The sequence below is a fragment of the Pseudomonas sp. MYb118 genome (genome assembly GCF_040947875.1).
Taxonomy (GTDB): Bacteria; Pseudomonadota; Gammaproteobacteria; order Pseudomonadales; family Pseudomonadaceae; genus Aquipseudomonas.
Genome location: NZ_JBFRXN010000002.1, coordinates 3,018,839 through 3,073,868, shown reverse-complemented (window position 1 = coordinate 3,073,868; position 55,030 = coordinate 3,018,839). Strand labels below are relative to the sequence as shown.

Here is a 55,030-nt window from a genome sequence, read left to right as displayed (position 1 = left end):
GAAGGCGCGCCGGAAGAAGTGCTGGGCAATCCGAAGAGTGAACGGTTGAAGCAGTTTCTCAGCGGTAATTTGAAATAAACACCGCCCACCCTGTAGGAGCGAGCTTGCTCGCGATAGCTGAGTGTCAGTCTCCCTTGAAATGTCTGACACACCGCTATCGCGAGCAAGCTCGCTCCTACAGGGTTCCTGCAGTTAAGTAGAACCTCCATCCACCCCCCGCGGTCTCTGAAAGAACACCTCCAGAGCACACACCGCCGGCATGGGAACCTCCCCCGACTACGCAAAGCACTGGTTCACCGCTCGCGGCTGGAAGCCGTTCGCCTTTCAGAAACAGGTGTGGGCCGCCGTCAGGCAGGGCCACTCGGGGTTGCTGCACGCCAGCACCGGTGCCGGTAAAACCTATGCGGTGTGGTTCGCCGCCCTCAATCGTTTTGCCAACACCCTTTCGCCCGAGCCGACACCACGCAAACGCAAACCGCCGGCCGCACCGCTCACCGTGCTGTGGATCACACCGATGCGCGCCCTGGCCGCCGACACGGCGCGAGCATTGGAAGCCCCTCTGCAAGACTTGCAGATCCCATGGAATGTCGGCCTGCGCACGGGCGACACCAGCAGCAGCGAACGCGCGCGCCAAAGTCGGCGACTGCCCACGGCGCTGATCACGACCCCGGAAAGCCTGACCCTGATGCTGGCCCGCAGCGATGCGCAAACCGCGCTATCGACCTTGCGCATGGTAGTGGTCGACGAGTGGCATGAACTGCTCGGCAACAAACGCGGTGTGCAACTGCAACTGGCCCTCGCCCGACTGCGGCGCTGGAATCCGCACCTGATCGTGTGGGGCATTTCCGCGACCCTGGGTAATCAGGCCCACGCCGAACAGGTGCTGATCCCACAGGGTGATGGCATCAGCGTGCAGGGTCACAGCAGCAAGACCTTGCTGGTCGACACCCTGCTGCCGCTAGCCATCGAGCGTTTTCCCTGGGCCGGGCACATCGGTTTGAAAATGCTCCCGCAAGTGGTCGCAGAGCTGGAGTCGAGCCCCAGCAGCCTGGTGTTCACCAACACCCGCGCGCAATCGGAAATCTGGTACCAGGCCCTGCTCGACGCTCGCCCCGATTGGGCCGGGCTGATTGCCCTGCATCACAGCTCGTTGTCCCGCGAGACCCGCGACTGGGTGGAGCGGGCACTCAAGGACGGCCAGCTCAAGGCGGTGGTCTGCACTTCGAGCCTGGATCTGGGCGTGGACTTCCTGCCGGTCGAGCGGGTGCTGCAAATCGGCTCGGCCAAGGGCGTGGCGCGCCTGATGCAGCGCGCCGGTCGTTCCGGGCACGCTCCGGGGCGGGTGTCACGGGTGACGTTGGTCCCGACCCACAGCCTGGAGTTGATCGAAGCCGCGGCGGCACAGGACGCCGTGGCGCAGCGGCGCATCGAGCCACGCGAATCGCCGCACAAACCGCTGGATGTGCTGGTCCAGCACCTGGTCAGCATGGCCTTGGGTGGTGGGTTTGTGCCCGATGAGCTGTACGAAGAAGTGCGCACGGCCTGGGCTTACCGTGACCTCACCGATGAAGACTGGGCTTGGGCGCTGGCCTTCGTACGCCATGGAGGGCTTTCCCTGACAGCCTATCCGGACTATCGCCGTGTCGAGCCCGATGAACAGGGCATCTGGCGCGTACCGGATGCACGACTGGCCCGCCGTCATCGCATGAGCGTCGGCACGATTGTCAGCGACGCCAGCATCCACCTGAAGTTCTGGAGCAAGGGCGGTGGCGGCAAGCAGTTGGGCAGTGTCGAGGAAGGTTTCATCGCCCGCCTCAAGCCCGGTGACGGCTTTCTGTTCGCCGGTCGCCTGCTGGAACTGGTGCGCGTGGAAAACATGACGGCTTACGTCAAGCGCAGCACGGTGAAGAAAGCCGCGGTGCCGCGCTGGAACGGCGGACGCATGCCGCTTTCCAACGAACTGGCGCAGGCGGTGGTTGCACGTTTCAGTGCCGCGGCGCAGGGCGAATTCAGCGGCGCGGAAATGCAAGCGCTGCGCCCCTTGCTGGCGGTGCAGCAACGCTGGTCCGGGTTGCCGACCTCGAACAGCCTGCTGGCCGAGACCCTTAAGTCCCGCGAAGGCTGGCATCTTTTCCTCTACCCCTTTGCCGGGCGCCAAGTGCACCTTGGGCTGGCGAGCCTGCTGGCCTGGCGCGTCAGCCAGCGGCAGGCGGTGACATTCTCCATCGCAGTCAACGATTACGGCCTGGAGTTGCTCAGCGCGACTTACGTGGATTGGCCGAGTCTGCTGGGCCCCGAATTGCTGAGCCCCGAGCATTTGTTGAACGATGTACTCGCCAGCCTCAACGCCGGCGAACTGGCGCTGCGCCGCTTTCGTGAAATCGCCCGGATCGCCGGGCTGGTGTTCGCCGGCTACCCCGGCGCCCCGAAAAGTACCCGCCAGGTCCAGGCCTCCAGCGGCCTGTTCTTCGAAGTGTTCAAACAATACGACGCCGACAACCTGTTGTTGGCTCAGGCGGGGGAAGAAGTCCTGCGAAACGAACTGGATATTGATCGACTGGAACAGACCTTGGCCCACATCAGCCGACTGCGACTCGACGTGCACTCGGTCAAACGCCCTACACCACTGGGCTTTCCACTATTGGTCGAGCGCATGCGCGAAAGCATGAGTTCGGAAAAACTCGCCGACCGAATCAGACGCATGGTCAGCGACCTTGAGAAAACCGCCGAAACCGGGAAAGCCTGATGAATACGCCCTACCCCATTCGACTGGCTGGCGAAGAATTGTGGCTGCTGCCGGAAAAGGCCCTGTACTGGCCGACACAACAGGCCCTGTTGATCGCCGACGTCCACTTCGGTAAAGCCGCCGCCTATCGCAGCCTCGGCCAGCCGGTGCCCCAGGGCACCACCACCCGCAACATTGCCGTACTCGACGGATTACTGGCGGCCCTACCCTGCCGGCAACTGATTTTCCTCGGTGATTTCCTCCACGGCCCCGGCTCCCACGCCAGTGCCACGCTTAACGCATTGGCGGCGTGGCGCGCGCGGCACCGCGACCTGCCCATGACGCTGATTCGCGGCAACCACGACAAACGGGCGGGCGACCCGCCGGCGTCCCTCGACATTCGCGTGGTGCCCGAACCGCTGCTGCTGGGCCCGTTCGCCCTGCAACACGAACCCGAACCGCATCCCACCCGACATGTGCTGGCCGGCCATGTGCATCCGGTGTATCGGCTGCATGGTCGGGGCAGGCAAAGCCTGCGGCTGGCGTGTTTTCGCTTTGGCGAACGCGTCAGCCTGCTGCCGGCGTTCGGGGCTTTTACCGGGGGGTATCAGGTGGAACGGGATGAGCGGTGCAGGATATTCGTCATCGGCGATAACGAGATTTGGCCTGTAAGCACCTAACCCCTGTAGGAGCGAGCTTGCTCGCGATAGCGATCCGTCAGACATTTCCCAATCGACTGACACTCCGCATCGCGAGCAATCGAGCGTCGACCGGCTGCTCCTACAGGAACGGTGCGGCTACGCCACAGGCGCTGGCGGCGGCTCGTCGGGCAGCGTCGGTTCGCCCGGCTCGGTGGGTTGTTCGTTGGGAGTATCAGGATCAGGCTGACCGGGGATGCCCCCTGCCATGCTGATGGGAGGATGTGCCAACAAGGACCAGGCCAGGACGCCAACCTGATTGGGCTCAAGCCTTGCCAGTTCGGCACTTATTCGCGGATCGATCTTCATTGCAGCACTCCTGAGCAAAGGCCCCGCCCGCTGTGCGCGGACCGGGCAGTACACCCAATAGAGTGTCTACCCGCTCAGGAATTCCCGCGACCTGGATGAATGGATCAGGTGCGTGGCAGGGTCACGCCGCGTTGGCCCTGGTACTTGCCGCCACGGTCCTTGTAGGACACTTCGCACTCTTCATCGGATTCCAGGAACAGCATCTGCGCCACGCCTTCGTTGGCGTAGATTTTCGCCGGCAGGTTGGTGGTGTTGGAGAATTCCAGGGTCACGTGGCCTTCCCACTCCGGTTCCAGCGGGGTGACGTTGACGATGATGCCGCAACGGGCATAGGTGCTCTTGCCCAGGCAGATGGTCAGGACGTTGCGCGGGATGCGGAAGTACTCGACGGTGCTGGCCAGCGCGAAGGAGTTCGGCGGGATGATGCAGACATCGCTTTCGATGTCGACGAAGCTGCCGGCGTCGAAGTTCTTCGGATCGACGATGGCCGAATTGATGTTGGTGAACACCTTGAATTTGTTGGTGCAACGCACATCGTAGCCATAGCTGGACACGCCGAAGGAGATCACTCGGCTGTCGCTCTCGCCGCGCACCTGGCGCTCGACGAAAGGCTCGATCATGTTGTGTTCCTGCGCCATGCGGCGAATCCACTTGTCCGATTTGATGCTCATGGCGATGTCCTGAAATAGCGAGGGTGAAAAATCTGTCCGGCATCTTACCGGGGCCGCGCCCAGGGTTCAAAGTCCGGGCGCAAATCTCGGCGATCCTCCACAAAATACGCGGCTTGTAGAGGGTACAAACCACCGTCAGTCACGAAAACCGAGAAACCTTCGCAAGAAGCATTGGCACGTTCTGGAAAAAGGGTTAAGGTGGCGCCACTGTGTTGCTTGTGTCACTGAGAATCTCTGCACGATATGTTGAATTTCGATCCAACCATCAATAAGAATTTTTCCTGCTCTTTGCACTCAGTCTCGGCCAGGGTTCTTCCTGAGTCGCAGTCATCTTTGTTCAAGGAGTTACACCATGTCTAATCGCCAAACCGGTACCGTTAAGTGGTTCAACGATGAAAAAGGCTTCGGCTTCATCACCCCACAATCCGGTGACGACCTGTTCGTTCACTTCAAAGCTATCCAATCCGACGGCTTCAAAAGCCTGAAAGAAGGCCAACAGGTTTCTTTCATCGCTACTCGCGGTCAGAAAGGCATGCAAGCTGAAGAAGTACAAGTTATCTAACTTGTCCTTGCTTTAGTAAAAAGCCCCGCCCTCAACAGCGGGGCTTTTTTGTGCCCGGCTGTTTTTGCCAGGCAAAAAAAACGCGACCCCAGGGCCGCGATTTTTCTGCGCGGTATGCCTTACCAGGTCACACCAAAACCTGCGGTGTAACGCGTCTTGTCGAGGTCCGCGTCATTGGTGCCATCAATGATGTCACGCTCGGCCTTGATGTTGAGCGAAGCCCAGTCCGTCACCTTGTAGCGCAGGCCCACCTCTGAATCCAATGCATACTCGGCCACGCCGGACAGCGGCTTGCCGATTTCGCCGTTGGTGAAGAACTCGACCTTCTTGCCAATCAGGTAACGGTTGTAGTCCCACTTCATGGCCACGGAGTAGAAGTTCTCCTTGCTGCCATCGTCGAACTCGTAGTCCGTGCGGTTGAGCAGCGAGCCCAGCGAGAACGCCCCCAGTTCGTCATCCCAGAACTGGTAACCCGGACCGGTACCGACCGTGCGCTGACGCGACAGCTCTTCGACCTTGTCGCGCTTGTACACCAGCCGGCCCTGCCAGAACCATTTGTCGGTCAGGAAGCGGTCGAGGGAGTACTCGGCGCGCCAGTTGTCGGTGGTCACCACGTCGTCCTGGAATTCGCGGTTGTACTCGCCTTCGGCGATGTGACGCCAGCGACCGTGACGGGCCGTGGTCTTGAAGTCGATGTCGTAGTCGTCGGTGTCTTTCTCCGCCCGCTGGTAATCCAGCGCCGCGTCGATGTTGCCCTTCCACACCAGATCCTCGACCACCGGCTTGGGTTTGAGGATCTGCTGGATACTCGCCAGCTCGACGGTCTTGGGCGCCTCGCCGTTGGCCAGGGTGACCTTGCCGTCTTCCGCCGAATGCAGCGACTTGGCTTTCTCACCGGTGTAGGCGTCCTGCTTGACCAAGAGTTCCTGGTCGCTTTCCAGGGTTTTCACCTGTTTCCAGTCGATCGGCACCGCGCCGGCATATTCGGTCTGGATCAGCAGTTTGCCGCCATCGAACAGGGTGATCTTGCCGCTCAGCTTGTCACCGTTCTTCAGCCAGACGGTATCGGCGAGCAGGGGCGTGGAAACACCGAGGACAGCGAGGCACAGCAGAGTTCTGGAAACCATAAGCAAAATAAAGGCTCAAGTTTGCGAAAAAAAGTCGGCATTATCCGTAGGAATAAGACCCTAGCAACGACTGACACGACGATTTCTATTGAGTTCATTTCTCAATTGCCAATCGAGGATTTACCCTACGAACGGTGATGCGAACATTTTCAGGAAACCCGACGTGAGCGATCCCACCGCCGAAACCGAAAGCCCCGCGCAAATCCGACGCACGGCGCTTTATCTGACCCTGGCGCAGGTACCCGAGGGCAAAGTCGTGAGCTATGGTCAGCTTGCCGAACTGGCGGGCCTGGGGCGCGCGGCGCGCTGGGTCGGCCGAACCCTGAGCCAACTGCCCGGCGACACGAAACTGCCCTGGCACCGGGTACTCGGCGCCGGCGGCAGAATCAGCCTTCCGGCAGGCAGCCCGTCGGGTGACGAGCAGCGCGCCCGATTACGCGAGGAAGGCATCAGCGTCCTCAACAATCGTGTTGATATTCAGCGCCATGGCTGGCGTCCGGTAGAGCACAGCGGTTAGAGTGCGCGCTTTGTTTCCGAAATTTTGAGGCAGACTTCAGCCCATGCCCCGTAAAACCTGGCGCGCCGCGCTTGCTGCCTATGCCAGCCCTTCGACACTTGTGCTGCTGTTGCTTGGTTTCGCCGCCGGCCTGCCTTACATGCTGGTGTTTTCGACACTTTCGGTCTGGTTGCGTGAAGCCGGTGTGGCTCGCGAAACCATCGGCTATGCGAGCCTGATCGGTCTGGCCTACGCCTTCAAATGGGTGTGGTCGCCGTTACTCGACCAATGGCGCCTGCCATTGCTCGGCAAGCTCGGCCGACGTCGCTCATGGCTGGTGCTGTCCCAGGCACTGGTGATCCTGGGCCTGATCGGCATGGGTTTCTGTGATCCACAAAAACACCTGTCCTGGTTGATCGCCATTGCGGTGGTCGTCGCCTTCGCCTCGGCCACCCAGGACATCGCAGTGGATGCCTATCGCCTGGAAATCGCCGACGACAGCCGGCAGGCCGCCCTCGCCGCCAGCTACATGTCCGGTTACCGGGTCGCAGCGCTGCTGGCGACGGCCGGCGCGCTGTATTTCGCCGAAGGCTTTGGCTCCACCGGTTTCAATTACAAGCATTCGGCGTGGGCCGGCACTTACCTGCTGTTCGGCGTGCTGATGGTGCCTGCACTGCTGACGTCGCTGTTCATGCGCGAACCGCCGGTACCGCTGCGCACGCAATTGCAGGCCGGGCGCTACACCTTCGTGCATCAACTGGCCTCGGTGTTCGTGCTGATCGTGCTGCTGGTGTCGGTACCGGCGACGTTCACCCAGCTGTACAACACCGATTTCGCCAGCGTGCTGTTCGGCGGGGTCAGCCTGCTCGACCTGCTGCTCGAAGATCGCGCGTTCCTGCGCGCCATCCTCTACATCACGCTCACCGCCCTGTGCCTGTCGTCCATGGGCCGGCGCGGCCTGGCGCCGGTGCTGACGCCGGTCAACGACTTCATCCTGCGCTACCGCTGGCAGGCGCTGCTGCTGCTCGGCCTGATCGCCACGTACCGGATGTCGGACACGGTGATGGGGGTGATGGCCAACGTCTTCTACATCGACCAGGGCTTCACCAAGGATCAGATCGCCAGCGTCAGCAAAATCTTCGGCCTGATCATGACCCTGGTCGGCGCCGGCATGGGCGGCCTGCTGATCGTGCGCTTCGGCATCCTGCCGATCCTGTTCATCGGCGGCGCAGCGTCCGCGGCCACCAACCTGCTGTTCCTGATGCTCGTCGACATGGGCGCCAACCTGAACATGCTGATTCTGACCATCTCCCTGGACAACTTCAGCTCGGGCCTGGCGACCTCGGCGTTCGTCGCCTACCTGTCGAGCCTGACCAACCTCAAGTTCTCCGCGACCCAATACGCCCTGCTCAGCTCGATCATGCTGCTGTTGCCGCGCCTGATCGGCGGCTACTCGGGGGTCATGGTGGAAAAATTCGGTTACCACAATTTCTTCCTGATCACGGCCCTGCTCGGTGTCCCGACGCTGGTGCTGATCGCCTTGCACTGGTTCCAGGAAAGCCGCCGCGAAGGCCCGACACCGACGCCCGAGCCCGCTCCCACGCAAGTCGCGGAAGAGTCCTGAGGCCTTTACCCGGCAAAGCCCGGCGGGCGCGGACATTCCCGCCCGCCGGCCAAACCAGCGACCGCACGCCTGTACGCCAGCGGAACTCGCCCGTACAATGCCCCGTCATTTCTCGTCATCAGCATTCGATAGCGGCCAACCATGCGCACTAGTCAATTTTTGCTTGCCACACAGAAAGAAACGCCTTCCGACGCGGTCGTGATCAGCCATCAGCTGATGCTGCGCGCCGGCATGATCCGCAAACTCGCCTCGGGCCTGTACACCTGGCTGCCGATGGGCTTGCGAGTGATGCGCAAGGTCGAAGCCGTCGTTCGTGAAGAAATGAACGCCGCGGGTTCTCTGGAAGTGTTGATGCCGAGCACCCAACCGGCTGAGCTGTGGCAGGAATCCGGTCGCTGGGAAGAGTACGGCCCTGAATTGCTGCGCTTCAAGGATCGCCACCAGCGCGACTTCTGCGCCGGCCCGACTCACGAAGAAGTGATCACCGACCTGATGCGCAACGAGCTGAGCAGCTACAAGCAGCTGCCGATCAATCTGTATCAGATCCAGACCAAGTTCCGTGACGAAATCCGCCCACGCTTCGGCTTGATGCGCGGCCGTGAATTCATCATGAAGGACGCCTATTCGTTCCACGCCGACCAGCCTTCGCTGCAGGTCACCTACGACCGCATGCACCAGGCCTACTGCAACGTGTTCACCCGCCTGGGCCTGAAATTCCGCCCGGTTGAAGCGGACAACGGCTCCATCGGCGGCGCCGGCTCCCACGAATTCCACGTGCTGGCCGAGTCCGGCGAAGACGACATCGTCTTCAGCAACGGTTCCGACTACGCGGCGAACATCGAGAAGGCCGAGGCCGTGCCACGGGAAACCTCGCGCCCTGCGCCTGCCGAAGAGCTGCGCCTGGTCGACACCCCGGACACCAAGACCATTGCCGCGCTGGTGGAAAAATTCAATCTGCCGATTGAAAAGACCATCAAGACCCTGATCGTGCACGCCGAGGAAGAAGGCAAGCTGATCGCCCTGATCATCCGTGGCGACCACGAGCTCAACGAAATCAAGGCGGCCAACCAGCCAGGCGTAGCCAGTCCCCTGGTCATGGCCAGCGATGCCGAACTGCGCGACGCCATTGGCGCCGGCGCTGGTTCCCTCGGCCCGCTGAACCTGCCACTGCCGATCATCATCGACCGCTCCGTCGAGCTGATGAGCGACTTCGGCATTGGCGCGAACATCGACGACAAGCACTACTTCGGCGTGAACTGGGAGCGCGACCTGCCGGTTCCGACCGTGGCCGACCTGCGTAACGTGGTCAGCGGCGACCCAAGCCCGGACGGCAAGGGCACCCTGGAAATCAAGCGCGGCATCGAAGTCGGGCACATCTTCCAGCTGGGCAACAAGTACAGCAAGGCGATGAAGTGCGAAGTGCTGGGCGAGAACGGCAAGCCAGTGACCCTGGAAATGGGTTGCTACGGCATCGGCGTGTCCCGCGTGGTCGCCGCCGCCATCGAGCAGAACAACGACGACAAGGGCATCATCTGGAGCGACACCCTGGCGCCGTTCCAGATCGCCCTGGTGCCATTGCGCTACGAAACCGAGCAGGTTCGCGAAGCCACCGACAAGCTGTATGCAGAGCTGACCGCTGCCGGCTTCGAAGTGCTGCTGGACGACCGCGACAAGAAAACCAGCCCGGGCATCAAGTTCGCGGACATGGAGCTGATCGGCATTCCGCACCGGATCGTGGTCAGCGACCGCGGGCTTGCCGAAGGCAACCTGGAATACAAGAGCCGTACCGAGGCCGAGCCGCAAGCGCTGCCGGTCGCTGACGTACTGTCGTTCCTTCAGGCCCGTATCCGCCGCTGAAACCAGATAGAGACGTCATGTTCAAGCGAAACACCTTAGGCCTCGGTGGCGCCGCCCTGTGCGGCGCCCTGCTGGTCAGCGGCTGTGCCAACCACATGTCGCAACGCAGCGAGCACGAGGAGCGGGTCGAGCGCAAACTGCTCGACCACCGCCTGCAGATCGACGTCGGTGAGCCCAAGGTGCTTGAGCTGCCACAACGTCGGGTGAAGATCCACGAGCAGAAAACCTTCGAAGTCACCGAGTTCGAAGTGACGCGGCATTACGACCGCTATACGCCTTACCAGCCCTGGCGGGAGATCTACGAGATCCCGTTGGGCGCGGTGGCCGTGGTGGCCGGTGTCGGCGCGAACGTGGTCAATGTGTTCGCCCTCGGCAACCTGCCCGATAGCGTGACCAGGGACTGGTTCAGTTACGGCATTGCCGGGCTCAACCCGTTCATGAACGTCCCGTCCAATGGTCGTTCGCAGCAGAACCTTGCCGGCATCGACGAAGTTCAGCTCGACAAGCGCACCGAATACTCGAGCCTGCCATGGAGCGAGCGTCCGGTGGAGGTCAAGGCCGGCAAGGAAACCTTCGAGCTGAGCACCGACAAGAACGGCGTATTGCGCCTGAACCTGTTGGACAGCCCGTTCGCCGAACGTGACATCAACCATCTGAGCCGCCTGCTGATTCGCGTAGAAGACGGCAAGGACGACGTGCATACGGACTCGACCCTGGCGGTCAGCAGCTCGTTGCGCGGCAAACTGCTCGAAGCCCACGGGCTGATCTACGACGACCTCGAAGACGGCGAAGTGAGCCAGTGGGTACACCGGGTCAAACGTCTGTCGGAGCTGGGTCTGGAAGAAGAAGCCAGCGAACTGGAGCAGAGCCTGATCGAACTGACCCGCAACGATCCCGAGTTGCAGTCCGAGTTCATGAAGTCGCTGGCCAAGGATGGTGGGCGGTTGGTGGCGGATCCGGGGGTTAACTAACCACTGAAAAACATCGCGGGCAAGCCCGCTCCTACAGGTTTCACCAATCTCCTGTAGGAGCGGGCCTGCCCGCGATGAGACCCCGAAGAGCAGCGCAAATCTACCGCTCAAACAACTCCATCTGCTCGAACCCACCCCGCAAATCCTCCAGCCGCACCCCGATCCCCAGCAACCGCACCGGCTTGCCACCGCGGTTGAACGCCTGGGTCAGCAGTAACTGATAACTGCCAAGGTCCCGCCCTGCCCCGGCCTGCTCCATGGTGGTCTGGGTGAAATCATGAAACTTCACTTTGACGAACGGCTTGCCCGGTCGATAGCTGCTGTCGATCCTCGCCATGCGCCCGGCCAGGGTTTCCATCAGTTCAGGTAACTTTTCCAGGCAGCTCTTCAAATCGGGCAAATCCGTGTCGTAGGTGTTTTCGACACTGATTGACTGCCGCCGACTGTCGTTGTGCACCAGCCGCTCATCAATCCCACGGGCCAGGCTCCAGAGTCGCTCGCCAAAACTGCCGAACTCACGCACCAGAGACAACTTGTCCCATTCGCGCAGTTGTAAACAGTCGGCAATGCCCAGGCGCCCCAGCTTGTCGGCTGTCACCTTGCCGACGCCGTGCAGCTTGCTGACGGGCAACCCACTGACGAAGTCTTCGACCTGATCGGGGGTGATGACGAACAGACCGTTGGGTTTCTTCCAGTCGCTGGCGATCTTGGCCAGGAACTTGTTGGGCGCGACACCGGCCGAGACCGTGATGTGCAACTGGTTGGACACGCGCCGGCGAATGTCCTGGGCGATGCGCGTGGCGCTGCCGCCGAAGTGCGCGCTGTCCGAGACATCGAGGTAGGCTTCGTCCAACGAAAGCGGCTCGATCAGGTCGGTGTAATCGCGAAAGATCGTGTGAATTTCCTTCGACGCTTCGCGGTAGGCGTCCATCCGCGGCTTGACGATGGTCAGGTCCGGGCACAGCTTCAAGGCATGCCCCGACGACATCGCCGAGCGCACGCCGTAGGCGCGGGCCTCATAGTTGCAGGTGGCGATCACTCCACGGCGGTCCGCCGACCCACCCACCGCCAACGGTTTGCCGGCCAGGCGCGGGTCGTCACGCATTTCGATGGCGGCATAGAAGCAGTCACAATCGACGTGGATGATTTTTCGCTGGGTCATGGGAAAGCAGTGTTCATGGCGAAGGAAAAGGATGAAAAGCCAACAAGATCGCTAGTATCTCACCGACAACTGTATATAGCACCAGTAGTCTGAATGTTCTTTCCAGCCGGTAGGAAACGTGAAGATAAATTTATTTTTTCAATCGAAAACTGTCCAACAATAGAGCTGAAAGCCTTATCCCACCTGCCCCGCAGCCATTTACAGGTGCGTGTGCTCAACCTAACCAATTGAAGCAAAACGGGTTTTATCCGGAAGGAAGGTTGACACTGTCACAATCCCCTGTAGAATGCCGCCCATCAGACGCGGGATGGAGCAGCCTGGTAGCTCGTCGGGCTCATAACCCGAAGGTCGTCGGTTCAAATCCGGCTCCCGCAACCAGATATCGAAAAAGGCCACTTGAAAAAGTGGCCTTTTTTTTGCGCGTCTGTTTTTCAGGCTGAATGAGAAATCGTTTCGATTCCGAAACTTATGTCATCAGCTGCGACGGTTTGCCGCTTTTCACCACTTATTTGACCCTGCACTGCATTAACGGTTGACACCCTGTCGTTCGCCTGTAGAATGCCGCCTCACAGACGCGGGATGGAGCAGCCTGGTAGCTCGTCGGGCTCATAACCCGAAGGTCGTCGGTTCAAATCCGGCTCCCGCAACCAAACATCAAGAAAGGCCACTCGAAAGAGTGGCCTTTTTTGTGTCTGTTGAAAAAGTCCTTTCGCAACAATGACCTGTCATTCTGCTGTGATGCGTTCGCTCGCAACAAACCGTCGAGATCAGACTATGCTGATTCGCAGACCGAACGCGCGACGACAGAAGATTCGCCATCGCCGTGTGTCGGTGAGAAGCGTTAAAATTTGTGATTATTTTTTTCTACAGGGATTGGTTACTTGGCTGGATACCCCCATCCTGTCGCGCACAATCCAAGAGGTGATTGATGCGCGCCAACTCGTCTGATCCACAAGACCCCGTCACAGCGACACAACCTATCAAGGCCGAGCGTCTGCGCGTGCTTGATCTGGTGAGCAAGTACCGCCAACCCATCGGCCTGGCGGTCACCCTGCTGCTGTTCGCGATTGCGCTGATTGCCTGTCGCCACCTCCTGAGCGAACTTGACCTGTACGCGCTGCACGACTCGATCATGGAAGTGCCGAAACCGGCCTTGCTGGGCGCATTCGCGGCAACCGTGGTCGGCTTCATCATCCTCCTGGGTTACGAATGGTCGGCCAGCCAATATGCCGGCGCGACCCTGACACCCCGTGTTCTGGCCCTCGGCGGGTTTACGGCCTTCGCCATCGGCAATGCCATCGGGCTGTCGATGCTGTCTGGCGGCTCGGTCCGCTACCGTTTGTATGCGCGTCATGGCCTGGGCGCGGCAGAAGTCGCGCGCATGACCTTGTTCGCCAGCCTGTCCCTGGGCTGCGCCCTGCCACCGCTGGCGGCGCTGGCCACACTCAGTAACCTGCCCGCCGCCTCCGCCGCACTGGGTCTGTCCCAGGCCTTGCTGGGCACCGTGGCCGCTGCTGTCCTGCTGCTGTTCGGCGTGCTGGTGGTCGGCATCTATCGGCGTCGGCTGCCAGAGCAACCTTTTCTGGACAGCCTGCTGGTCAAGATCGGTCGCCGCACCCTGCGCCTGCCGGGCCGCCGCCTGACCTTCCTGCAACTGATCATCACCGCCCTGGACGTGGCCGCCGCCGCGACCGTTCTGTATCTGTTGCTGCCGGAAGCGCCGCCCTTCGGTGCGTTCCTGCTGGTCTACCTGCTGGCGCTGGCCGCGGGTGTACTCAGCCACGTTCCCGGTGGCGTCGGCGTGTTCGAAGCGATCCTGCTGGCCGCCTTCGCCGACAAACTGGGCGCCGCGCCGCTGGCCGCCGCCCTGCTGCTCTACCGCCTGATCTATGTGATCCTGCCTTTGCTGGTGGCCAGCGTGCTGCTGCTGATCAACGAAGGCCAGCGCCTGTTCCAGACCCGGCAAAGCCTGCGCGCCGCCTCCGGCCTGGCCGCGCCGATTCTGGCGGTGCTGGTGTTCCTGTCCGGCGTGGTCCTGCTGTTCTCCGGCGTGACCCCGGAAATCGACACGCGCCTGGAACACATCGGTTTTCTGATCCCCCATCGCCTGGTTGACGCCTCGCACTTCGGCGCCAGCCTGGTGGGCGTGCTCTGCCTGCTGCTGGCCCAGGGCCTGCGTCGGCGCCTGTCCGCCGCCTGGATGCTGACCACCATTTTACTGCTGGTGGGCGCGGTGCTCTCGCTGCTCAAGGGTTTCGACTGGGAAGAAGCCAGCCTGATGACCCTGACGGCCGCCCTGCTCGGCGTGTTCCGGCGTTCGTTCTACCGCCCGAGCCGCCTGACCGAACTGCCGTTTTCGCCGCTGTTTCTGGTGGCGAGCCTGTGCGTACTGGGCGCGTCGATCTGGTTGCTGCTGTTCGCCTACCAGGACGTGCCATACAGCCATCAGCTGTGGTGGCAGTTCACCCTCGACGCCGATGCCCCACGCGGCTTGCGCTCGCTGCTCGGCGCTGCCGTGTTGCTGATGATCGTCTCCCTGACCTGGCTGCTGCGCACCGCACGCCCGGTGATTCATCTGCCAACCGCCGAAGAACTGGAGCGCGCGCACAAGATCCTCATGGCCTCGGCGCAACCGGACGGCGGCCTGGCCCTGACCGGCGACAAGGCGCTGCTGTTCCACCCCAACGACGAGGCGTTCCTGATGTACGCCCGGCGCGGGCGCAGCCTGGTGGCACTGTACGACCCGATCGGCCCGGCCCAGCAACGGGCGGAAATGATCTGGCAGTTCCGCGACCTGTGCGACATCCACCACGCCCGCCCGGTGTTCTACCAGGTGCGTGCGGAGAACCTGCCGTACTACATGGACATCGGCCTGACCGCGATCAAGCTCGGCGAAGAAGCCCGGGTCGATCTGCAGCGCTTCGATCTCGAAGCCAAGGGCAAGGAGATGAAGGACCTGCGCTACACCTGGAACCGAGGCACCCGCGACGGCCTGTCGCTGGAGATCTTCGAGCCGGGACAGGCGCCGATGGATGAGCTCAAGGTGATTTCCGATGCCTGGCTGACCGGCAAGAACGTACGCGAGAAAGGCTTCTCCCTCGGCCGTTTCAGCGATGACTACCTCAAACATTTCCGCATCGCGGTGATTCGCTTCGAAGGGCGCCCGGTGGCGTTCGCCAACCTGCTCGAGACCTACGGCCATGACCTGGCCAGCCTCGACCTGATGCGCGCGCACCCCGAAGCCCCCAAGCTGACCATGGAGTTCATGATGGTCGGCCTGATCCAACATTATAAGAGTCACGGATACGCGCGTTTCAGCCTGGGCATGGTGCCACTATCGGGGCTGCAACCCCGTCGCGGTGCACCGCTGACCCAGCGCCTGGGCTCGATGGTCTTCCGCCGTGGTGAGCAGCTCTACAACTTCCAAGGCTTGCGCCGCTTCAAAGACAAGTTCCAGCCTGACTGGGAACCCCGTTATATGGCCGTACCGGCCGGACTCGATCCGCTGGTAGCCCTGGCCGACACTGCTGCCCTGATTGCGGGCGGCTTGACTGGATTGGTGAAACGCTGATGATTCAACGCTCCTTGCGCTACGTTTTGGGCACGCTGATCGTGCTGGCCCTGATCCTCGGTGGCGGATACTGGTACCTCAAACGCCCGGCACCGGAACCGACCCTCGAACAACTGACCGCGGCTGACGGCACCGTCCTGACCCGTGTCATCCCCGGCAAGACGCCACGCGCACAAGTGCTGGTGGCGGTCACCGAAGAGCAGAAACTCAACGACAAGCAACTGACCACCCTCAGCCGCAGTGCATCGGCGCAGATCGTCCAGGTGATCCTGCCCACGGAATGCCTGCTGCAGAGCCGTGCCCTGCAAACCGGCCTGCGCGAGCTCAAGGGCCCGGCGACCCTGGTCAGCGGCATCGGCCCGGGCGCGGTGCTGGCCTGGCGCTGGTTGGCGGAACAGAAAGACGACAAGGCCCAGGCCGTATCCGTGGACCTGGCCCTGGAAAAACCCGGCTGCACCCACCTGCTGCCAAAAAGCGCCTCCCACGGCCACTGGCTGGTGGCCTGGAACGACAACCCGGACGACGCCAGCGCGGGCTTCGTGCGCGATCAACCGAACGCCGAAACCAGCATCAGCGACTACGACATCAACCTGCCGCAAGTGCTGAACAACGAACTGCGCAAAATCCTCGTCGGCGGCGACAAGGAAGCCGGTGGCCTGCAGATCCCGGTGGTCGAAGTGCCGGCCGGCCAGGCAAAAGACACCGTCACCCTGTTCCTCTCCGGCGACGGCGGCTGGCGTGACCTGGACCGCGACGTGGCCGGCGAAATGGCCAAGATCGGCTACCCGGTGGTCGGCATCGACACCCTGCGCTATTACTGGCAGCACAAGAGCCCGGAGCAAAGCGCCCTGGACCTCACCGAACTGATGCAGCACTACCGGCAGAAATGGGGCACCAAGCGCTTCATCCTGACCGGCTACTCGTTCGGCGCCGACGTCCTGCCGGCCATCTACAACCGCCTGCCCGAGTCCGAGCAGCAGCGCGTTGATGCAATTATCCTGCTGGCCTTCGCCCGCACCGGCAGCTTCGAAATCGAAGTCGAAGGCTGGCTCGGCAACGCCGGCAAAGAAGCCGCCACCGGCCCGGAAATGGCCAAGCTGCCCGCTGAAAAAGTGGTGTGCATCTACGGCGAAGAAGAAACCGACGAAAGCGGCTGCACCGACAAAACCGCCGTGGGCGAAGCGATCAAACTGCCCGGCGGCCACCACTTCGACGAAAACTACCCGAAACTGGCCCAACGCCTGATCGAAGTCATCGAGAAGCGCCAGACCAAGGTGGCGGAAGAGTAATCCCCCGCCCCTGTAGGAGCGAGCTTGCTCGCGATGGTCGTCAACGATAACGAGGGCGACCTGACACCCAGCGGTGCCTGGGCCTCCATCGCGAGCAAGCTCGCTCCTACAGAGGAATGTGCACAACAAAAAGCCCCCGTTTGCCAGTTCGGCAGCGGGGGCTTTTTGTTGTGTTTGATTTATTCAGAAACCGAAATATCGGATGACGCCCCCGGACCTTGTAGGCAAACTCCGAATCTCGCTTTTTGGGCACTTTGATGTCTGTTGCGCTTGTTTTTGACGGGATAGTCTCGGTTCGTCGCTGACGTTTCAGCGATCGGGCTTGGAAACCCGACTAGCTTAAGCAACAACGTGCCCTGCATGACGACAGACCTTCGCGTCTGCGATCTTCTGTCATGGCGGCTGTGCGTGGGACGTCTTCGGACGTGCCGGTTTCCTAAGCTCCCGGTTTCCAACCTGCGCACAGCTGCCTCCCATTTGCTTGGAAACGAATGGGGCGGCTCTCTCAGCTTAGGAGATTCACATGAGCAAGCCTTCACCCACAGAACTCAAAACCATCGGCCTTACGCCTCTCATCTACTGCTCCAACCAACCCCTGTTCCACGTCACCCGCGACGTCCCCTTGAGCGACGCACTGTCCATGGCCTCCGATTTCCTGTTCCTCGCCAAAGGCCTGACCGAAGACGCCGCCTACGCCCGAGATTCCGACCGACACGCCTGGGCCGCGCATTACCTGGCGCAAATGAGCAAAGCCTTGGTAGATGATGTGGTGAAAGTGCTGACGCCATCGCCTGCGCGCACAAAAGACAAAGCGCAAAAATAACAGCTACTCCATTCCCCTGTAGGAGCGAGCTTGCTCGCGATGGAGGCCGGGGCACCGCGGGGTATCAAGATGCCCTCGTTATCGTTGACGACCATCGCGAGCAAGCTCGCTCCTACAGGGGTGCGTAAACGCTACATTTCCACCTGCGTCCCCAACTCGATCACCCGGTTCAGTGGCAGATTGAAGAAGCGCAAATTGCCATTGGCGTTCTTCAACATGAAGGCGAACAGGCCCTCGCGCCAGCGGGCCATGCCTTCGAGTTTGGAGGCGATGACGGTTTCGCGGCTGAGGAAGTAGGTGGTGCGCATCGGGCTGAAGTCCAGGTCGTCGAGGTGGCACAATTTCAGCGCCTGCGGCACGTCCGGTTCGTCGACGAAGCCGAAGTGCAGGATCACCCGGAAGAAGCCTTCGCCATGGGATTCGACTTCGAAGCGGCGGGTGGGCGGTACGCGCGGGATGTCTTCGTAGACCACGGTCAGCAGCACCACCTGCTCGTGCAGCACCTGGTTGTGCAGCAGGTTATGCAACAGCGCGTGGGGTACGGCGTCCGGGCGGGCGGTGAGGAACACGGCGGTGCCCTGGACGCGGTGCGGAGGTTGCACGCGGATGCTGGCGATGAAGATCGGCAACGGCAGCCCGCCTTCGTCCATGCGCTCCACCAGCAGTTGTTTGCCGCGCTTCCAGGTGGTCATCAGCACGAACAGAGCGATACCGGCCACCACCGGGAACGCGCCGCCCTGGACGATTTTCGGCACGTTGGCAGCGAAGTACACGCCATCCACCAGCAGGAAACCGAGCAACACCGGCACCGCCAGCAGCGGCGGCCATTTCCACAGCAGCAGGATTACCGCCGACACCAGGATGCTGGTCATCAGCATGGTGCCGGTCACCGCCACGCCGTAGGCCGAGGCCAGGGCGCCGGAGGATTCGAAACCCAGCACCAGCAGGACCACGCCGACCATCAGCGACCAGTTCGACCCCGCCAATGTAGATCTGCCCCTGTTCGGCGCTGGAGGTGTGCTGGATGTGCATGCGCGGAATGTAACCGAGCTGGATCGCCTGGCGGGTCAGGGAGAACGCGCCGGAAATCACCGCCTGGGAAGCGATGACCGTGGCCAGGGTCGACAGGCCGACCAGCGGGATCAACGCCCAGCTCGGCGCCAGCAGATAGAACGGGTTGCGCGCCGCTTCCGGGTCACCGAGCAGCAACGCGCCCTGGCCGAAGTAGTTGAGCACCAGCGCCGGCAGCACCAGGATGAACCAGGCGCGGGCGATCGGCTTGCGGCCAAAGTGGCCCATGTCGGCGTATAGCGCCTCGGCGCCGGTCAGCGCCAGCACCACCGCGCCGAGGATCGCCACGCCCATGCCGGGGTGGACAATGAAGAAGCGCACGCCCCACATCGGGTTCATCGCCATCAACACTTCCGGGTGCTGCAGGATGCCGTAGACGCCCAGCGCGCCCAGCACCACGAACCAGGTGACCATGATCGGCCCGAACAGGATGCCGATGCGCGCCGTGCCGTGGCGCTGGATCAGGAACAACCCCACCAGCACGACCAGCGACAACGGCACCACCCAATGGTCGATACCGTCGAACGCCAGCCCCAGCCCTTCGATGGCCGAGAGCACGGAGATCGCCGGGGTGATCATGCTGTCGCCATAAAACAGCGCCGCGCCGATCAGGCCGCAGACCACCAGCAAAGTGCGCAGCCTGGCGTGCCCGGCGGCCGCCCGGCGCGCCAGGGCGGTCAACGCCATGATCCCGCCCTCGCCCTGGTTGTCGGCACGCAGGACGAACATCATGTACTTGATCGAGACCACCCAGATCAGCGACCAGAAAATCAGGGCCAGGATGCCCAGCACACCGTCATGGGTGACCGGCACGCCATAGCCACCGGAAAACACTTCCTTGAGGGTGTACAGCGGGCTCGTGCCGATATCGCCGTAAACCACCCCGACCGCCGCGACCAGCATGCCGATCGGCTTTACCGCCGAATGCTCGGCGCCTGCCGCATGACTACTTGCCTGCCCCATCCACCACCCCTGATACCCAGACTGAACTGCCGATGAAGAAGCGCCATGCCCTGCATCCGGCGTCCGCTATTTTACTTGTTGTTACAGACGTTTTCTTGACTGTAAAAACCGGCAAAGCGTAACGGCGCGAAGCATAGCGCAGCACTCGTCGTTTTTCCCTGCATAAAGCTGGTCAAGCGCGCGTACCATCGCTAGAATTGCGCACTTTTTGATCAGAGGCGCCCAAGCGCCCGTCTGTCGCCCCTCCTTATAAGGTCGGGCAATCCCTATACCGAGGTTAGACATGTCCACCACTCCTGCGCCAGCCAATCCGAAAGTTGGCTTCGTATCCCTGGGTTGCCCCAAAGCACTGGTCGACTCCGAGCGCATCCTGACCCAGCTGCGCATGGAAGGGTATGACGTCGTGTCCACCTACCAGGACGCCGACGTGGTGGTGGTCAACACTTGCGGCTTCATCGACTCGGCCAAGGCTGAATCGCTGGAAGTAATCGGCGAAGCCATCAAGGAAAACGGCAAGGTGATCGTCACCGGCTGCATGGGCGTGGAAGAAGGCAACATCCGCGACGTGCACCCGAGCGTGCTGGCCGTGACCGGCCCGCAGCAGTACGAGCAGGTAGTCAGCGCGGTGCACGAAGTGGTGCCACCCAAGCAGGATCACAACCCGCTGATCGACCTGGTGCCGCCGCAAGGCATCAAGCTGACCCCGCGCCACTACGCGTACCTGAAGATTTCCGAAGGCTGCAACCACAGCTGCAGCTTCTGCATCATCCCGTCGATGCGCGGCAAGCTGGTCAGCCGTCCGGTGGGTGACGTGCTCGACGAGGCCCAGCGCCTGGTCAAGTCCGGCGTCAAGGAGCTGCTGGTGATCTCCCAGGACACCAGCGCCTACGGCGTCGACGTGAAATACCGCACCGGCTTCTGGAACGGCGCGCCGGTGAAAACCCGCATGACCGAACTGTGCGAAGCCCTGAGCACCCTCGGTGTCTGGGTACGCTTGCACTACGTTTACCCGTACCCGCACGTCGATGAGCTGATCCCGCTGATGGCCGCCGGCAAGATCCTGCCGTACCTGGACATCCCGTTCCAGCACGCCAGCCCGAAAGTGCTGAAGTCGATGAAACGCCCGGCGTTCGAAGACAAGACCCTGGCGCGCATCAAGAACTGGCGTGAAATCTGCCCGGACCTGATCATCCGCTCGACCTTCATCGTCGGCTTCCCTGGCGAAACCGAAGAAGACTTCCAGTACCTGCTCGACTGGCTGACCGAAGCCCAGCTCGACCGCGTCGGCTGCTTCCAGTACTCGCCGGTGGAAGGCGCCCCGGCCAATGACCTGAACCTCGAAATCGTTCCGGACGACGTCAAGCAGGACCGTTGGGAGCGCTTCATGGCGCACCAACAAGCCATCAGCTCGGCGCGCCTGCAAATGCGCATCGGCCGTGAAATCGAAGTGCTGGTCGATGAAGTCGACGAGCAAGGCGCGGTTGGCCGCTGCTTCTTCGATGCCCCGGAAATCGACGGCAACGTGTTCATCGATAACGGCAGCAACCTCAAGCCGGGCGACAAGGTCTGGTGCAAAGTGACCGACGCCGACGAATACGACCTCTGGGCCGAACAGATCTAACGCAAAAAACCCGAAAAGCCCCGCTCTCGTCACGAGATGCGGGGCTTTTTTACGGCTATCGTATGGGGAGAAAGGACACGCACTCTCCACTGCCAAAGGGGCCTATGGCCATGCGCCAACATGCGGTCATCCACACGCCGAAACAAAGTGACTATCCGGAACTGACCCGGGTCTGGGAAGACTCGGTGCGCGCCACCCACGATTTCTTGCCCGACAGCTATATCGAACTGCTGAAAAACCTGGTGCTGACCCGTTACCTGGACGCAGTAATGCTGATCTGCACCAAGGACTCACGCCAGCGCATCACCGGGTTTGCCGGGGTCGCGGCGGGCAAGATCGAAATGCTCTTCATCGACCCGGCGCACCGTGGCCAGGGCCTGGGCAAGCAACTGCTGCGCTACGCCATGGAGCACCTGAACGCCGATGAACTGGACGTCAACGAACAGAACCCGCAGGCGCTGGGGTTCTACTTCAAGCAGGGTTTCGAGGTGATCGGCCGCTCGGAGGTCGATGGCATGGGGCAACCGTATCCGTTGCTGCACATGCGGCTGCGCCAGCCCGAGCAACTGACGCGCAAGGCCTGACACACGGTGATTGATCGTTCCCACGCTCTGCGTGGGAACGCAGCCCGGGACGCTCTGCGTCCCTCAACAGCCGAACGCGGAGCGTCCGTGGAAGCATTCCCACGCAGAGCGTGGGAACGATCAAATGACACACCGCCATCGCGAGCAGGCTCGCTCCCACAAAAAGCACTGCAACGCAGGTACAATGCTCACCCCTTTTTTGTTACGGCCCTGTCATGACTGACCCGATTCGTCTCTCCAAACGCCTCATCGAACTGGTCGGCTGCTCCCGTCGGGAGGCCGAGCTGTTCATCGAAGGTGGCTGGGTCACCGTGGACGGCGAAGTCATCGACGAGCCGCAGTTCAAGGTCAGCACGCAAACAGTCGCGCTCGACCCCGAGGCCAAGGCCACCGCACCGGAACCCGTGACCCTGCTGCTCAACGTCGAGCCGGGCATGGACGCCCGACACGGCCATGGCCACCCTGGGCGCCGCGACCCTGAGCGAAGAACATCGCTTCGGCAAGCGACCCCTGCGCGGGCATTTCCTGCGCCTGACCGCCAGCGCCGACCTGCAACCGAACGCCAGCGGTTTGCTGGTGTTCACCCAGGACTGGAAAGTCCTGCGCAAGCTCACCGCCGACGCGGCAAAAATCGAACAGGAATACGTGGTCGACGTCGAAGGTGGCATGATCGAGCACGGCCTCAACCGTTTGCAGCACGGTCTGACGTACAAGGGCAAGGAGCTGCCGCCGGTCAAGGCCAGCTGGCAGAACGAGAACCGCCTGCGTTTTGCCCTGAAGAATCCACAACCGGGCGTGATCGCCCTGTTCTGCCAGGCCGTTGGCCTGAAGGCCGTGGCCATCCGCCGCATCCGCATCGGTGGCGTGTCCATCGGCAAGGTGCCGCTGGGCCAATGGCGTTACCTGTCGGGCAAAGAGAAGTTCTAGGACTGTCCACGCCCCCACATTCCGGCACCACCCCAGTGCGGTGCCCACTGCCGATATCAGGATTGCACACCATGATTCACAACGACGTACTGCGCAGCGTGCGCTACATGCTCGACATCAGCGACAAGAAAGTCGTCGAAATCATCAAGCTCGGCGGCATGGACGTGGCGCTCGATGACGTGAAAGCCTACCTGGACAAGAAGGAAGAAGACGAAGAAGGCTTCGTGCGCTGCCCGGACGAGGTCATGGCGCACTTCCTCGATGGCCTGGTGGTGTTCAAGCGCGGCAAGGACGACAGCCGTCCGCCGCAGCCGATAGAAGTGCCGGTCACCAACAACATCATCCTGAAGAAGCTCCGCGTGGCGTTCGAGCTCAAGGAAGACGACATGCACGCGATCCTCAAGGCCGCCGATTTCCCGGTGTCCAAGCCGGAGCTGAGCGCGCTGTTCCGCAAGTTCGGCCACACCAACTACCGCCCGTGTGGCGACCAGTTGCTGCGCAACTTCCTCAAGGGCCTGACCCTGCGCGTTCGCCCACAGTAACGCCACGCCAGCCTCGGGCCGCCCATCGGCGGCTCAAGGCCCGGCCGTATGACCGCTCATTCCGCGCAAAAATAGTGCCTGCGCGGCACGCGACTGACGACTAGGGTGTAGTGACCTTCAGTTCTCAGGACTCGCCATGCACCCGTACTTTTCCCTGCAAGGCCGCACCGCACTGGTGACCGGCGGCACCCGCGGTATCGGCAAGATGATCGCCAAGGCCTATGTCGAAGCCGGCGCCACCGTGTACGTCTGTGCCCGGGATGCCGAGGCCTGCCAGCAAACCGCTGACGAATTGAGCGCCTACGGCAAGTGCCACGGCGTGGCCGCCAACCTCGCCAGCGAGGAAGGCGTGCAGCAACTGGCAACGCGCCTGGGCGAACGCCTCACCCACCTCGACATCCTGGTGAACAACGCCGGCACCACCTGGGGTGCGCCGCTGGAGAGCTACCCGGTCAAGGGCTGGGAAAAGGTCATGCAGCTCAACGTGACCTCGGTGTTCACCTGCATCCAGCAATTTCTGCCGCTGCTGCGCAAGGGCGGGTCGGCGGCCAATCCCGCGCGGATCATCAACATCGGCTCGGTGGCCGGGATTTCTTCCTTTGGCGAACAGGCGTACGCCTACGGGCCGAGCAAGGCAGCCCTGCACCAGTTGTCGCGGATACTGGCGCGGGAACTGGTGAGCCAGCACATCAACGTCAACGTGATTGCCCCGGGGCGTTTCCCCAGCAAGATGACCCAGCACATCGGCAATGATGAGCAGGCGCTGGCCGAGGACACGGCGCTGATCCCGATGCAGCGCTGGGGCCGCGAGGAAGAGATGGCGGCGTTGGCGATCAGCCTGGCGAGTACGGCGGGGGCCTACATGACCGGGAACATCATTCCGTTGGATGGGGGGTTCAGTCTCTGAGATTGGTGGTGTGGCTATCGCGAGCAGGCTCGCTCCCACACTGGATTAGCCAAACACTGGAGATCCCTGTGGGAGCGAGCCTGCTCGCGATAGCTTCACCACCGATACAAAGTCGATCGGGTTATCATGCCCACCTCACTCCCCCCGACCGCAATCCCATGACCTACAGCGTTTCCCCCATCGGCTTCGTACGCTCCTGCTTCAAGGAAAAATTCGCCATCCCGCGCCAGCCGCAACTGGCCCCGGCCGCCCGTGGCGTGCTGGAACTGGTGGCACCGTTCGATCAGGGGGATGCGGTGCAAGGGCTGGAGCAGGTCAGCCATGTGTGGCTGTTGTTCCTGTTTCACCAGGCGCTGGAGGACAAACCCCGGCTCAAGGTGCGCCCGCCGCGCCTGGGCGGCAACAAGTCCATGGGGGTGTTCGCCACCCGCGCCACGCACCGCCCCAATGGCATTGGCCAGTCGGTGGTGAAGCTGGACAAGGTCGAGGCCGATCGCCTGTGGATATCGGGCATCGACCTGCTGGACGGCACGCCGATCCTCGACATCAAACCCTACGTGCCTTACGCCGACATCATCGACAGCGCCAGCAACGCTATCGCCAGCGCGGCGCCGCAGCCGATTGCCGTGCAATGGGCCGATGACGCGCTACGACAGGCCCACGCTCATGCACAGCGGCTGGCGGAACCGTTGGTCGAGCTGATCGAGCAATGCCTGGCCCAAGACCCACGCCCGGCCTACCAGACACCCGCCCCCGAACGCGAATACGGCGCGCAATTCTGGGACGTGGACGTGCGCTGGCATTACCCGACACCGGAAATGATTCGGGTGCTGGAAGTCGTTCCCGCAAACGCACAATGACCTGTAGGAGCGAGCTTGCTCGCGATGGCGGTGTGTCAGTTGATACTTGATTCGACTGACACGCCCCATCGCGAGCAAGCTCGCTCCTACAGGGATAAACGGGCATAAAAAAACCCGCGTTGCCGTGAGGCAACGCGGGTTTTCGGGAGGCTGCGACTGTTACTTCTCGACGAACGCACGCTCGATCAGGTAGTCACCCGGCTCGCGCATACGCGGCGAAACGGTCAGGCCGAAGCTGTTGAGCACTTCGCTGGTCTCGTCGAGCATGCTTGGGCTGCCGCACAGCATGGCGCGGTCGTCCTGCGGGTTGATCGGTGGCAGGCCGATGTCGCGGAACAGCTTGCCGCTGCGCATCAGGTCGGTCAGGCGGCCTTCGTTTTCGAATGGCTCGCGGGTCACGGTCGGGTAGTAGATCAACTTGTCACGCAGCGCCTCGCCGAAGAACTCGTTCTGCGGCAGGTGCTCGGTGATGAATTCGCGGTAGGCGACTTCGTTGACGTAGCGCACGCCGTGGCACAGGATCACTTTTTCGAAACGCTCGTAGGTTTCCGGGTCCTGGATGACGCTCATGAACGGCGCCAGGCCAGTACCGGTGCTGAGCAGGTACAAGTGTTTGCCAGGCTTGAGGTCGTCCAGTACCAGCGTGCCGGTAGGCTTCTTGCTGATAATGATCTCGTCGCCTTCCTTCAGGTGCTGCAGCTGGGAGGTCAGCGGACCATCCGGCACCTTGATGCTGAAGAACTCGAGATGCTCTTCCCAGTTCGGGCTGGCGATCGAGTAAGCGCGCATAAGCGGGCGGCCGTTGGGCTGTTGCAGGCCGATCATCACGAACTGACCGTTCTCGAAGCGCAGGCCCGGATCGCGGGTGCACTTGAAGCTGAACAGAGTGTCGTTCCAGTGGTGAACACTGAGGACACGCTCGTGGTTCATGTTGCTCATGTACGTGGGACTCCTGGAGATTTGGTCTGCGCCTTGAGCGTTGACGAAAATGCTGTGCGCAATTGCAACGTATTCTAAACGCGACGACAATATCTGTTAACTGGATTATTAAGATAAGGGTTATCGGTTATATAGATATGCGATTTACTCTCCGTCAGCTTCAAGTCTTCGTCGCCGTCGCCCAGCAGGAGAGCGTTTCCCGCGCTGCGGGGCTGCTCAATCTCTCGCAATCGGCGGCGAGCACCTCGATCACCGAACTGGAGCGCCAGTCCAGCTGCCAGCTGTTCGACCGTGCCGGCAAACGCCTGAGCCTCAACGCGCTCGGTAAACAGTTGCTGCCACAAGCGGTGGCGCTGCTGGACCAGTCGAAGGAAATCGAAGACCTGCTCAACGGCAAGTCCGGTTTCGGCTCCCTGGCAGTGGGCGCGACCCTGACCATCGGCAATTACCTGGCCACCCTGTTGATCGGCAGCTTCATGCAGCGCCATCCGGAAAGCCAGGTGAAGCTGCACGTGCAGAACACTGCCAACATTGTGCAACAGGTGGCGCACTATGAAATTGATCTGGGTCTAATCGAGGGTGATTGCAACCATCCGGACATCGAAGTGCAAAGCTGGGTCGAGGACGAACTGGTGGTGTTCTGCGCGCCACAACATCCCTTGGCCAGCCGCGGCACGGCGACCATGGATGAACTGAGCCTGGAAGCCTGGATCCTGCGCGAACAGGGCTCCGGTACCCGACTGACCTTTGACCAGGCCATGCGTCACCACCGCAGCGCACTGAATATCCGCCTGGAGCTGGAGCACACCGAAGCGATCAAGCGCGCCGTCGAGTCAGGCCTGGGCATTGGCTGCATTTCACGCCTGGCCCTGCGCGATGCCTTTCGCCGGGGCAGCCTGGTGCCGGTGGAAACGCCCGACCTGGACCTGGCCCGGCAGTTCTATTTCATCTGGCACAAACAGAAATATCAGACGTCGGCGATGCGTGAGTTTCTCGATCTGTGCCGCGCCTTTACCGCAGGGGTCCAGCGCAGCGACGAGATCGTCCTGCCGCCGATCGCTTAAAGCAGGATCACCGCCCACACCAGGGTAATCATGGTCAGCGCCACCAGTTGGGCGGCACTGCCCATGTCCTTGGCATTCTTCGACAGCGGGTGCAGTTCCAGGGAAATACGGTCGATGGCCGCTTCAACCGCCGAGTTGAGCAACTCGACGATCAAGGCCAGCAGGCAGACGGCAATCAGCACCGCCTGCTCGACACGACTGACGTTCAGGAAGAACGAAAGCGGGATCAGGATGACGTTGAGCAATACCAATTGGCGAAAAGCCGCTTCGCCGTTGAAGGCGGCGCGCAGGCCGTCCAGCGAATAACCGGAGGCGTTGAGGATGCGTTTCAGGCCGGTCTGGCCTTTGAAAGGTGACATATAGAGTCGCAACTGACCAAAAAAGGAGTGGGAAAGCTAGTTCAACCCAAGTCAAAAAAGCGTGAAGACGCCATCCCTTACTGGCTTGAAATTGACTCAAGTTGTTGCAGAAGCAACGCAGCCTGGGTCCGGGTGCGCACGTTCAGTTTACGGAAAATCGCCGTCACGTGGGCTTTGATCGTCGCCTCGGACACGTTCAGTTCGTAGGCAATCTGCTTGTTCAGCAAACCTTCGCAGACCATGGTCAATACCCGGAACTGCTGGGGCGTCAGGCTGGCCAGGCCTTCGCTGGCGGCCTTGGCTTCGTCGGAAACGCTGACCGCTTCAAACGCTTGGGGCGGCCAGTACACATCGCCATCGAGCACCGCGCGCACCGCTTTCTGGATCACGCTCAGGTCGCTGGATTTGGGAATGAAGCCACTGGCGCCGAATTCACGGGATTTGACCATGATGGTGGCCTCTTCCTGGGCCGACACCATCACCACCGGGATCTGCGGGTATTGCCCGCGCAGCAACACCAGCCCGGAGAACCCGTAGGCGCCCGGCATGTTCAGGTCCAGCAGGACCAGGTCCCAGTCGGCCTTCTCGTCGAGACGGGTTTCCAGCTCGGCAATGCTCGCCACTTCCACCAGACGGACGTCCGGGCCAAGGCCCAGGGTCAACGCCTGGTGCAGGGCGCTGCGAAACAGCGGGTGGTCATCGGCAATCAGGATTTCGTATGTGGCCATTTTTCAAATGATCCTGTTCTTCTAACAACTCAAGGCACAGCCACGGAGCTGCACCGACAGGGCACGTCACGCCGGTTACGTCACGTAACAATACGGCGGCCCCGCCCTGATCGGCGCCAAGCATGCCCAGCGAAACCGGGGTGGTCAAGGTGCCAGGCCGCTACAGTTCTTTGCAGTATGGGCGACAATCAGCCGGTGACCGGGGTGCCATTGGACACAAACGGCAGCAGCTCGGCATGTGCTGGCGTACTGACGTTCATTTCCAACTGATGCTTGGCGTCCAGATAATGTTGGCTGAATACATCGAAATAAGCGTCCAGGGCCGATGCAGCCTCGATATCGCCGGCCAGATCCAGGCACAACGCAGCCACTTCGGCCGTGCACAAATGCTCGCTGCGGGTCGAGCGACGCAGGCGGTAGCGCGACAGTTTCTCGGGCAGCAGGCTGAGAATCGGCAGCGCATCGAAATACGGGCTTTTACGGAAGATCTTCCGTGCCTCGGTCCAGGTCGCATCCAGCAAAATGAACAAGGGCCGCTTGCTGCCATCGACTGCGACCGTATTGGTCACCCGCTGCGGCTCGACGTACTCGCCCGGAAAGACCAGATAGGGCTGCCATTGCGGGTCGGCCAACAGCGCCAGCAACTGCGGATCGGGTTCGGTGCGCGACCAGATGAAGGCATGGTTGTCACGCACCACGTCGGCGATCAGCCAGCCGGTGTTGCTCGGCTTGAACACTTCCTTGTTGGTCATGATCAGGCACACGCCGGATCGGGCTTCGACCTGCGGACGCCAGGCGCACAGGCAATGGCTGACGATCACCCGGCAGTCATGGCAACGCGGCGCACGCCAGCCACGGGCCTGCAGCGGCTTGATGCCCTCCTCCTCGCGCTGGTCGCGCAAGCGGGCTACGGCGTTGGGGGCGTGATGCGGGGCAGGAACGATCGACACGAACGACACTCGGGGGTAATAAAGGTCGGCAGTTTATCAGAGCCGTCAGCGCAAGCCTGTACCGGGAAGAACCACCTCCCCTATAATTCGCGCCCACTGAACGCACAGTCATGTGGCGGGTCGAAGCACCAGTCACTGAACAGGAGAGTTTCATGTTGCGCCTTATCGTCCCCACCGCAGCCATTGTGCTGGCGTCGTCCTTCAACGCTCAGGCTGCATCCTTGAGTGAGCAGAATCTCAACCGAGAGCTGCGCAACGTCGCCGCACAAAGCAGCGTCGGCACACCACGGGCGATCAACGAAGACATTCTCGATCAGGGCTACACCGTCGAAGGCAATACGCTGATCAATCACTTGAGCGTGCAAAGCAGCCACGCCCAGCAGATGCGGGCTGACCCGAAAACCGTGTATTTCCAGCTCGGTTCTTCGGTGTGCAACAACCCGGGCTTTCGAAAGCTGATGGCCAAGGGCGCGATCATGCGTTATGACTTCACCGAGGTGAAAACCAATCGCGCAGTCGGCTCGGCCAGCTTCCAGGAATCCGACTGCCCGAAAGCCGCACCTGCAAAGAAAAAGTGATTCAACGGGAATTGGCGCGCCGCTGCTCATCCTCGGCGCGCAACTCGGCGACCAGCGCCTGCAAATAGCGTGAGCGTCGCTCGCCGCCCTCCAGACGTCGGCAACACTCCTCCTCGAGACTCAAATGATGGGTCTCGGCCGATGACTTCAATAACCGATACAACTGCGTATCGATCTCCAGAATGATTCTGGCCATGGCTTACCGCCTCCTTGCACGTTGAAATCCTTTAACCGCTCGTACCGCGCGCCCTGCCTTTGACGCAAAGTTGTCGTGTCACACCTGTAATTTAGTAAATCAGAGCGTCCGCCATGCGGTGAACGTTCAGACGAGCGGTGAAATCACCTTGCAAACCGTCAATAAGCGGTTGCCAGGAAAGACTTTGCAGCGCAATGATCAAGTCAGCGCAAATCACCGCAAGGGTCTAGATTCACAGTATTCACATTCATTTTTCACGGCAGTGAGGGGGCTGCCCGATTGACGTCTCGCGATGCGCCTTCACCCAAGGGAACACTGCCTGAAAATGGAAGGAGAAATTGATGCCTTACCAACCGAATGACCTCCTGAACCGTCATTTCGCAGAAAGCGGCCACGACCTCATCAGCAAGGTCGAAGAGCAACTCAACCTGGTTTCACCCGACAGCCCGAACAACCCGATCTACCGCGACATGATCCTGACCGTGCTGCGCATGGCCCAGGAAGACCACAACCGCTGGAACGCCAAAATCACCCTGCAGGCCCTGCGCGAACTCGAACAAGCCTTCCGCGTGCTCGAACAGTACCGGGGACGCCGTAAAGTCACGGTGTTCGGCTCGGCCCGCACCCCCGTCGAACACCCGTTGTATGCCATGGCCCGTGAGCTGGGCGCTGCACTGGCGCGCTCGGACCTGATGGTGATCACCGGTGCCGGTGGCGGCATCATGGCCGCCGCCCACGAAGGCGCCGGTCTCGAGCACAGCCTGGGGTTCAACATCACCCTGCCCTTCGAGCAGCATGCCAACCCCACCGTCAACGGCACCACCAATCTGTTGCCGTTCCACTTCTTCTTTACCCGCAAGCTGTTTTTCGTCAAGGAGGCCGACGCGCTGGTCCTGTGCCCCGGCGGTTTCGGTACGCTGGACGAAGCGCTGGAAGTGTTGACGCTGATCCAGACCGGCAAGAGCCCGCTGGTACCGGTGGTGCTGCTGGACGCGCCAGGCGGCCAGTTCTGGCACGGCGCCCTGGAGTTCATCCGCAATCAACTGGAGGACAACCGCTACATCCTGCCCACCGACCTGAAGCTGGTGAGCCTGGTTTACACCGTCGAAGAAGCCGTGGCGCATATCAACCAGTTCTACAGCAACTTCCACTCTACCCGCTGGCTCAAGCACCAGTTCGTGATCCGCATGAATCACAAGCTCAGCGACGATGCGCTGGAGCACATTCAGCACGCCTTCGCCGACCTGTGCCTGAGCGATCACTTCCATCAACATGCCTACAGCGGTGAAGAGCAGGACGAAGCACAGTTCAGCCATCTGGCGCGACTGACGTTCACCTTCAATGCCCGCAACCATGGGCGGCTGCGGGAACTGGTGGACTACATCAACCTGCCGGAAAACTGGGCGCAGTCCAAACCCCTGGCCCCACAGCGCACCCGCGAACCCTTGAAGGTGACGTGAGACAAAAAAAACGGCCCGCTATCACTAGCGAGCCGTTTCATTCAATCGTCCATCCCTCGGCCGCTTAACAGGCGGCTGATCATCTCCATGGAATAACCGCGATAACTCAGGAAGCGGCCTTGCTTGGCACGCTCCCTGGCGTCTATCGGGAAGTGCCCGGAAAACTTGCGCCGCCAGGTGTCTTGCAGTTGTTCCTGCCAGTCAATACCACTCTCGCGCAACGCCAATTCGATATCGGCGCGTTGCAGGCCACGCTGGCTCAGCTCTTCGCGAATGCGCATAGGGCCATAGCCGGATCGGGCCCGGTAGGAAACGAAGCTTTCGAGGTAACGGGATTCGGACAGCAGGCCCTCTTCCGTCAAGCGGTCGAGTGCTGTGTCGATCAGTTCGGGGAGGGCGCCGCGCTGACGCAGTTTACGCGTCAGCTCGACCCGACCGTGCTCGCGTCGCGCGAGCAGGTCCATTGCGGTTCGCCGCACCGCGACGAGTGTATCGAGTACGGCAGTCATCGGATCAATCAGAGGTCAGCGTCGGCCAGATCGTCTTCGGTCTCTTTGACGGCGGATGCCTTGGCGTCCGCTACAGCTGCCGTGGACAAGAGCTTGTCACGCAGTTGTTTTTCCAGCGCAGCAGCGACGTCCGGGTTATCCGCCAGGTATTTGGCCGAGTTGGCCTTGCCCTGACCGATCTTGGTGCCGTTGTAGGCATACCAGGCGCCGGACTTCTCGACGAAACCGTGCAGCACGCCCAGGTCGATCATCTCGCCATTGAGGTAGATGCCCTTGCCGTAAAGGATCTGGAACTCGGCCTGACGGAACGGCGAAGCTACCTTGTTCTTCACGACCTTGACGCGGGTTTCGCTACCGACGACTTCGTCACCTTCTTTCACCGCGCCAGTGCGGCGGATGTCCAGACGAACCGAAGCGTAGAACTTCAGCGCGTTACCACCGGTGGTGGTTTCCGGGCTGCCGAACATCACACCGATTTTCATCCGGATCTGGTTGATGAAGATCACCAGGCAGTTGGCGTTCTTGATGTTACCGGTGATTTTACGCAGAGCCTGGGACATCAGGCGGGCTTGCAGGCCCACGTGCATGTCACCCATTTCGCCTTCGATCTCAGCCTTGGGTACCAGGGCCGCCACGGAGTCGACGATGATCACGTCAACCGCGTTGGAACGCACCAGCATGTCGGTGATTTCCAGGGCCTGCTCGCCGGTGTCCGGCTGGGACACCAGCAGGTCGTCGACGTTGACGCCCAGCTTGCCGGCGTACTCTGGGTCGAGGGCGTGTTCGGCGTCGACGAATGCGCAGGTCGCACCGGCTTTTTGAGCCTGGGCGATCACCGACAGGGTCAGCGTGGTTTTACCGGAAGATTCAGGACCGTAGATTTCAACGATACGACCTTTTGGCAGGCCACCGATGCCGAGCGCGATGTCCAGACCCAGAGAGCCAGTAGAGATGGATGGGATCGCCTGACGGTCTTGATCGCCCATACGCATTACGGCACCCTTGCCGAATTGACGTTCGATCTGACCCAGGGCCGCAGCCAAGGCTTTCTTCTTGTTGTCGTCCATTAAAGTCCTCACGTAATCAATAAGGCCTGACGGCCAACACCTGTATAAGTAGCCAGTATTATTCCACAGGGATTACCGATCGCCTACCCCTGATTTGAGATTTCTGCCGAAGCATGGCGCAGCAGCCCCTCTAGCGCGGCCTTCACCGTTTGTCGGCGGACTTCGTCGCGGTCACCGGGAAAGTGCTGCAGCTCGCTGAACACCTGCTCGCCGACGCCCCAGGCCAACCATACGGTGCCCACCGGTTTGTTCGGCGAACCGCCATCAGGCCCGGCCACACCGCTGACTGCCACCGAGAAAAACGCCCGGCTGCGCTCCTGCGCGCCCCTGGCCATGGCCTCGACCACCTCGCGACTGACCGCGCCCACCGTGGTGAACAACTCCACCGGCACCCCCAGTTGCAGGTTCTTCTGCAAGTTGGAGTACGTGACATAACCGGCCTCGAACCACGCCGAGCTACCGGGAATGCGGGTGATGGCCTCGGCGATCCCGCCGCCGGTACAGGACTCGGCGGTGGAAACGTGGGCGTTGAGAAGCTGCAATTGTCTGCCAAGGTCTGCGGCCAGCTGGGTGATGACTTTCACGGGCGTCTCCTGATGGGCGGAATAGACCTACCGTACACGAGCGCAATGCGCTTGCAAGTGACAAGGTCGTACCGGATGTTAGTGCAGGGCCCGGACATACGCCTGGCACGCCTGCAACGCGATCAGGGCGCGGTCGCCGGCATCGGTGATGGCGATAATTCGTTGAGCATGCGCCGGGTCAAGTCGGGCGCGTACGGGGCCATGAACCACGCCGCCGGAGCCGGCGGCGGCAGGCATGGCACAGCCTGAGGCGGCGTCAGCGGCCTCGAGGAGGACTGACAGGCGCACATCAGCAGTGGCAAGGCGATCGCGCAGGCGATCCTGATCACGTTGGACATCGCTCAGCGCTCGGTAATGGGTTTGTTCGCTGCTCGCCAGGCGCTGCTCCAGTGCCTGGCGTTTATCCTGCTCGGCCTGTTGGCGGGCGGCCGCAGCCTGGGTCAGTTGGTTCAGCGTTTCGCCGTGCAGCCGGGCCTGTTCTGCCAGTTGCCGGGCGTAGTGCGCGTCCTGATAACGCCAGGCCAGCGCCGCCGGTCCAGCCGCAAGCACCGCCACCACCAGCGCAATGCCAAGCACCCGCCAGGCCAGCGGCATCAGGCCGAAGGCTGGCATAACACCGCCCTCGCCCGCGCCCACAATTGCAGGCGGTTCTGCAGCCCGTTCAGGCCGCCGTTGATACGACGGGTGATGCTGTTGAACAGATCGCGATCGGCCAGCTCATTGAGGCCGTTTTTTGCCCAATACCAGGCGGCGGACTCGGCGGCCCATTGCGCCTGTTCGAGCAGCTCGGGACGCGCCAGCAGACGCTCATCGCCGAACAGGGCCACGCTGCATTGTTGGTAGTTGCGCCGGCCGGTGATCTGGATCAGGCCACGACCCCGGTACTTCTGCCCGTCGCCATCCGCGGCGGCGGTATTGCCCAGGCGCAGGGCCAAGGGGCCGGTGTCGTACTTGCTCAAGTACTGCTCGCTGCCCAGCTCGCGCAGGTAATGCAGTTGCCCGGACTCATGGCCGATCTGCGCGATGAAGGCGGCCATGCGCCTGGGCGTGCTGATGTCGTGGCGAGCCATGGCGGCATTGAGCGCAGAGACAAAAACGCCCGCTTGAGCGCGGGCGTCGGGCATGATCGTTTGCAGTTGGGTTTGTGTGATGTTCATCCTGCTGGCTCCGAGCGGGCATCCAGGCAAGTCGCGGCAATCGTGCAGCGGTAGCTTTGTTCTCGACTACCGCTGGCGGTGACCTTGTCGATCGACCAGCGTCCGCGCATGAAGTCCGGCCAGGTGCTGTCGAGCAACACCACGCCTTCGGCTGCCAACCCTGGATGGCCGGGGCATTCGATCGCCACCTTCAAGGCTTCACGCATCATCCGGCGCACCTCGCCTTCACCCGCCGCCCGCGCCTCGTCAGCGCTGTGATAGTTCTGGCGGACGGTCTTGAACGGCGCCATGCCGCTCTCCTCGACCCTCATCCTGCCGGCCGCCGCGTCCCACCAACGCACCTTGCAGCCCTGATACTTGGCCCGGCTGGTTTCATCCAGCGTGGCCGAGGTGAAGGCGTGATCGCCCGGACGATTGTTGGTCGTCACCGACAATTGAATGTTGGGCAGCACCTTGCCCGACAGTGATTTGGCCTGGCCCTTGCGCGCCAGCACATACAGCTCGTTGAACGGCTTGGCGACAGCGTCGTGAATGCGCGCCAGGCGGGTCAGGAAACCCATGTCGGTTTCGTTGGATTGATCGACATGGGCAATTTTGATCAGCGCCAGGTCCGAGGCCACCCGCGGCGAAAAACCGTGCCGCGAGGTCAGCTCGCGAAACAGCGCACCGAGGGTGGTCGGACCATGACTGACCGAGCGGCGCTGCTTGAACCCGGTCTGGTCCGCCGCACTGAACGGCGCCGCCGTGGCCACCAGGGTCAGGCGCAGGGGAAACAGCGTCGGCGTGCGCCGTGTGACCACGAACTGGCCTTTGTCGATCAGCCCCGATTCCAGGTAGCCGACACGCAGGCCGATTTTGCCTTCGAGGCTGGGAAGGCCTTCGAGCCCTTCCAGATTGAGCACCAGCGTCAGTTGGTCGGACTCGATGCCAGCGGCGTCGATGTGACTCCAACTGATCAGCCGCTGGTTGATCAGGGCCGCGTTGGCCCCATAGATTTCTACCGCAGGCGTAAAACCCTGTGCCATGAGCCCTCCTTAATCCCAGGCCGAAACCGGCGCACTCGCAGGCAAGCGCGCTTGCAGTTCCGGCAACACCACCCAGATACCCGCCGGCAACACCGCGCGCTGTTCCTGCAGCTTCGGGTTGAGGCGCCACAACGCCTCTTCGAGCGCGTCATCGCAACGCCCGGTTTCCCGGTAAAGCAACAGATTCACCGAGTCACCGGCCACACTTCGTACTCTACGCATGGATGAACTCCGACAAATCCACCGACCAATCAATCACCAGTGCCGTGCCATCGTCGATGACGGCGCTTTGGGTTTCCGTCACCGCGTTGATGCGCCACAGCCCCCAGTGCGTACCGATGCCATCGACCATCGGCAGCGGCACGCGCAACGCCTGGAGCACCCGCAGCTCATCGAGCCGCTCCATGGCCACTGCGTACATCGACTTGCCGCTGATCTTCAGCGTCTGTGCCTTTTGCCCCGCCTGCATGGATTTCGGCTTGCCCATCACCACATTGATGTCGGCCCAGCCACCATCCGACACGCGCACGATGCCGCTGTAGGCAAAGTTGCGTGACAGGCCAAAGATAAAACTGCCCAGTGCCATTTGCTGACGCATTACACACCTCCATCTGTCAGGGCCGCGTCGCGTCGTGTGGCGAGGGCGTTGTGATTCATCAAGGGCACGAACTCCCCGTGAAATTGCGCCTGCAACTGCTGTGCGACCACGTTGCGGATCTGCTCGGCGTTGTCGGCGTTGGGGCAGGTGACCTGGATCGACGGGGCGAAGTTGATGGGCGCGCCGGGCGGTGCAGCCGCCGTCGTCAGGTCTTTGCTGACTTGGTCGGGTGTGCGCAGGCGGTCGACCAGGCCAAACAGTTTTTCGCCGAGCATGGCGCCCACTTCGGAACCTGCCAGCCCTCCGACCAGGCCACCGATGGCGGTGCCGACTCCGGGGAAAATCATCGTGCCGATGGCCGCGCCTGCTGCGGCCCCGGCGGTGGAGCCGACCAGGCTACCGGCAGAAGAAACCACGGCCTTGGTGTCACCGTTGGCGATGCCTTGGGTAATGTCGATTGCGGCGCCGACCATCCTCAGGGGCGCCACTGTCTTATCCACAATGGATACAGCTTTTGCTGCCTTGCCAAGCAGAGAGCCGGTCTTCGCCGGGTTGTCAGGAGCGACCAGGTTCTGCGCCTGATTCAGACCAAGTGTGCTGGTCACCGCCTGAGTATCTGCCGTTGCTGAAGTAAGTTTCAGCCGCGGTTCTGGCAAGGGAGCGAGCGGTATCCTGTCGTGCCCTTCCAACAACTTGTACTTGACCTGATCCGTCTTGTGGCTCGGCGTGAGGCTGCAACAGTCGCAGCAATCCGGCTGGAGGGCTCCCGTGCACTTCTCGGGATGACTCCCCACACAGGGTGCGCAGTCGTCAGGACTCGAGGGAGATTTGGAACGAGCTCCCTTTTTCTTTTTGCCTTTGCTTGTGCCCTTGTATTTACCTTTGCCTTCCTCAGCATTCTCGGCAGGCTGCTCCTTGCCGGTACTCCCGCCCAGGATGCGCTCAGCGGCTTTGGAGTACGCCTCGTCGATCACCTTTTCGACCAGCCTGGCCCCCGCGGAATAAAGCAAGCCGCCAACCACTGCCAGCTTGGGGTGTTCTTCCGCGAACGAACTCACCTTGTCGATCGCGCTGGAAAAATCCGGGGTCACCGCGCTCTTCAGCCGTGCCAGGCTCGCCTCGTTCGGGTTTACAGAAGCGGGCGACGAATCGGTGGGTGGGGCAATTGGTTGCGCTGAGGCCTGTAAAATCTGTTGCTCAACCAACACCTGCAAAGGCGATTTCAACTCACACTGACAGGTGTGATTATCCGCCTGATGCGCCATCAGACGCGGCGACTCGAGCGAAGGCCGCGGTTGCACCTCGACATTGAGCCTGAACGGCGACTCATCACGCGCCCCAGGTGCCTGGGAAAACGTCCTCAGTTGCGAGCGCGGAGCGAACAACGCGGCGGTCAGCGATGAGATCACTTCGCCGAGCTTGCCCTGCTCCACCGTCAACAGGCGAATGTCCAGGCTGGCCTCGTTCAACGCCGCGCCGAGCTGGGCCATGGCGCCGGAAAAACCGCTCAGGCCATAAGGCACTGAAGCGACGTTAAACGTCGAAAAACCAAAACTGTCGAGCGTCGCCTCGCTCATCGAATACTTGCTGTCTGCCATCCTCCCTACTCCTCTTTCACACCCAGGCGGCTCAGCGCAATCTCATAGCGGCGCAATGCCTTGTCGGCGTCCCACTCCAGAATCTGTGCCTCACTCACCGGATAAATGAGCGGCACCACATCGAGGATCACTTCGATGTCACGCTGCGAAAGAAGGCCGCCGGTTGGTTTAAAAAATCGTCGATACGCCCCTGTAATTGCGTCCAGTCCGGCACGCTCAGGTTGGCCAGGTCCGGCAGCATCAGGCCGGTGCAATGGGCGGTGATGAATTCCGCACGTTCCTTGGCGGTCTTGAGTTTTTTCATTGCCTTGGTGGCACGCAGCACCGGCATTTCCAGGGTCAGCGTGGTCAGGGTGCGACCGGCCACGGCGAGCGGTTGCAACAGGCTCACTTCATCGGGGTCGAGTTCGCCATCGACTTCAAGGAAGTGCGAAGCGGGCAAGGTCGACATTTCGTGTACGTAGTGGGCAATGCTCACGTAGTCCGGGCGCTTGAGCTGGTCGAGCTCCTTGACCGACAGCCCGGTGGCCAGCAATGCCAGTTCGAAGAACTGCTCGTCTTCATCATCGCCGGCGCGGGCCAGGGCTTCTTTTTGTGCGGCGTAGAACAGCGGTTTGAGGGGGATCTGTTCGATCTGCGTGCCGTCGTCGGCGGTGATTGGCGCCAGCAGGGTGTGGGTTGGGGGTGTCCATGTCATGGGGGAATTCCTGAGTGAAGAAGAACCGAACCTTATGGGGGATCCTTAGTAGGAAGATCCCTTGTGGGAGCGAGCCTGCTCGCGATAGCGGTCGATCAGCCACCATTGAAGGCGTCTGACACTGCGCCATCGCGAGCAGGCTCGCTCCCACAGGTTGGTCCGTGTTTGTGCTGAGGATTAAGGCAACAACACCGCCCGCCGCGCATCACCGAGGATGTCGACGCCGTTGAGTACGAACTTCTGGGTGCGCACGTCGATGTCGATCACCGGGATGCCGTTCTCCTGGCGCGTGTAGGTGCGGCAGGACAGCTCCAGGGTGGTGGTCGGTTTTTCGTTCATCTTCATCAACGTTTCCGCCAGGGATTTCAGCTTGCCGCCCACCGTGTGGTAGGTGAACCAGGTATTGCCGTCCTGGTCCTGCCCGGCCTCACGGACATTGAGCAAAATGTCGTCGCCCAGACTGACGCCCAGGGCGAGCATGATTTCCGGGCCCATGCCTTGCAGTTTCAAGGTCGCCGTGAGCGCCTTGCCGCTCTTGGCCATTTCTTCGCCGATGAAGCGCCCACCCACCTGAGCCTCCATCTCGAACTCGATCTTGGGCGGGGTGAACTCTTCCACCGTCGCCGACAACGGCAGGCCTTGCAGGGTGGCCGCGATGGCCTGTCTTACGCGGTTGGTAAACATTAGAGAACGTCCTCCAGGAACTGCTCGATGATTTCGTCACGGGCGTTGAGTTGATAGATCATGTGTTCGTTCGGCGCGTAGCGGCCGTAGTCGATGACCACGTACCAGGTGCCGTTCTTGTACTTCTCGACGCTGTTGAGTTCCGGGTGCAGGTACACGCTGCCGCCGGGGATGGTTTCGTCGGCTACCAGGGTTTGCAGCCAGTCGTTGATGCGCTTGACCTCCTGGTCCATGAACGACTTGGTCAGGTTCTTGGCCATGGCTTTCTGGCCGGCCTTGACCAGCTTGCGGCTGATTGCGTCTTCCAGGCCGACGTAGCTGATGAACTTGCCGGTGACCGAACGGTTACCCAGCAGCGAGAAGCCGCCGAGGATGGTGCGGGCGTAGTAGCTGATGCCGTAGCGGTTGAGCAGGTCGCCCTCGGTGGAGGTGTCGAGGATGTTGTATTCGACGACGCGCGACACGTCCTCGGCGAAGGTCACCTGGTTGCCCGGGCTTTCCCATTGCTTGACCTTGGCCAGCGCGGCGATGGCCAGGCTGGACGGCGACAGGAAGACGTTTTTCTTCGCCGCCTTGGAGTACACCGACGGCATGTTGTGCACCAGCAGGCAGCGGTCGAAACCCAGCTCTGCGCCGCCCAGTTCCTGGCTGTAGGTCACTTGGTCGGCCACCGCGACATCCTTGCCGTCGAGCACCACACGGGCCTTGATGCGCTTGCCGAACGCGGCAAACTCACCGGCCACGGCCTTGGTCGCGGTGAAGCCCGGCGCGCCGATGATGGTCAGGTCTTCGGCCACGCCGCCCAGTGCGGCCAGGCCGAGCTTGCGCCCGGTCAGCGGGTCGATGCCGCCGATGACATTGTTCAGCGTGTCCGCGGCGGTCTCGCCCTCTTCGACGATGACCACGTAGACCGGCACCTTGACCACTTTCAGGATCTGGAACACCGCGTGAAACAGCGTGCCTTCCTCGGCGCCCGTCGGGTCGAGCAGCGCCTGGGGGGTGAAGCTGTTGATGCGAAACGGCGCATTGCGCGGAATCAGCAGGTCGGCCTTCGGCGCGGTGCCGATCAGACCGATGACGTTGTCACCCAGGCCACCCATGGCCTCGGGGGATTCGGTGGCATTGACGGTAATGCCGTTGTGCTCGAAGTTCAAAACCTCAGCCATGGTTATTCAGCCTTCTTGGCAGCGGCTTTTTTCGCCGCGGTGGATGGAGAAGCCGATTCGGCGGCTTCGGTTTTTGCATGCTCCAGGCGACCGGCGCCCAGCAACGCGCTGGCCTCGACGCCCAGCAGGCTCAGTTGCTGGCCGATGCTCGACCAGTGACCACCCCCGGTGGGGAATGGACGCAGTACGGTGTAGGTTTGGCGTTCTGCCATGGGTGTTTCTCCATGAATGAAAAAGCCCCTTGGGCAAGGGGCTGTTGGGGTTGTGTACGGGTTGGATTTCGGGAAAGAAAACGCCCCGTCGGAGCGGGGCGTTTATTGGGGATATGGCTTATGACCGGGACTCGTAACGAGGCCGGACGTTACCTCGGGCCAGCCTTCCAACAACATGTGATCGCTGTACTCTCCTGCTTCAACGACACGTAGCAAAGCTAACTCTCGGTCAAAACACGCTTGAACGTGATTGCGTACAGCGGTCGAAATGCTCAAAAGCTCGATCGACGTCAACTCGACGAAACCGTTACTGGTTTTCCAGTTACATCTGTAAGACGGGTCCATGATCGCCGAGACCGCAGCGCCCGCAAGCAAAGCTTGACTGTCACGGGAGGTATCTATCAAAAAGTCATTGACTGGAACACCTGCCCCCTCGCGCTTATAACGCTCTGCTGCAATCAAGGCAGGGTAGTCAGGTTTGGAGGATGGACCGCCAGCGAGTGCCAATGCATCAGACTCGCTTATCGGCGAAAGACCTTCAGGTGCATCCGTTTCGCAAACAAAAGCATAGACACTTCCAGCGTCATCAATGAAGTAATACATCACCATATCTCCACCCAATTGGTAATGGTGTAATTGCCAGCCGGAACCTTATAGGTCGATCCAGGAGGAACAATTGCAGACACCGCCAGACTGAGCCCTGCGCTCGGAAAGGAAGAGCCATAGATGCTGACACCATCGAGAACTATAATTGCGGTCTGGTTAGGAGCAGTACCGACAAAAGCCACGTTGACAAGAATAGGCAGCGCTGAACTGTTGGTGTAAGTGACGTTGATCGCTCGTGACGCCTTGACGTCGCTAGGGTTTTTGAAAAGTTGAGAGATTTTGTTGTTAAACGCCAGCACTTGGGTCTCAAGTGCTGCAACGTCGATGTTTCCCTGGTTAATCGGAGCATTCCACGCCTTGATGCACCACATCACGGCCAGGTTGCGTGGGCGGGTTTCAGTGCCTACACGTACGGCACCATTAGATCCGTCGGGGATGGGATCGCCAGAACTTGCGCTAACTACGGCTGAACCTAGCGAACCGACAGCATTGTCCGCGTACCCTGTGCCATCTTTGTAGGCTCGCTCACGTTCGCCAGTGAGATTTCTTGAATGTCGGTGGCCTTGGAGTTGATCGGTTTGTCTAGTACCAAGAATGCGCCCAATATCCACCCCTCGCCCATGATCCCAACCCCGCAGAAACTCGCCTCGCGAATCAGGTAGACGGAAGTAACCTGCACCTTCGTTGCCCTGGTTGAACGCCGCGCCCAGAAGAGCCGCGAGATCCGGGTAGGTGGCAACGCTCTGCACACTCCCGTCGATTTCAAGAAAACCGGGCGGGATCTTGTTCACCGGTAATCCGACGATGCTGCCAACTGGCAATGCCGACGCCTGCGCAATCAACGCCTCGATTTCAGCTTTGGTGTAAGAGTCCTTGATGCCAAAACCCGCCAGGGTGTCCGGGTTGGAGCCGGCCGTGGCGCGGCCATACTTGTCCACCGTCAGGCTCTTGTACGTCCCCGCCTGAATCCCGGTGCGCCCCGCGAGCATTTCAAACACCAGCGCCGTCGTGCCCAGCTCAATCGGCCCGTTGGTCACCAGGTGCCATAGCGAGTCGCCGTTGATCGCGCCCTCCTCGACCATCACCGTCAGGTTGGCGGTCACCTTGGCGTTGGTGTTGGCGTCCGCTGCCCGCAACCATGCGCCGTTGGCCGCGACATAAAGGCCATTGTCCCTGGCTGTCGTCTGCGCCCTGACCAACACCCGCTGCCCGGCCACCACCGCCACGCCATCGACCTGCTGTGCGCCGCTGAGCACGATGTTGTCCGTGGTCGCCACGCGCACCGATTGCTTGCCGTCGAGCTTGGCCAGTTCCTCGGCGAGGTAGCTCATCACCCACGCCCGGGTCGCCTTGACCACGGTGTCGTCGATCAGCAGGGTGACGTTCGCCGCATTGCTGGTCTCGAAAATCGAGCGGATGTAGAACTCCTTGCCCGAGCCCGAGGTCGCCAGCACCGGCTTGAACGATTCCGGGTATTTGACGATGGCATAGAGGATGCCGGTGTCGGTCCACAGCCCGGCTTCACGCACGTACCAGCCACCGTCTTCCGGCGGGATGGTCACTTCGGCGAGCAGCCAGCTGGGGTTCTTTTCGTCCTGGAACAGGGCGTTGATCGGGCCGCGCCAGACTTCGCGCTTGAGCGCGGTGGCAGTGGCGGCCGGGTTGTAGACGCTGCCACCACCGTCGCCGACCGAAATCTGCGACAGCTTGATCGGCACGCCCGCCGCCTTGCAGGCGGTTTCGTAGGCAATTCCTGCGTTGGTGAGCAGGGTGTAATAGTCGGCCATTCAGGACCCCTGTGGATAAATGATGGAGGTTTCGACGGTGTAGAGCGCGCCGGCCGCGAAGGCCTGCCCCGACACCTCGAGCCCTTCGATAACGATGGGATAAATGCTGGTCAGCTCGCCGCACACCGTCGCCGCACCGATGACGTGGCTGCCGAAGGCGCTCAGGCCCACCGACACCGACAACAGGTCGCGCTCGCTCTTGGCCTGCGCCAGGCGTTGGTCGAGACGGGCGTCGATTTCGGCGCTGTAGGGTTGCTCGGTGAACGCCCGCACAGAAAAACTGTACGGCTGGCCCACTGGCACCTGCTCGTACCACGCCCGCACTTCGGGCCGCAGGCGCAGGCCCTTCGCGGCGTTTTCCAGGGCCTGGCGGGTGCCGGCCTGGCGCGCCGTCGGCCAGGCCAGTTCGACGGTCAGGCGTTTTTCTGCTTCATCCGCCGCGGAACTCCATTCGCTGACACCGCGATCCGCCCCCAGATACGGCAGGAACGCCAGTGGCGTCGTGGCCGGGTTCATCAACTCGGGAAACGGCGGTGCGATGCGTTCAAGCAATGCGCCAAAGCCGATATCCAGGGCTTGTTCCAGCGGCGAACTGTTGGCCGGCAGCAGCGTCGAGCGGGTTGGGTCGTCGCTCATAACGTCAGCACCTCGACCTCGACCGCGGTGCAGTACGGCGCTTCGAACGCCGTGGTGACGATCGGCTCCAGCGGTTCGAGAATATCCAGTTGGACCGCGCCGGCGTTGTGCAGCGTGTAGTCGATCCAGCTCGGATCGACCCGCCCTTCCAGGCGATGACAGCTCTGCGCATACGCCTGCAATTGCCGTTGCGCAGCGGTCTTGGTCAGCCCCGAATCGGGACCGGCGTTGATCTTCGCCACCACGCGGATCCGGTAGTTATGGATGTGCGCGCCCTGCACCGTGACGCGGTCGGTCTCCGGCCGCACATCGGGCCGGGCAAAGTGCTCGCGCACACCATCGAGCAAGGCCTCGGAGGCCGAGCCATCACCGTCGCGCGCCAGCACCGTGACCATCACTTCGCCCGGTGCCGTGCGGCGTCCATTGCCGTCCTTGACCTGCGCGGCAAAACCGTCCGGGGCGAAACTGTAAGTCACCGTCACTTCACCTGACGCCAGGGCCTCGACCTTCACCGCCGGGCGTTCGCCAAGGGTGAACACCTCGCGGCGATACTGCATGCGCGAACCGGCCGCCGGTGCATGGGGTGCCAGGTAATAGCGCAAGCGCGCGTCATCGTCGCTTTCGTACACCGGCGCAATCGGTGGAAACGCCAGCGGGTCGCCAGGGTCCAGCAGTTGCCGTTCCAGGCCCATGTCGGCCAGGCGGGCGTCCAGGTTGCTGCCGGTCGCCCACCAGGCCAGCATCTGCTTGATGCGGGCGTTATATTTGCGCTCGTGCAGTTGCAGGCGCACACAAAAGGCTTCAAGCGCCAGGGTCAGCAATTCGCTTTCGTTGTCCAGGCTGGCCGCAAGCTTCACCGCCGTCTCTGGCGAACGACTGCCGACGTACTCGACGACAAACGTCTTGAACTCGGCGAGCAGTTCTTCGAACGCTTCCACGGTGACGATCGACGGTTCGGCCAACTGGTTCTGGCCGGGGATCAACATGCTCATGTCACCACCTCGAAAGTTTGCATGCGGTTGTTCCAGGTGCCGGCAAAGCGCAACACCAGGCCGGCGCAACGGCGGCTGGCGACGATGGCCTGCGGCTGGAAGTCGGCGATACCGTTTTGTTCGTTGTAAAAGGCCTGGGCGGCGTAGCTCTGGGCGAGCAGCAACAGGTCGTCGCCGAGGTTGCGACCCAGCAGCTCGGGGATCAGCGAGCCATACAGCGGACGCTTCTGCCGCGTGCCCAGGGGTGTGGTCAGCGCCCGGGTGGCGCGCTGTACGAATTGCGGCCAGTCGTCGACCGCCGCCCCGGTGTTTCTGTCGATTCCGATCATGGGAGACTCTCTATGCGGTACTGATGACGCGACCCTGGTGATCCACCACCGGGCCGCTCAGGTGCACACCGGAAGCATCGAGTCGCAAGCCGACCGCGCCCAGTTGCAGTTCGATGACCTGAGGCGTGATCAACAGGCTCGCCGGGCCGAGATTCAACGCCAGCGCTTCGCGAGAGCCGTTGAACGCCGCCGGGCCGTTGTTCCAGTGAAAGGCATGCAGGGCGTCGTCGTAGCCACTTTCCGTGCCGTCGACATAGAGGCGACGCGTCAGCGAAGCCTGGGTCGAGGCCGGTGGAAACTGGCTGCCGTTGAGCCCGAACAACGCCACCGATTGCGCACCGCCATCACCGCCACCATGGTTGAGCAACAGGCATTGCTCACCCACCGAGGGAATGCGCGATTCGCTCTGCGCACCGGCGCTGGGGTTGAAGAAACGGATCGCCGGGGTCAGCAGGTCACCGTGGCTGACCTTGCAGGTGTTGCTGGCGGCATCGACCTCCTGGCACACGCCAACCCGACACAGGCTGTCGGTGCGCCGGTAGAGGTCTTCGAGTTCCGTCTCCATCTCGGCCAGACGCTCGATCAACGGGCCCAGTTGCTGGCGTAAAAGCGCGTCGAACATGCTTCAGCCCTCCAGCTCGGTGTATTGGTCCGGGTCGTCGATGTCCGAGACTTCCCAGGTCCTGGCGAATTTCGGGACGCCCAGCGGGTCGTCCAACAGCAGCGCACCGAGGTACAGCGTCTGGTCGAAGGACAGGGTCCAGGCGGAATATTCCTGCGCACCGTTGAGAAAGGTCGATGGCAAGGCGTCGATGTTTTCCGGCAGGTCGCATTGGCTGCGCGACAGGCCCCAGTGGTTATCGGTGATCAATCCCTTGAGCACACTGGCCAGGTCGCACGCGGCCAGGCCAGGATCGGCCAGCGTCGGCGAGGTGATGATCTGCAGCGAGATCGTCAGGACATGGGCGATGCGCCCGTCAGGAGCGCGACTGGCACTGGCATTGCGCTCGCAGGCGATCAGGGCCCAGGCCTGGTCGAAGGTGGCGTCGAAGTCATGGCGGCTGGCGACCTTCAAACCCGAGGCAGCCGCCCCGAGGGTTTGCGCGATGGCCAGCAGCAACTGCGACGGTTTGTCGATGTCGACGGACATAAGTGACTTCCTGTGTCGGGTTACTGATCCGGACGGGAGTCCGGCGGGGGGATTTCGCAGACGCCGATGCGCCTGGCCGCCCAGCGCTCGTAGAGGCCGATGGCGACGTCGGCACCGGCCATCGCGGTGAGGCAACCGAACGCCCCGGCCACCCAGATCGACAGGCCGGCCGCATACAGCAGCATCAACGCCGACACCCCGCAGATCATGCAGGCGCCGGAGCGCAGGGCCAGGCGCCGCAGCAACGACCAGCCGCGAGCGCCCTCCTTGTCGGCGCGCCACATCTCGCCGGACACCCCACCCAGCAAGGCGAGCACGATGACCAGCCAGATCGGCAAGTCCAACAACGCTTGTTGCTCGTTTGTCATGTCACGCCTCCCGGGAGTGTTGAGGCGTTCAGCGATCGACTGCCAGGCAGCGCCGAGCCAACGGCACTGCCCTCAGTCCATGCAAACCACTGAACGGGGGTTACAGACGCTCGACAATGACGTTGTCGAGGAAAGCGAAGTGGGCGTACGGATTCTGTTCGTTGGAAAACGCCAGGGTCGTTTGCGCGGTCACCGCGGTGAAGTCGTAGGTGTAGGTGGCCCAAGTGGCGCCCACACCCTTTGCACTCGGGGTATCGAACGAAGCGGTTTGGCCCGCAACCTTGAGTTGCACCACCCCCTCGCCGGTCCGATTGGCATATTGCGAGTTGCCCAGGCTAAAGGTCACCCGGTACTTGGCGCCAACGGCGGTGGCGAAGTTCTGCTGAATGCCACCACCGTTGCCGTAGACATAGTTGGCCAGGTCGACCCCCACCAAGCCGTCCGACGCACTCCTGACGTACTCGACCCCCGACAGGAAGGTCGTCCAGCCGGTAATGAAGTTGGCCTCTGCCGGCGTGTCGAGCACGCACCCGGCGGCAATGGAGCAGCCTGGTTGTTCAAAACTGCCATTGACCAGCAAGTTGGCCGCAAAGGCATTGGCCGCGCAGCCCAGCAGTACAGTGGCGGCCAGCAATGGCGCCGTGAGTTTTTTCCAGATAGTCATGATTTCACCTGTGAGTGAGAGAGAGGGGTTGTTGCCGCCGAAGCAGCGGTTGTGTCGCTCACAGGCGATCGCTCGGGGCACGTGGCCCTCACATGATTCAACGTCCCGCAGCGGGAACATTTGATCTGGAGCTCTGCACGCCCGGCCATCCGGGCGAGAAGTCTTTGGCAATGCCCACATCGGCAATCTTTCAACATCGTCCTGATCCTCGATGCTTGCCCGAGCCTTCCTTTCACAGGGCCGCTCGGAGTTCAAACCTGACGCAGGGTTGGCATTCCAAAAATGCCTGGCAGAACGGCAGGCATTTTCAGTAATGCGATCCTTCGCCTTCCTTTGCTCCTGGTTGACCTTTCGGCGCGACTGGCGCGGTACGGGTCCATTCAAATTGTTTTTCCGACCGCGGTCCCTGCCCGCCGGATAACTGCTTTCGGTGCTTTACGCTGCACACCCGGGCCAGTTGCCAACCCTCTGAACCGTTAAGGCCGGTTCATCGCTGCCTGTGTCGTGGAACTAAAGAGCTTGGTTTCGAGCTGCTTTGTTGAGCGGCTTGAGACGAAGAATATGCATGGATGCATATACAGTCAATGCACAAATGCATTTATTTATGCATTTGATTTGCGCGAATGCATGAAAGCCCCGCAGGCAAAGGCGCTGATGGTTTGCGACAGGCGAAAAAAAACCCGCCGGGTGGCGGGTTTTGTCTGACAGGGGTGAGGTTAGCGGGCGTACATGCCCCACCAGAAGACGTGGCCGAGGATAACGATCTGCTCCTCCTGCATTTCCTGGAAGCTGTAGTCCTCGTCCGGGTGCTCGTCACGATTGAAGCTGCGCAGGCGAATGCCGGTCGGCAGGCGATACAACTGTTTTACCCGCAACTGGCCGTTGTGGTTGATGGCATAAAGATCGCCGTCGACGATATCGCCGATGCCGCTCTTGCCAGCGTTGACGCCCACAGTCGCGCCGTCCCGCAGCACCGGCAACATGCTGTTGCCGCGCACGGTGACGCATTTGGCCTGGTCGAACTGCACGCCGTTATGCCGCAGGCTGCGCTTGCCGAAGCGCAGGCTTGCGCGCTCGCTCTCTTCGATGACGAATCTTCCTGATCCGGCTGCCAATTCAACCTCGCGAAGAAAGGGGACCGACACCTCATCTTCATCGACGGGGGTATCGTCGTCCCACAGACTTATGTCCTTGAGTTCCGAATGCACTGCATCGCGCCCGGCTGCCACGCTTACGGCGACATCCGCGCGCCCGCGCAACTGGTCGGTACTCACGGCGAAATACTCGGCGATCTTCGAGATGTGCTTGTCCGAAGGATCAACGATCTTGCCGCTGAGAATGCGCGACAGCGTGGATTGAGGCACGCCGGTACGACGGTGAAGCTCCGTGGGGGAGATCCCGTGCTGGTCGAGCAGTGCTCTTAATACGGTAGAAACATTGCGTTTTTGCATATCGCGCATAGTGCTTGATCTTTTATGCGAAGACAATTGCTGTTTTGCATAAATCGTGCATGGCGGCAGAAATGTTTCCCGAGGCTTTCATGCCTGCGTCAGGCAGACCGCCCATGGTAACCTTGCGCCCATCGCGGAAAAGCCGGGCCCATGCCCACCCTTTGCCCCACACCTTTGAACGAATCGCCTGATATCCGATGAATAAAGCACTGTCCGATCTGTCCTCGCACACGCCAATGATGCAGCAGTACTGGCGCCTGAAGAACCAGCACCCCGACCAGTTGATGTTCTACCGCATGGGCGACTTCTACGAGATCTTCTACGAAGACGCGAAGAAGGCTGCCAAGTTGCTGGACATCACCCTGACCGCCCGTGGGCAGTCGGCCGGCCAGGCGATTCCGATGTGTGGGATTCCTTACCACGCAGCGGAAGGTTACCTGGCGAAACTGGTCAAGCTGGGTGAGTCGGTGGTGATCTGCGAGCAGGTCGGCGACCCGGCTACCAGCAAAGGGCCGGTCGAACGCCAGGTGGTGCGCATCATCACCCCGGGCACCATCAGTGACGAAGCCCTGCTCGACGAGCGCCGCGACAACCTGATTGCCGCGGTACTGGGCGACGAGCGCCTGTTTGGCCTGTCGGTGCTGGACATCACCAGCGGCAACTTCTCGGTGCTGGAAATCAAGGGCTGGGAAAACCTGCTGGCGGAACTGGAGCGGATCAACCCGGTGGAGCTGTTGATTCCGGATGATTGGCCGAAGGATTTGCCGGCGGAGAAACGTCGTGGCGTGCGTCGTCGTGCGCCGTGGGATTTCGAGCGCGACTCGGCGCTGAAAAGTCTTTGCCAGCAATTTTCCACCCAGGACCTCAAGGGTTTTGGCTGCGAGAACCTGACCCTGGCCATCGGCGCCGCCGGTTGCCTGCTGGCCTACGCCAAGGAAACCCAGCGTACCGCCCTGCCCCATTTGCGCAGCCTGCGCCATGAACGCCTGGACGACACCGTGGTGCTCGACGGCGCCAGCCGGCGCAACCTGGAACTGGACGTCAACCTCGCGGGCGGGCGTGACAACACCCTGCAATCGGTGGTCGATCGTTGCCAGACCGCCATGGGCAGCCGCCTGCTCACCCGCTGGCTGAACCGCCCATTGCGCGACCTGACCGTGCTGCTGGCGCGTCAGACCTCGATCACCTGCCTGCTCGATGGCTACCGCTTCGAACGGCTGCAACCGCAGCTCAAGGAAATCGGCGACATCGAACGGATTCTCGCGCGTATCGGTTTGCGCAATGCGCGTCCTCGCGACCTCGCCCGCCTGCGCGATGCGCTGGGTGCCCTGCCTGAGTTGCAGGTGGCAATGGCCGAACTGGAAACGCCGCACATCATCCAACTGGCGAAAATCACCAGCACCTACCCGGAGCTGGCGGCCCTGTTGGAAAAAGCCATCATCGACAACCCGCCGGCGGTCATCCGTGACGGCGGCGTGCTGAAGACCGGTTACGACAGCGAACTCGACGAGCTGCAATCGCTGAGCGAGAACGCCGGGCAATTCCTGATCGACCTGGAAGCCCGGGAAAAGGCGCGCACCGGCCTGTCGCACCTGAAAGTCGGCTACAACCGCATTCACGGCTACTTCATCGAACTGCCGAGCAAGCAGGCCGAGTCGGCCCCGGCGGACTACATCCGCCGCCAGACGCTCAAGGGCGCCGAGCGCTTCATCACCCCGGAACTCAAGGCTTTCGAAGACAAGGCGCTGTCGGCCAAGAGCCGTGCGCTGGCCCGCGAGAAGATGCTCTACGAAGCGCTGCTCGAAGACCTGATCGCGCAATTGCCGCCCCTGCAGGACACTGCGGCGGCACTGGCCGAGCTGGACGTGCTGAGCAACCTCGCCGAGCGCGCCCTCAACCTCGACCTCAATTGCCCGCGCTTCGTCAACGAGCCGTGCATGCGCATCAACCAGGGTCGCCACCCGGTGGTCGAGCAGGTGCTGACCACGCCGTTCGTGGCCAACGACCTGAGCCTCGACGACAATACCCGCATGCTGGTGATCACCGGTCCGAACATGGGCGGTAAATCCACCTACATGCGCCAGACCGCGTTGATCGTGCTGCTGGCGCACATTGGCAGCTTCGTCCCGGCGGCCAGTTGCGAGTTGTCGCTGGTCGACCGCATCTTCACGCGGATCGGTTCCAGCGACGACCTGGCCGGTGGTCGCTCGACCTTCATGGTGGAAATGAGCGAAACCGCGAACATCCTGCACAACGCCACCGAACGCAGCCTGGTGCTGATGGACGAAGTCGGTCGCGGCACCAGTACGTTTGACGGTCTGTCCCTGGCCTGGGCTGCGGCAGAACGTCTCGCCCAACTGCGCGCCTACACACTGTTCGCCACCCACTATTTCGAGCTGACGGTCCTGCCGGAAGCCCAACCGCTGGTGGCCAACGTGCACCTCAATGCCACCGAGCACAACGAGCGCATCGTGTTCCTGCACCACGTGCTGCCCGGCCCTGCCAGTCAGAGCTATGGCCTGGCCGTAGCCCAGCTGGCCGGGGTTCCGAGCGAAGTGATCGTGCGCGCCCGCGAACATCTGGGGCGCCTGGAAGCCACCGCGCTGCCCCACGAAACACCCAAACCAGCCAAGGGTAAACAGGCTGCGCCACAGCAAAGCGATATGTTCGCCAGCCTGCCGCACCCGGTGCTCGATGAACTGGCAAAACTGGATCTGGATGACCTGACACCCCGTCGGGCGCTCGAAATGCTCTATACACTGAAGACACGGATCTAACGCACTTTGCCTTCAAGCTGTTAGAATCTCGCGCGGTTCGGGATGCTGCAGGCTAATAGCCTGGTCTGCAGACTATCGCTCCCGAACCTGGCGACCCCCAACGTGAAGGGGATCCGCTGCCGCCGCCTGAGGAGAAAATTAGAAATGACCTTCGTCGTCACCGACAACTGCATCAAGTGCAAGTACACCGACTGCGTAGAAGTGTGTCCGGTGGACTGCTTTTACGAAGGCCCGAACTTCCTGGTGATTCACCCGGATGAGTGCATCGACTGCGCCCTGTGCGAGCCAGAATGCCCAGCCGTGGCCATCTTCTCCGAAGATGAAGTCCCGGAAGACATGCAGGAATTCATTCAGTTGAACGTTGAGTTGGCCGAAATCTGGCCGAACATCACCGAGAAGAAAGAGTCGTTGCCCGATGCCGAAGAGTGGGATGGCGTCAAAGGCAAGATCAAGGATCTCGAACGCTGATTACCGCGCGTTCCCGAAAAGGCCCCTTGCGGGCCTTTTTGTTTTTCTGCGGACAAAAAAAAGGGGCGGTTTGACCCGCCCACATTTTTTCCCTATTCCCTGTGTTCCTTTTCATCGTCCTGATGAATTGCATCCCGCAATGTCCATTCCCCTCGTCCTTGAAGGGCGTGTCTGTCCGTTGACACAGCCCCGATACTAGAGACTTCCCCGATGGGCGCAAATCGGCCCGGACCGTTAGCCAGGGAGGCTGAAGGCGAGCGTTTTTTGCAAATAGTCTGTGTATTCAATCAGATAGAATTGGACCACGACCCGGATGGGCATCCGCCAAGGTGTAAAAATAACGAACACTTACGAGAGAGTAAGCAAAGGCGTACAAGGCGACGCTGAAAAGTTGACCTGTAGGAGCGAGCTTGCTCGCGATGGTGGATCGGGCACCGCGGGGTGTCAGGCACCCAGCGTTATCGTTGACGTCCATCGCGAGCAAGCTCGCTCCTACAGGGGGTCAGGGGTCTGGGCAGCAGGCATAAAAAAGCCCCGATCAGGTCGGGGCTTTTCTGGCTGACAGCTCAAGCGACTCGCTTACTGGAACAGCGACTCGCTCGACAGGCCATTCTTCTCCAGGATCTCCCGAAGACGCTTCAAGCCTTCAACCTGAATCTGCCGGACCCGCTCGCGGGTCAAGCCGATTTCCAGGCCTACGTCTTCCAGCGTACTGCTCTCATGACCACGCAGGCCGAAGCGGCGTATCACCACCTCGCGTTGCTTGTCGGTCAACTCCGAGAGCCACTGATCAATGCTCTGCGACAGGTCGTCATCCTGCAACAGTTCGCACGGATCGGTCGGGCGATCGTCGGTGAGGGTGTCCAGCAGGGTTTTATCCGAATCAGGACCCAGCGAGACGTCGACCGAAGAAACCCGCTCATTCAAGCCGAGCATGCGCTTGACCTCTCCCACCGGTTTTTCCAGCAGGTTGGCGATTTCTTCGGGTGAGGGTTCGTGATCGAGTTTTTGCGTCAGTTCCCGCGCGGCCCTCAAGTAAACGTTGAGTTCCTTGACCACATGGATCGGCAACCGGATGGTCCGGGTCTGATTCATGATCGCGCGCTCGATGGTCTGACGGATCCACCAGGTTGCGTAGGTCGAAAAACGGAAGCCACGTTCGGGGTCGAACTTCTCCACCGCCCGGATCAGTCCGAGGTTGCCCTCTTCGATCAGGTCCAGCAGCGACAAGCCACGATTGACGTAGCGACGGGCGATTTTCACCACCAGCCGCAAGTTGCTTTCAATCATGCGTTTGCGCCCGGCCGGATCACCACTTTGCGACAATCGCGCAAAGTGAACTTCTTCTTCGGGGGACAGGAGCGGGGAAAAACCGATTTCATTGAGATACAGCTGCGTGGCATCGAGTGCCCGCGTGTAGTCAATGTACTTGTGTTGCTTCAACGACGCGGAGTGTTTGGATTTGGCACGAACGGAAGGTGGAGCCGCCCCTTCATCATTCGACATCGAATCCATACCGATGCCGGTCTCCATCAGGAGAACCTCATCGTCGATGTCAAACTCCGGCACTTCTTTACTGAGAGCCATTGTTATAGTCCTTTGGTGAGTTCGACCTCAAGCTCGAGCGGCGCCTTTATCCTTGGCAACGCTGGAGCCTGTTCCCTCTACGTGATGGAACAGGCTGGAAACAAATCAACGACGGGGCAGGAACTGCAGCGGATCTACAGGTTTACCTTGTCGGCGAATCTCAAAATGCAGCTTCACCCGGTCTGTCCCCGTTGACCCCATTTCGGCAATTGTCTGTCCGACTTTGACCTGCTGCCCCTCCCGAACCAACAGCCTGCGGTTATGACCGTAGGCACTGACGTAGGTATCGCTGTGTTTGATGATGACTAATTCGCCGTAGCCCCTTAAGCCACTCCCGGCGTATACCACCGTCCCATCAGACGCAGCTAAAACAGGCTGTCCCAAATCTCCGGCGATATCAATTCCTTTATTCAAACTACCGTTTGAAGAGAATTTTCCAATCAAAATGCCATTAGAAGGCCACCCCCAGCCCGTCGGGGCCGGGCCCGGAGCGGGGGTCGGCGCAGGGGCTGGCTTGTTGGCGACGGACGGTGCAACGACCGTCGTGGTGGTGGTCGAGCCATTTGGCTGGCGCCGAATTACCGTAGTTTTACTGGACGACGATGGCGCCGAATCGGGCGCAGTGGCGACCGGTGCCGGCGCTGCTGGCGTTGATCCGGTGCGCCCGTCAAAGCGAATCGTCTGACCTGGATGGATGGTGTACGGCGCGGGAATGTTGTTGCGCGCCGCCAGAGCCTTGTAATCCCAGCCGTAGCGAAATGCGATGGAGAACAGGGTGTCTTTCGGACGGACCACATACTGGCCGGTGGTCACTGCCGGACGCTGGGCCACGGCATTGTTGCGATCGACGACGCGCACGTCGCTCGATTTGTTGCTGGAACAACCCACCAGCAAGGTGCTCAAGACAAGGCCAGTCGCCAGGCGCTGAAAGCTCGTTGTACCCATGCGCTGCGCAATGACTGTGAGACTCACCCGCCGCTCCCTTTTTGGTGGCTGAAAAGTTGGATTGCCGTGCTCCGGCATGAAGTATCGCAAGTATAACGGGCCGTGCAGGCTTTACCTTTAATGAAGCGAGATGGCCTCGCGCACACGTTTGCTGCCTGCCGTTGAATCCCGTTTAACCGATCGACGCTGGCATAAGACAAAGGCCGTCGAAGGGAATTCAGCACGTCTGAACAAATGCTCAGGCGAGTGGCCCGTTGAGCAGTGGAACGAACCGAACCGCACCCAGAACCCGCCGGGAGAACCCGTGTTCCTCGCGGATGATCAACATCAGTTGCTGCA

General features: G+C 61.4%; 58 protein-coding genes, 2 tRNA genes and 2 pseudogenes (2 of these 62 cut by a window edge). 24 read left to right on the top strand and 38 right to left on the bottom strand.

Annotation, left to right across the window (positions count from 1 at the left end; genetic code table 11):
• From ABVN20_RS19855 to pdeM, 3 genes are all read left to right on the top strand, one after another.
• A protein-coding gene (locus tag ABVN20_RS19855; RefSeq protein WP_368557388.1) for an ABC transporter ATP-binding protein crosses the window boundary here: on the top strand, positions 1-78 show its final stretch. 687 nt of this gene lie to the left of the window's left edge; 78 of the gene's 765 nt are visible here — the last part of the coding sequence; its start codon lies off the left edge, out of view; it ends in the stop codon at positions 76-78.
• 181 nt (positions 79-259) lie between these two features.
• Entirely contained in the window at positions 260-2,746 is a 2,487-nt protein-coding gene (locus ABVN20_RS19850; RefSeq protein WP_368557387.1) for a ligase-associated DNA damage response DEXH box helicase, read from the top strand.
• Positions 2,746-3,405 (top strand): ligase-associated DNA damage response endonuclease PdeM, encoded by a 660-nt coding sequence (pdeM, locus tag ABVN20_RS19845; RefSeq protein ID WP_368557386.1) that lies wholly within the window; start codon positions 2,746-2,748, stop codon positions 3,403-3,405. Before ABVN20_RS19850 ends, pdeM begins: the two co-directional genes overlap by 1 nt.
• A 117-nt stretch (positions 3,406-3,522) precedes the next feature.
• On the opposite strand, the gene ABVN20_RS19840 is transcribed toward pdeM, so the two are convergent.
• Complete coding sequence (locus ABVN20_RS19840; protein ID WP_017336784.1) at positions 3,523-3,732, bottom strand: hypothetical protein; 210 nt, start codon at positions 3,730-3,732, stop codon at positions 3,523-3,525.
• A 104-nt stretch (positions 3,733-3,836) separates the two neighbouring features.
• Entirely contained in the window at positions 3,837-4,403 is a 567-nt protein-coding gene (gene dcd, locus ABVN20_RS19835; RefSeq protein WP_192302454.1) for a dCTP deaminase, read from the bottom strand.
• A gap of 352 nt (positions 4,404-4,755) precedes the next feature.
• Here dcd and ABVN20_RS19830 point away from each other — a divergent pair, with 352 nt between their 5' ends.
• A complete protein-coding gene (locus tag ABVN20_RS19830) occupies positions 4,756-4,965 on the top strand; it encodes a cold-shock protein (protein ID WP_002554837.1) in 210 nt (69 codons plus the stop codon).
• A gap of 119 nt (positions 4,966-5,084) precedes the next feature.
• Here ABVN20_RS19830 and ABVN20_RS19825 read toward each other — a convergent pair whose 3' ends face one another.
• Positions 5,085-6,092, bottom strand: a complete 1,008-nt coding sequence (locus tag ABVN20_RS19825) for a DUF481 domain-containing protein (RefSeq protein ID WP_368557385.1) — start codon at positions 6,090-6,092, stop codon at positions 5,085-5,087.
• Between the two features lie 163 nt (positions 6,093-6,255).
• Between ABVN20_RS19825 and ABVN20_RS19820 the strand changes: the two genes are divergently transcribed.
• The 4 genes from ABVN20_RS19820 to ABVN20_RS19805 all read left to right on the top strand — a co-directional run bounded on the left by ABVN20_RS19820 (position 6,256) and on the right by ABVN20_RS19805 (position 11,040).
• Positions 6,256-6,609 carry an MGMT family protein gene (locus ABVN20_RS19820; RefSeq protein ID WP_368557384.1) on the top strand — a complete coding sequence of 118 codons (354 nt, stop codon included), beginning with the start codon at positions 6,256-6,258 and terminating at the stop codon, positions 6,607-6,609.
• A gap of 43 nt (positions 6,610-6,652) precedes the next feature.
• On the top strand, positions 6,653-8,212 hold the full coding sequence (locus tag ABVN20_RS19815; protein ID WP_368557383.1) for an AmpG family muropeptide MFS transporter: 1,560 nt from the start codon (positions 6,653-6,655) through the stop codon (positions 8,210-8,212).
• Between the two features lie 141 nt (positions 8,213-8,353).
• Positions 8,354-10,069, top strand: a complete 1,716-nt coding sequence (locus tag ABVN20_RS19810) for a proline--tRNA ligase (RefSeq protein WP_368557382.1) — start codon at positions 8,354-8,356, stop codon at positions 10,067-10,069.
• Positions 10,070-10,086: 17 nt separating this feature from the next.
• Entirely contained in the window at positions 10,087-11,040 is a 954-nt protein-coding gene (locus ABVN20_RS19805; RefSeq protein ID WP_368557381.1) for a hypothetical protein, read from the top strand.
• 100 nt (positions 11,041-11,140) lie between these two features.
• Here ABVN20_RS19805 and dinB read toward each other — a convergent pair whose 3' ends face one another.
• Entirely contained in the window at positions 11,141-12,202 is a 1,062-nt protein-coding gene (gene dinB, locus ABVN20_RS19800) for a DNA polymerase IV (RefSeq protein ID WP_368557380.1), read from the bottom strand.
• A 301-nt stretch (positions 12,203-12,503) separates the two neighbouring features.
• Between dinB and ABVN20_RS19795 the strand changes: the two genes are divergently transcribed.
• The 5 genes from ABVN20_RS19795 (at position 12,504) to ABVN20_RS19775 (ending at position 17,885) form a co-directional block, all read left to right on the top strand.
• Positions 12,504-12,580 (top strand) — tRNA-Met (locus ABVN20_RS19795).
• 195 nt (positions 12,581-12,775) lie between these two features.
• Positions 12,776-12,852, top strand: a tRNA-Met gene (locus ABVN20_RS19790).
• A 278-nt stretch (positions 12,853-13,130) separates the two neighbouring features.
• The gene (gene mprF, locus ABVN20_RS19785; RefSeq protein WP_368557379.1) at positions 13,131-15,773 is read left to right on the top strand and encodes a bifunctional lysylphosphatidylglycerol flippase/synthetase MprF; all 2,643 of its coding nucleotides are present in this window, start codon (positions 13,131-13,133) and stop codon (positions 15,771-15,773) included.
• The gene (locus tag ABVN20_RS19780; protein WP_368557378.1) at positions 15,773-17,062 is read left to right on the top strand and encodes an AcvB/VirJ family lysyl-phosphatidylglycerol hydrolase; all 1,290 of its coding nucleotides are present in this window, start codon (positions 15,773-15,775) and stop codon (positions 17,060-17,062) included. Before mprF ends, ABVN20_RS19780 begins: the two co-directional genes overlap by 1 nt.
• A 523-nt stretch (positions 17,063-17,585) precedes the next feature.
• Positions 17,586-17,885 carry a DUF3077 domain-containing protein gene (locus tag ABVN20_RS19775; protein WP_368557377.1) on the top strand — a complete coding sequence of 100 codons (300 nt, stop codon included), beginning with the start codon at positions 17,586-17,588 and terminating at the stop codon, positions 17,883-17,885.
• A gap of 131 nt (positions 17,886-18,016) precedes the next feature.
• Here the strand turns inward: ABVN20_RS19775 and ABVN20_RS19770 are convergent.
• Positions 18,017-19,919: pseudogene (locus ABVN20_RS19770) on the bottom strand (potassium transporter Kup).
• Positions 19,920-20,202: 283 nt separating this feature from the next.
• Between ABVN20_RS19770 and rimO the strand changes: the two are divergent.
• The 6 genes and pseudogenes from rimO to tsaA all read left to right on the top strand — a co-directional run bounded on the left by rimO (position 20,203) and on the right by tsaA (position 25,360).
• Complete coding sequence (gene rimO / locus ABVN20_RS19765; RefSeq protein WP_368557376.1) at positions 20,203-21,540, top strand: 30S ribosomal protein S12 methylthiotransferase RimO; 1,338 nt, start codon at positions 20,203-20,205, stop codon at positions 21,538-21,540.
• A 110-nt stretch (positions 21,541-21,650) separates the two neighbouring features.
• Positions 21,651-22,124, top strand: coding sequence for a GNAT family N-acetyltransferase (locus ABVN20_RS19760; protein WP_368557375.1), 474 nt, complete (start codon positions 21,651-21,653; stop codon positions 22,122-22,124).
• Between the two features lie 215 nt (positions 22,125-22,339).
• A pseudogene (locus tag ABVN20_RS19755) lies at positions 22,340-23,051 on the top strand (rRNA pseudouridine synthase).
• A gap of 71 nt (positions 23,052-23,122) precedes the next feature.
• A complete protein-coding gene (locus tag ABVN20_RS19750) occupies positions 23,123-23,593 on the top strand; it encodes a DUF1456 family protein (RefSeq protein WP_368557374.1) in 471 nt (156 codons plus the stop codon).
• A 136-nt stretch (positions 23,594-23,729) separates the two neighbouring features.
• A complete protein-coding gene (locus ABVN20_RS19745) occupies positions 23,730-24,500 on the top strand; it encodes an SDR family oxidoreductase (protein ID WP_368557373.1) in 771 nt (256 codons plus the stop codon).
• Positions 24,501-24,658: 158 nt separating this feature from the next.
• Positions 24,659-25,360 (top strand): tRNA (N6-threonylcarbamoyladenosine(37)-N6)-methyltransferase TrmO, encoded by a 702-nt coding sequence (gene tsaA / locus ABVN20_RS19740; protein WP_368557372.1) that lies wholly within the window; start codon positions 24,659-24,661, stop codon positions 25,358-25,360.
• A 159-nt stretch (positions 25,361-25,519) separates the two neighbouring features.
• On the opposite strand, the gene fpr is transcribed toward tsaA, so the two are convergent.
• Positions 25,520-26,299 (bottom strand): ferredoxin-NADP reductase, encoded by a 780-nt coding sequence (fpr, locus tag ABVN20_RS19735; protein ID WP_003184787.1) that lies wholly within the window; start codon positions 26,297-26,299, stop codon positions 25,520-25,522.
• A 137-nt stretch (positions 26,300-26,436) separates the two neighbouring features.
• On the opposite strand from fpr, the gene ABVN20_RS19730 reads away from it, so the two are divergent.
• Positions 26,437-27,363, top strand: coding sequence for a LysR family transcriptional regulator (locus ABVN20_RS19730; protein ID WP_368557371.1), 927 nt, complete (start codon positions 26,437-26,439; stop codon positions 27,361-27,363).
• Here the strand turns inward: ABVN20_RS19730 and ABVN20_RS19725 are convergent.
• The 3 genes from ABVN20_RS19725 to ABVN20_RS19715 form a co-directional block, all read right to left on the bottom strand.
• Complete coding sequence (locus ABVN20_RS19725; RefSeq protein WP_368557369.1) at positions 27,360-27,722, bottom strand: diacylglycerol kinase; 363 nt, start codon at positions 27,720-27,722, stop codon at positions 27,360-27,362. The two genes, ABVN20_RS19730 and ABVN20_RS19725, sit on opposite strands and share 4 nt — an antisense overlap.
• Positions 27,723-27,799: 77 nt before the next feature.
• Positions 27,800-28,450, bottom strand: coding sequence for a response regulator transcription factor ErdR (gene erdR, locus ABVN20_RS19720; protein ID WP_368557368.1), 651 nt, complete (start codon positions 28,448-28,450; stop codon positions 27,800-27,802).
• Positions 28,451-28,638: 188 nt separating this feature from the next.
• The gene (locus tag ABVN20_RS19715) at positions 28,639-29,400 is read right to left on the bottom strand and encodes a tRNA-uridine aminocarboxypropyltransferase (RefSeq protein ID WP_368557367.1); all 762 of its coding nucleotides are present in this window, start codon (positions 29,398-29,400) and stop codon (positions 28,639-28,641) included.
• 152 nt (positions 29,401-29,552) lie between these two features.
• On the opposite strand from ABVN20_RS19715, the gene ABVN20_RS19710 reads away from it, so the two are divergent.
• Positions 29,553-29,978 (top strand): PA3611 family quorum-sensing-regulated virulence factor, encoded by a 426-nt coding sequence (locus tag ABVN20_RS19710; protein WP_368557365.1) that lies wholly within the window; start codon positions 29,553-29,555, stop codon positions 29,976-29,978.
• Position 29,979: 1 nt separating this feature from the next.
• Here ABVN20_RS19710 and ABVN20_RS19705 read toward each other — a convergent pair whose 3' ends face one another.
• Entirely contained in the window at positions 29,980-30,174 is a 195-nt protein-coding gene (locus ABVN20_RS19705; protein ID WP_368557364.1) for a hypothetical protein, read from the bottom strand.
• Between the two features lie 341 nt (positions 30,175-30,515).
• On the opposite strand from ABVN20_RS19705, the gene ABVN20_RS19700 reads away from it, so the two are divergent.
• Positions 30,516-31,634: a TIGR00730 family Rossman fold protein gene (locus tag ABVN20_RS19700; RefSeq protein ID WP_368557363.1), complete on the top strand. Its 1,119-nt coding sequence runs from the start codon at positions 30,516-30,518 to the stop codon at positions 31,632-31,634.
• A 41-nt stretch (positions 31,635-31,675) separates the two neighbouring features.
• Here ABVN20_RS19700 and recX read toward each other — a convergent pair whose 3' ends face one another.
• The 25 genes from recX to ABVN20_RS19575 all read right to left on the bottom strand — a co-directional run bounded on the left by recX (position 31,676) and on the right by ABVN20_RS19575 (position 48,914).
• The gene (gene recX, locus ABVN20_RS19695; RefSeq protein ID WP_368557361.1) at positions 31,676-32,143 is read right to left on the bottom strand and encodes a recombination regulator RecX; all 468 of its coding nucleotides are present in this window, start codon (positions 32,141-32,143) and stop codon (positions 31,676-31,678) included.
• Positions 32,144-32,151: 8 nt separating this feature from the next.
• Positions 32,152-33,210 (bottom strand): recombinase RecA, encoded by a 1,059-nt coding sequence (gene recA / locus ABVN20_RS19690; RefSeq protein ID WP_368557360.1) that lies wholly within the window; start codon positions 33,208-33,210, stop codon positions 32,152-32,154.
• 83 nt (positions 33,211-33,293) lie between these two features.
• Positions 33,294-33,794 carry a CinA family protein gene (locus ABVN20_RS19685; RefSeq protein ID WP_368557359.1) on the bottom strand — a complete coding sequence of 167 codons (501 nt, stop codon included), beginning with the start codon at positions 33,792-33,794 and terminating at the stop codon, positions 33,294-33,296.
• 78 nt (positions 33,795-33,872) lie between these two features.
• A complete protein-coding gene (locus ABVN20_RS19680; protein ID WP_368557358.1) occupies positions 33,873-34,406 on the bottom strand; it encodes a lysis system i-spanin subunit Rz in 534 nt (177 codons plus the stop codon).
• Positions 34,388-34,951, bottom strand: a complete 564-nt coding sequence (locus ABVN20_RS19675) for a glycoside hydrolase family 19 protein (protein WP_368557357.1) — start codon at positions 34,949-34,951, stop codon at positions 34,388-34,390. Before ABVN20_RS19675 ends, ABVN20_RS19680 begins: the two co-directional genes overlap by 19 nt.
• Positions 34,948-35,976 (bottom strand): phage late control D family protein, encoded by a 1,029-nt coding sequence (locus ABVN20_RS19670; RefSeq protein WP_368557356.1) that lies wholly within the window; start codon positions 35,974-35,976, stop codon positions 34,948-34,950. Before ABVN20_RS19670 ends, ABVN20_RS19675 begins: the two co-directional genes overlap by 4 nt.
• Before the next feature lie 9 nt (positions 35,977-35,985).
• The gene (locus tag ABVN20_RS19665) at positions 35,986-36,198 is read right to left on the bottom strand and encodes a tail protein X (RefSeq protein ID WP_368557355.1); all 213 of its coding nucleotides are present in this window, start codon (positions 36,196-36,198) and stop codon (positions 35,986-35,988) included.
• A complete protein-coding gene (locus ABVN20_RS19660; protein ID WP_368557354.1) occupies positions 36,191-36,574 on the bottom strand; it encodes a phage tail protein in 384 nt (127 codons plus the stop codon). The genes ABVN20_RS19665 and ABVN20_RS19660 overlap by 8 nt, the downstream gene beginning before the upstream one ends.
• On the bottom strand, positions 36,574-38,172 hold the full coding sequence (locus tag ABVN20_RS19655) for a glycine zipper domain-containing protein (protein WP_368557353.1): 1,599 nt from the start codon (positions 38,170-38,172) through the stop codon (positions 36,574-36,576). Before ABVN20_RS19655 ends, ABVN20_RS19660 begins: the two co-directional genes overlap by 1 nt.
• Positions 38,173-38,177: 5 nt before the next feature.
• On the bottom strand, positions 38,178-38,303 hold the full coding sequence (locus ABVN20_RS19650) for a hypothetical protein (RefSeq protein ID WP_368557351.1): 126 nt from the start codon (positions 38,301-38,303) through the stop codon (positions 38,178-38,180).
• A complete protein-coding gene (locus ABVN20_RS19645) occupies positions 38,300-38,869 on the bottom strand; it encodes a phage tail assembly protein (protein WP_368557350.1) in 570 nt (189 codons plus the stop codon). The genes ABVN20_RS19650 and ABVN20_RS19645 overlap by 4 nt, the downstream gene beginning before the upstream one ends.
• Positions 38,870-39,046: 177 nt before the next feature.
• A complete protein-coding gene (locus tag ABVN20_RS19640; protein WP_368557349.1) occupies positions 39,047-39,553 on the bottom strand; it encodes a phage major tail tube protein in 507 nt (168 codons plus the stop codon).
• The gene (locus tag ABVN20_RS19635; protein WP_368557347.1) at positions 39,553-40,719 is read right to left on the bottom strand and encodes a phage tail protein; all 1,167 of its coding nucleotides are present in this window, start codon (positions 40,717-40,719) and stop codon (positions 39,553-39,555) included. Before ABVN20_RS19635 ends, ABVN20_RS19640 begins: the two co-directional genes overlap by 1 nt.
• Before the next feature lie 2 nt (positions 40,720-40,721).
• The gene (locus ABVN20_RS19630; RefSeq protein WP_368557346.1) at positions 40,722-40,931 is read right to left on the bottom strand and encodes a hypothetical protein; all 210 of its coding nucleotides are present in this window, start codon (positions 40,929-40,931) and stop codon (positions 40,722-40,724) included.
• 102 nt (positions 40,932-41,033) lie between these two features.
• Positions 41,034-41,534 (bottom strand): DUF4376 domain-containing protein, encoded by a 501-nt coding sequence (locus ABVN20_RS19625; protein ID WP_368557345.1) that lies wholly within the window; start codon positions 41,532-41,534, stop codon positions 41,034-41,036.
• Complete coding sequence (locus ABVN20_RS19620) at positions 41,534-43,324, bottom strand: phage tail protein (RefSeq protein WP_368557344.1); 1,791 nt, start codon at positions 43,322-43,324, stop codon at positions 41,534-41,536. Before ABVN20_RS19620 ends, ABVN20_RS19625 begins: the two co-directional genes overlap by 1 nt.
• Positions 43,325-43,960: a phage tail protein I gene (locus ABVN20_RS19615; protein WP_368557343.1), complete on the bottom strand. Its 636-nt coding sequence runs from the start codon at positions 43,958-43,960 to the stop codon at positions 43,325-43,327. It abuts the gene before it with no gap.
• Complete coding sequence (locus tag ABVN20_RS19610) at positions 43,957-44,952, bottom strand: baseplate J/gp47 family protein (protein ID WP_368557342.1); 996 nt, start codon at positions 44,950-44,952, stop codon at positions 43,957-43,959. The genes ABVN20_RS19615 and ABVN20_RS19610 overlap by 4 nt, the downstream gene beginning before the upstream one ends.
• Positions 44,949-45,281: a phage baseplate protein gene (locus ABVN20_RS19605; RefSeq protein ID WP_368557341.1), complete on the bottom strand. Its 333-nt coding sequence runs from the start codon at positions 45,279-45,281 to the stop codon at positions 44,949-44,951. The genes ABVN20_RS19610 and ABVN20_RS19605 overlap by 4 nt, the downstream gene beginning before the upstream one ends.
• A gap of 10 nt (positions 45,282-45,291) precedes the next feature.
• On the bottom strand, positions 45,292-45,903 hold the full coding sequence (locus ABVN20_RS19600) for a phage baseplate assembly protein V (RefSeq protein ID WP_368557340.1): 612 nt from the start codon (positions 45,901-45,903) through the stop codon (positions 45,292-45,294).
• 3 nt (positions 45,904-45,906) lie between these two features.
• Positions 45,907-46,431, bottom strand: coding sequence for a hypothetical protein (locus ABVN20_RS19595; protein WP_368557339.1), 525 nt, complete (start codon positions 46,429-46,431; stop codon positions 45,907-45,909).
• Between the two features lie 20 nt (positions 46,432-46,451).
• Positions 46,452-46,799, bottom strand: a complete 348-nt coding sequence (locus tag ABVN20_RS19590) for a phage holin family protein (protein WP_368557338.1) — start codon at positions 46,797-46,799, stop codon at positions 46,452-46,454.
• A 100-nt stretch (positions 46,800-46,899) separates the two neighbouring features.
• Positions 46,900-47,463, bottom strand: coding sequence for a DUF642 domain-containing protein (locus ABVN20_RS19585; RefSeq protein ID WP_368557337.1), 564 nt, complete (start codon positions 47,461-47,463; stop codon positions 46,900-46,902).
• The gene (locus ABVN20_RS19580; RefSeq protein ID WP_368557336.1) at positions 47,460-47,660 is read right to left on the bottom strand and encodes a Com family DNA-binding transcriptional regulator; all 201 of its coding nucleotides are present in this window, start codon (positions 47,658-47,660) and stop codon (positions 47,460-47,462) included. Before ABVN20_RS19580 ends, ABVN20_RS19585 begins: the two co-directional genes overlap by 4 nt.
• A 519-nt stretch (positions 47,661-48,179) precedes the next feature.
• Positions 48,180-48,914, bottom strand: coding sequence for a helix-turn-helix transcriptional regulator (locus tag ABVN20_RS19575; RefSeq protein WP_368557732.1), 735 nt, complete (start codon positions 48,912-48,914; stop codon positions 48,180-48,182).
• Positions 48,915-49,123: 209 nt separating this feature from the next.
• Between ABVN20_RS19575 and mutS the strand changes: the two genes are divergently transcribed.
• Together mutS and fdxA are read left to right on the top strand one after the other, a co-directional pair.
• Complete coding sequence (gene mutS, locus ABVN20_RS19570) at positions 49,124-51,691, top strand: DNA mismatch repair protein MutS (protein WP_368557731.1); 2,568 nt, start codon at positions 49,124-49,126, stop codon at positions 51,689-51,691.
• 144 nt (positions 51,692-51,835) lie between these two features.
• Positions 51,836-52,159: a ferredoxin FdxA gene (gene fdxA / locus ABVN20_RS19565; RefSeq protein WP_003222178.1), complete on the top strand. Its 324-nt coding sequence runs from the start codon at positions 51,836-51,838 to the stop codon at positions 52,157-52,159.
• A 579-nt stretch (positions 52,160-52,738) separates the two neighbouring features.
• Here fdxA and rpoS read toward each other — a convergent pair.
• From rpoS to ABVN20_RS19550, 3 genes are all read right to left on the bottom strand, one after another.
• Positions 52,739-53,746, bottom strand: a complete 1,008-nt coding sequence (gene rpoS / locus ABVN20_RS19560; RefSeq protein WP_368557335.1) for an RNA polymerase sigma factor RpoS — start codon at positions 53,744-53,746, stop codon at positions 52,739-52,741.
• A gap of 105 nt (positions 53,747-53,851) precedes the next feature.
• Positions 53,852-54,718, bottom strand: coding sequence for a peptidoglycan DD-metalloendopeptidase family protein (locus ABVN20_RS19555; RefSeq protein ID WP_368557334.1), 867 nt, complete (start codon positions 54,716-54,718; stop codon positions 53,852-53,854).
• A 211-nt stretch (positions 54,719-54,929) separates the two neighbouring features.
• Positions 54,930-55,030 carry the final stretch of a protein-L-isoaspartate(D-aspartate) O-methyltransferase gene (locus ABVN20_RS19550; RefSeq protein ID WP_368557730.1) on the bottom strand. 535 nt of this gene lie beyond the right edge of the window, so 101 of the gene's 636 nt are visible here — the last part of the coding sequence; the start codon falls outside the window, past its right edge — the gene reads right to left on this strand; its stop codon occupies positions 54,930-54,932.

Bases quoted from the DNA above. Each gene is read 5' to 3' on its own strand.
- ABVN20_RS19780 (WP_368557378.1), top strand. From the start codon at position 15,773: ATGATTCAACGCTCCTTGCGCTACGTTTTGGGCACGCTGATCGTGCTG.
- ABVN20_RS19815 (WP_368557383.1), top strand. From the start codon at position 6,653: ATGCCCCGTAAAACCTGGCGCGCCGCGCTTGCTGCCTATGCCAGCCCT.
- rimO (WP_368557376.1), top strand. From the start codon at position 20,203: ATGTCCACCACTCCTGCGCCAGCCAATCCGAAAGTTGGCTTCGTATCC.
- ABVN20_RS19655 (WP_368557353.1), bottom strand. From the start codon at position 38,172: ATGGCAGACAGCAAGTATTCGATGAGCGAGGCGACGCTCGACAGTTTT.
- ABVN20_RS19635 (WP_368557347.1), bottom strand. From the start codon at position 40,719: ATGGCTGAGGTTTTGAACTTCGAGCACAACGGCATTACCGTCAATGCC.
- ABVN20_RS19730 (WP_368557371.1), top strand. From the start codon at position 26,437: ATGCGATTTACTCTCCGTCAGCTTCAAGTCTTCGTCGCCGTCGCCCAG.
- ABVN20_RS19670 (WP_368557356.1), bottom strand. From the start codon at position 35,976: ATGGCACAGGGTTTTACGCCTGCGGTAGAAATCTATGGGGCCAACGCG.
- ABVN20_RS19760 (WP_368557375.1), top strand. From the start codon at position 21,651: ATGCGCCAACATGCGGTCATCCACACGCCGAAACAAAGTGACTATCCG.
- ABVN20_RS19580 (WP_368557336.1), bottom strand. From the start codon at position 47,660: ATGTTGAAAGATTGCCGATGTGGGCATTGCCAAAGACTTCTCGCCCGG.
- recA (WP_368557360.1), bottom strand. From the start codon at position 33,210: ATGGACGACAACAAGAAGAAAGCCTTGGCTGCGGCCCTGGGTCAGATC.
- ABVN20_RS19575 (WP_368557732.1), bottom strand. From the start codon at position 48,914: ATGCAAAAACGCAATGTTTCTACCGTATTAAGAGCACTGCTCGACCAG.
- ABVN20_RS19630 (WP_368557346.1), bottom strand. From the start codon at position 40,931: ATGGCAGAACGCCAAACCTACACCGTACTGCGTCCATTCCCCACCGGG.
- ABVN20_RS19830 (WP_002554837.1), top strand. From the start codon at position 4,756: ATGTCTAATCGCCAAACCGGTACCGTTAAGTGGTTCAACGATGAAAAA.
- rpoS (WP_368557335.1), bottom strand. From the start codon at position 53,746: ATGGCTCTCAGTAAAGAAGTGCCGGAGTTTGACATCGACGATGAGGTT.
- ABVN20_RS19660 (WP_368557354.1), bottom strand. From the start codon at position 36,574: ATGCGTCAGCAAATGGCACTGGGCAGTTTTATCTTTGGCCTGTCACGC.
- ABVN20_RS19825 (WP_368557385.1), bottom strand. From the start codon at position 6,092: ATGGTTTCCAGAACTCTGCTGTGCCTCGCTGTCCTCGGTGTTTCCACG.
- ABVN20_RS19645 (WP_368557350.1), bottom strand. From the start codon at position 38,869: ATGACATGGACACCCCCAACCCACACCCTGCTGGCGCCAATCACCGCC.
- ABVN20_RS19700 (WP_368557363.1), top strand. From the start codon at position 30,516: ATGCCTTACCAACCGAATGACCTCCTGAACCGTCATTTCGCAGAAAGC.
- recX (WP_368557361.1), bottom strand. From the start codon at position 32,143: ATGACTGCCGTACTCGATACACTCGTCGCGGTGCGGCGAACCGCAATG.
- fpr (WP_003184787.1), bottom strand. From the start codon at position 26,299: ATGAGCAACATGAACCACGAGCGTGTCCTCAGTGTTCACCACTGGAAC.
- ABVN20_RS19610 (WP_368557342.1), bottom strand. From the start codon at position 44,952: ATGAGCATGTTGATCCCCGGCCAGAACCAGTTGGCCGAACCGTCGATC.
- ABVN20_RS19585 (WP_368557337.1), bottom strand. From the start codon at position 47,463: ATGACTATCTGGAAAAAACTCACGGCGCCATTGCTGGCCGCCACTGTA.
- ABVN20_RS19725 (WP_368557369.1), bottom strand. From the start codon at position 27,722: ATGTCACCTTTCAAAGGCCAGACCGGCCTGAAACGCATCCTCAACGCC.
- ABVN20_RS19590 (WP_368557338.1), bottom strand. From the start codon at position 46,799: ATGACAAACGAGCAACAAGCGTTGTTGGACTTGCCGATCTGGCTGGTC.
- erdR (WP_368557368.1), bottom strand. From the start codon at position 28,450: ATGGCCACATACGAAATCCTGATTGCCGATGACCACCCGCTGTTTCGC.
- ABVN20_RS19675 (WP_368557357.1), bottom strand. From the start codon at position 34,951: ATGAACATCACACAAACCCAACTGCAAACGATCATGCCCGACGCCCGC.
- mprF (WP_368557379.1), top strand. From the start codon at position 13,131: ATGCGCGCCAACTCGTCTGATCCACAAGACCCCGTCACAGCGACACAA.
- dinB (WP_368557380.1), bottom strand. From the start codon at position 12,202: ATGACCCAGCGAAAAATCATCCACGTCGATTGTGACTGCTTCTATGCC.
- pdeM (WP_368557386.1), top strand. From the start codon at position 2,746: ATGAATACGCCCTACCCCATTCGACTGGCTGGCGAAGAATTGTGGCTG.
- ABVN20_RS19810 (WP_368557382.1), top strand. From the start codon at position 8,354: ATGCGCACTAGTCAATTTTTGCTTGCCACACAGAAAGAAACGCCTTCC.
- tsaA (WP_368557372.1), top strand. From the start codon at position 24,659: ATGACCTACAGCGTTTCCCCCATCGGCTTCGTACGCTCCTGCTTCAAG.
- ABVN20_RS19605 (WP_368557341.1), bottom strand. From the start codon at position 45,281: ATGATCGGAATCGACAGAAACACCGGGGCGGCGGTCGACGACTGGCCG.
- ABVN20_RS19775 (WP_368557377.1), top strand. From the start codon at position 17,586: ATGAGCAAGCCTTCACCCACAGAACTCAAAACCATCGGCCTTACGCCT.
- fdxA (WP_003222178.1), top strand. From the start codon at position 51,836: ATGACCTTCGTCGTCACCGACAACTGCATCAAGTGCAAGTACACCGAC.
- ABVN20_RS19805 (WP_368557381.1), top strand. From the start codon at position 10,087: ATGTTCAAGCGAAACACCTTAGGCCTCGGTGGCGCCGCCCTGTGCGGC.
- ABVN20_RS19600 (WP_368557340.1), bottom strand. From the start codon at position 45,903: ATGTTCGACGCGCTTTTACGCCAGCAACTGGGCCCGTTGATCGAGCGT.
- ABVN20_RS19680 (WP_368557358.1), bottom strand. From the start codon at position 34,406: ATGCCAGCCTTCGGCCTGATGCCGCTGGCCTGGCGGGTGCTTGGCATT.
- ABVN20_RS19615 (WP_368557343.1), bottom strand. From the start codon at position 43,960: ATGAGCGACGACCCAACCCGCTCGACGCTGCTGCCGGCCAACAGTTCG.
- ABVN20_RS19745 (WP_368557373.1), top strand. From the start codon at position 23,730: ATGCACCCGTACTTTTCCCTGCAAGGCCGCACCGCACTGGTGACCGGC.
- ABVN20_RS19595 (WP_368557339.1), bottom strand. From the start codon at position 46,431: ATGTCCGTCGACATCGACAAACCGTCGCAGTTGCTGCTGGCCATCGCG.
- ABVN20_RS19710 (WP_368557365.1), top strand. From the start codon at position 29,553: ATGTTGCGCCTTATCGTCCCCACCGCAGCCATTGTGCTGGCGTCGTCC.
- ABVN20_RS19705 (WP_368557364.1), bottom strand. From the start codon at position 30,174: ATGGCCAGAATCATTCTGGAGATCGATACGCAGTTGTATCGGTTATTG.
- ABVN20_RS19850 (WP_368557387.1), top strand. From the start codon at position 260: ATGGGAACCTCCCCCGACTACGCAAAGCACTGGTTCACCGCTCGCGGC.
- dcd (WP_192302454.1), bottom strand. From the start codon at position 4,403: ATGAGCATCAAATCGGACAAGTGGATTCGCCGCATGGCGCAGGAACAC.
- ABVN20_RS19620 (WP_368557344.1), bottom strand. From the start codon at position 43,324: ATGGCCGACTATTACACCCTGCTCACCAACGCAGGAATTGCCTACGAA.
- ABVN20_RS19665 (WP_368557355.1), bottom strand. From the start codon at position 36,198: ATGCGTAGAGTACGAAGTGTGGCCGGTGACTCGGTGAATCTGTTGCTT.
- ABVN20_RS19840 (WP_017336784.1), bottom strand. From the start codon at position 3,732: ATGAAGATCGATCCGCGAATAAGTGCCGAACTGGCAAGGCTTGAGCCC.
- ABVN20_RS19750 (WP_368557374.1), top strand. From the start codon at position 23,123: ATGATTCACAACGACGTACTGCGCAGCGTGCGCTACATGCTCGACATC.
- ABVN20_RS19625 (WP_368557345.1), bottom strand. From the start codon at position 41,534: ATGTATTACTTCATTGATGACGCTGGAAGTGTCTATGCTTTTGTTTGC.
- ABVN20_RS19640 (WP_368557349.1), bottom strand. From the start codon at position 39,553: ATGTTTACCAACCGCGTAAGACAGGCCATCGCGGCCACCCTGCAAGGC.